The sequence below is a fragment of the Aeromonas sp. FDAARGOS 1415 genome (assembly GCF_019048365.1).
GTDB lineage: Bacteria > Pseudomonadota > Gammaproteobacteria > Enterobacterales > Aeromonadaceae > Aeromonas > Aeromonas taiwanensis.
The window spans coordinates 393,659-449,431 of the sequence record NZ_CP077363.1 but is presented as its reverse complement, the minus strand read 5'-3'; the positions used below and the strand labels follow the sequence as shown (position 1 = coordinate 449,431).

At 63.8% G+C, this 55,773-nt stretch carries 51 protein-coding genes, 1 pseudogene and 1 riboswitch (2 of these 53 only partly in view); of the genes and pseudogenes, 23 read left to right on the top strand and 29 right to left on the bottom strand.

The window, feature by feature from the left end; genetic code table 11:
- Positions 1-2,254: the 5' portion of an LPS assembly protein LptD gene (lptD, locus tag I6L45_RS02125; RefSeq protein ID WP_216983329.1), read on the bottom strand. Its footprint begins 179 nt before the window's first position; 2,254 of the gene's 2,433 nt are visible here — the first part of the coding sequence; it begins with the start codon at positions 2,252-2,254; its stop codon lies beyond the left edge, outside the window.
- A 174-nt stretch (positions 2,255-2,428) separates the two neighbouring features.
- Between lptD and I6L45_RS02120 the strand changes: the two genes are divergently transcribed.
- Genes I6L45_RS02120 through djlA form a run of 3 tightly spaced genes read left to right on the top strand, consistent with a single transcriptional unit; the run spans position 2,429 to position 4,957 of the window.
- Entirely contained in the window at positions 2,429-3,457 is a 1,029-nt protein-coding gene (locus I6L45_RS02120) for an aminoglycoside phosphotransferase family protein (RefSeq protein ID WP_216983328.1), read from the top strand.
- Positions 3,454-4,122 (top strand): N-acetylmuramate alpha-1-phosphate uridylyltransferase MurU, encoded by a 669-nt coding sequence (gene murU / locus I6L45_RS02115; protein ID WP_216983327.1) that lies wholly within the window; start codon positions 3,454-3,456, stop codon positions 4,120-4,122. The genes I6L45_RS02120 and murU overlap by 4 nt, the downstream gene beginning before the upstream one ends.
- Positions 4,123-4,141: 19 nt before the next feature.
- The gene (gene djlA, locus I6L45_RS02110) at positions 4,142-4,957 is read left to right on the top strand and encodes a co-chaperone DjlA (protein ID WP_216983326.1); all 816 of its coding nucleotides are present in this window, start codon (positions 4,142-4,144) and stop codon (positions 4,955-4,957) included.
- Positions 4,958-5,021: 64 nt separating this feature from the next.
- On the opposite strand, the gene I6L45_RS02105 is transcribed toward djlA, so the two are convergent.
- The 5 genes from I6L45_RS02105 to I6L45_RS02085 form a co-directional block, all read right to left on the bottom strand.
- Entirely contained in the window at positions 5,022-6,377 is a 1,356-nt protein-coding gene (locus tag I6L45_RS02105) for an NCS2 family permease (protein ID WP_216983325.1), read from the bottom strand.
- A gap of 255 nt (positions 6,378-6,632) precedes the next feature.
- The gene (locus I6L45_RS02100) at positions 6,633-6,962 is read right to left on the bottom strand and encodes a hypothetical protein (RefSeq protein WP_216983324.1); all 330 of its coding nucleotides are present in this window, start codon (positions 6,960-6,962) and stop codon (positions 6,633-6,635) included.
- A gap of 146 nt (positions 6,963-7,108) precedes the next feature.
- Positions 7,109-8,776, bottom strand: a complete 1,668-nt coding sequence (gene ettA / locus I6L45_RS02095) for an energy-dependent translational throttle protein EttA (protein WP_043758312.1) — start codon at positions 8,774-8,776, stop codon at positions 7,109-7,111.
- A 277-nt stretch (positions 8,777-9,053) separates the two neighbouring features.
- The gene (locus I6L45_RS02090) at positions 9,054-9,896 is read right to left on the bottom strand and encodes a lytic transglycosylase domain-containing protein (RefSeq protein WP_216983323.1); all 843 of its coding nucleotides are present in this window, start codon (positions 9,894-9,896) and stop codon (positions 9,054-9,056) included.
- Between the two features lie 38 nt (positions 9,897-9,934).
- Positions 9,935-10,135, bottom strand: coding sequence for a hypothetical protein (locus I6L45_RS02085; protein WP_216983322.1), 201 nt, complete (start codon positions 10,133-10,135; stop codon positions 9,935-9,937).
- A gap of 118 nt (positions 10,136-10,253) precedes the next feature.
- Between I6L45_RS02085 and I6L45_RS02080 the strand changes: the two genes are divergently transcribed.
- The 3 genes from I6L45_RS02080 to I6L45_RS02070 are packed head-to-tail and all read left to right on the top strand — an operon-like array spanning position 10,254 to position 13,025.
- Positions 10,254-10,982 carry a glycosyltransferase family 2 protein gene (locus I6L45_RS02080; protein ID WP_231557826.1) on the top strand — a complete coding sequence of 243 codons (729 nt, stop codon included), beginning with the start codon at positions 10,254-10,256 and terminating at the stop codon, positions 10,980-10,982.
- Entirely contained in the window at positions 10,982-11,347 is a 366-nt protein-coding gene (locus I6L45_RS02075) for a lipid-A-disaccharide synthase N-terminal domain-containing protein (protein ID WP_043758321.1), read from the top strand. Before I6L45_RS02080 ends, I6L45_RS02075 begins: the two co-directional genes overlap by 1 nt.
- Positions 11,334-13,025, top strand: a complete 1,692-nt coding sequence (locus I6L45_RS02070) for a glycosyltransferase family 39 protein (protein WP_216983321.1) — start codon at positions 11,334-11,336, stop codon at positions 13,023-13,025. The genes I6L45_RS02075 and I6L45_RS02070 overlap by 14 nt, the downstream gene beginning before the upstream one ends.
- A gap of 300 nt (positions 13,026-13,325) precedes the next feature.
- Here I6L45_RS02070 and I6L45_RS02065 read toward each other — a convergent pair whose 3' ends face one another.
- Entirely contained in the window at positions 13,326-14,336 is a 1,011-nt protein-coding gene (locus I6L45_RS02065; protein WP_216983320.1) for an NAD-dependent epimerase, read from the bottom strand.
- Positions 14,333-15,694 (bottom strand): UDP-glucose/GDP-mannose dehydrogenase family protein, encoded by a 1,362-nt coding sequence (locus tag I6L45_RS02060; protein ID WP_216983319.1) that lies wholly within the window; start codon positions 15,692-15,694, stop codon positions 14,333-14,335. The genes I6L45_RS02065 and I6L45_RS02060 overlap by 4 nt, the downstream gene beginning before the upstream one ends.
- A gap of 316 nt (positions 15,695-16,010) precedes the next feature.
- Between I6L45_RS02060 and I6L45_RS02055 the strand changes: the two genes are divergently transcribed.
- Positions 16,011-16,619 (top strand): YitT family protein, encoded by a 609-nt coding sequence (locus tag I6L45_RS02055; RefSeq protein WP_134695483.1) that lies wholly within the window; start codon positions 16,011-16,013, stop codon positions 16,617-16,619.
- Between the two features lie 149 nt (positions 16,620-16,768).
- On the opposite strand, the gene I6L45_RS02050 is transcribed toward I6L45_RS02055, so the two are convergent.
- Genes I6L45_RS02050 through I6L45_RS02040 form a run of 3 tightly spaced genes read right to left on the bottom strand, consistent with a single transcriptional unit; the run spans position 16,769 to position 19,449 of the window.
- A complete protein-coding gene (locus I6L45_RS02050; RefSeq protein WP_216983318.1) occupies positions 16,769-17,560 on the bottom strand; it encodes a heme ABC transporter ATP-binding protein in 792 nt (263 codons plus the stop codon).
- Between the two features lie 15 nt (positions 17,561-17,575).
- Positions 17,576-18,607, bottom strand: coding sequence for an iron ABC transporter permease (locus tag I6L45_RS02045; RefSeq protein WP_043758335.1), 1,032 nt, complete (start codon positions 18,605-18,607; stop codon positions 17,576-17,578).
- Positions 18,604-19,449 (bottom strand): hemin ABC transporter substrate-binding protein, encoded by an 846-nt coding sequence (locus I6L45_RS02040; RefSeq protein WP_216983317.1) that lies wholly within the window; start codon positions 19,447-19,449, stop codon positions 18,604-18,606. Before I6L45_RS02040 ends, I6L45_RS02045 begins: the two co-directional genes overlap by 4 nt.
- 168 nt (positions 19,450-19,617) lie before the next feature.
- On the opposite strand from I6L45_RS02040, the gene hutX reads away from it, so the two are divergent.
- Both hutX and hutZ read left to right on the top strand, forming a co-directional pair.
- A complete protein-coding gene (gene hutX / locus I6L45_RS02035) occupies positions 19,618-20,130 on the top strand; it encodes a heme utilization cystosolic carrier protein HutX (protein WP_216983316.1) in 513 nt (170 codons plus the stop codon).
- A complete protein-coding gene (gene hutZ, locus I6L45_RS02030; protein ID WP_216983315.1) occupies positions 20,127-20,684 on the top strand; it encodes a heme utilization protein HutZ in 558 nt (185 codons plus the stop codon). The genes hutX and hutZ overlap by 4 nt, the downstream gene beginning before the upstream one ends.
- A gap of 66 nt (positions 20,685-20,750) precedes the next feature.
- Here the strand turns inward: hutZ and I6L45_RS02025 are convergent, their stop codons facing one another.
- The 3 genes and pseudogenes from I6L45_RS02025 to I6L45_RS02015 form a co-directional block, all read right to left on the bottom strand.
- Positions 20,751-21,158, bottom strand: coding sequence for a hypothetical protein (locus tag I6L45_RS02025; RefSeq protein ID WP_216983314.1), 408 nt, complete (start codon positions 21,156-21,158; stop codon positions 20,751-20,753).
- Between the two features lie 42 nt (positions 21,159-21,200).
- Positions 21,201-21,744: pseudogene (locus I6L45_RS02020) on the bottom strand (isochorismatase family protein).
- Positions 21,745-21,765: 21 nt separating this feature from the next.
- Positions 21,766-22,731 carry a ChaN family lipoprotein gene (locus I6L45_RS02015; RefSeq protein WP_216983313.1) on the bottom strand — a complete coding sequence of 322 codons (966 nt, stop codon included), beginning with the start codon at positions 22,729-22,731 and terminating at the stop codon, positions 21,766-21,768.
- Positions 22,732-22,932: 201 nt separating this feature from the next.
- Here I6L45_RS02015 and I6L45_RS02010 point away from each other — a divergent pair, with 201 nt between their 5' ends.
- From I6L45_RS02010 to I6L45_RS01995, 4 genes are all read left to right on the top strand, one after another.
- Positions 22,933-25,026 (top strand): TonB-dependent hemoglobin/transferrin/lactoferrin family receptor, encoded by a 2,094-nt coding sequence (locus I6L45_RS02010; protein ID WP_216983312.1) that lies wholly within the window; start codon positions 22,933-22,935, stop codon positions 25,024-25,026.
- A 259-nt stretch (positions 25,027-25,285) separates the two neighbouring features.
- Positions 25,286-26,440, top strand: coding sequence for a 3-phenylpropionate MFS transporter (locus tag I6L45_RS02005; RefSeq protein WP_210547989.1), 1,155 nt, complete (start codon positions 25,286-25,288; stop codon positions 26,438-26,440).
- A gap of 54 nt (positions 26,441-26,494) precedes the next feature.
- Positions 26,495-29,956 (top strand): PAS domain-containing hybrid sensor histidine kinase/response regulator, encoded by a 3,462-nt coding sequence (locus tag I6L45_RS02000; protein WP_216983311.1) that lies wholly within the window; start codon positions 26,495-26,497, stop codon positions 29,954-29,956.
- Positions 29,957-30,158: 202 nt separating this feature from the next.
- Positions 30,159-30,246: riboswitch (cyclic di-GMP riboswitch) on the top strand.
- 110 nt (positions 30,247-30,356) lie between these two features.
- Positions 30,357-32,957, top strand: coding sequence for a glycosyl hydrolase family 18 protein (locus I6L45_RS01995; protein ID WP_216983310.1), 2,601 nt, complete (start codon positions 30,357-30,359; stop codon positions 32,955-32,957).
- Between the two features lie 144 nt (positions 32,958-33,101).
- Here the strand turns inward: I6L45_RS01995 and I6L45_RS01990 are convergent, their stop codons facing one another.
- Positions 33,102-33,902 carry a putative RNA methyltransferase gene (locus tag I6L45_RS01990; RefSeq protein WP_216983309.1) on the bottom strand — a complete coding sequence of 267 codons (801 nt, stop codon included), beginning with the start codon at positions 33,900-33,902 and terminating at the stop codon, positions 33,102-33,104.
- 126 nt (positions 33,903-34,028) lie between these two features.
- Positions 34,029-34,667 carry a cAMP-activated global transcriptional regulator CRP gene (crp, locus tag I6L45_RS01985; RefSeq protein WP_042074976.1) on the bottom strand — a complete coding sequence of 213 codons (639 nt, stop codon included), beginning with the start codon at positions 34,665-34,667 and terminating at the stop codon, positions 34,029-34,031.
- A gap of 371 nt (positions 34,668-35,038) precedes the next feature.
- On the opposite strand from crp, the gene I6L45_RS01980 reads away from it, so the two are divergent.
- Positions 35,039-35,443 (top strand): OsmC family protein, encoded by a 405-nt coding sequence (locus I6L45_RS01980; RefSeq protein ID WP_210547993.1) that lies wholly within the window; start codon positions 35,039-35,041, stop codon positions 35,441-35,443.
- Positions 35,444-35,491: 48 nt separating this feature from the next.
- Complete coding sequence (locus tag I6L45_RS01975; RefSeq protein WP_216983308.1) at positions 35,492-35,791, top strand: hypothetical protein; 300 nt, start codon at positions 35,492-35,494, stop codon at positions 35,789-35,791.
- A gap of 69 nt (positions 35,792-35,860) precedes the next feature.
- Here the strand turns inward: I6L45_RS01975 and I6L45_RS01970 are convergent, their stop codons facing one another.
- The 3 genes from I6L45_RS01970 to I6L45_RS01960 all read right to left on the bottom strand — a co-directional run bounded on the left by I6L45_RS01970 (position 35,861) and on the right by I6L45_RS01960 (position 37,761).
- The gene (locus tag I6L45_RS01970) at positions 35,861-36,394 is read right to left on the bottom strand and encodes a DUF4136 domain-containing protein (protein WP_043758370.1); all 534 of its coding nucleotides are present in this window, start codon (positions 36,392-36,394) and stop codon (positions 35,861-35,863) included.
- Positions 36,395-36,409: 15 nt separating this feature from the next.
- Positions 36,410-37,279, bottom strand: coding sequence for a phosphoribulokinase (locus tag I6L45_RS01965; RefSeq protein ID WP_043758373.1), 870 nt, complete (start codon positions 37,277-37,279; stop codon positions 36,410-36,412).
- 236 nt (positions 37,280-37,515) lie between these two features.
- On the bottom strand, positions 37,516-37,761 hold the full coding sequence (locus tag I6L45_RS01960; RefSeq protein WP_134695469.1) for a YheU family protein: 246 nt from the start codon (positions 37,759-37,761) through the stop codon (positions 37,516-37,518).
- Between the two features lie 89 nt (positions 37,762-37,850).
- Here I6L45_RS01960 and I6L45_RS01955 point away from each other — a divergent pair, with 89 nt between their 5' ends.
- On the top strand, positions 37,851-39,002 hold the full coding sequence (locus I6L45_RS01955; RefSeq protein WP_043758378.1) for a GGDEF domain-containing protein: 1,152 nt from the start codon (positions 37,851-37,853) through the stop codon (positions 39,000-39,002).
- Here I6L45_RS01955 and I6L45_RS01950 read toward each other — a convergent pair.
- The 3 genes from I6L45_RS01950 to I6L45_RS01940 form a co-directional block, all read right to left on the bottom strand.
- Complete coding sequence (locus I6L45_RS01950; protein ID WP_216983307.1) at positions 38,984-39,967, bottom strand: hydrolase; 984 nt, start codon at positions 39,965-39,967, stop codon at positions 38,984-38,986. The genes I6L45_RS01955 and I6L45_RS01950 overlap by 19 nt on opposite strands.
- A gap of 60 nt (positions 39,968-40,027) precedes the next feature.
- Complete coding sequence (locus tag I6L45_RS01945; RefSeq protein ID WP_216983306.1) at positions 40,028-40,927, bottom strand: chemotaxis protein CheV; 900 nt, start codon at positions 40,925-40,927, stop codon at positions 40,028-40,030.
- Positions 40,928-41,066: 139 nt separating this feature from the next.
- On the bottom strand, positions 41,067-41,753 hold the full coding sequence (locus I6L45_RS01940) for a hypothetical protein (RefSeq protein WP_043758384.1): 687 nt from the start codon (positions 41,751-41,753) through the stop codon (positions 41,067-41,069).
- A gap of 39 nt (positions 41,754-41,792) precedes the next feature.
- Between I6L45_RS01940 and I6L45_RS01935 the strand changes: the two genes are divergently transcribed.
- Both I6L45_RS01935 and I6L45_RS01930 read left to right on the top strand, forming a co-directional pair.
- Positions 41,793-41,999 carry a YheV family putative zinc ribbon protein gene (locus I6L45_RS01935; RefSeq protein ID WP_033130616.1) on the top strand — a complete coding sequence of 69 codons (207 nt, stop codon included), beginning with the start codon at positions 41,793-41,795 and terminating at the stop codon, positions 41,997-41,999.
- Between the two features lie 206 nt (positions 42,000-42,205).
- Positions 42,206-42,838, top strand: a complete 633-nt coding sequence (locus I6L45_RS01930) for a peptidylprolyl isomerase (protein WP_043758389.1) — start codon at positions 42,206-42,208, stop codon at positions 42,836-42,838.
- Between the two features lie 60 nt (positions 42,839-42,898).
- Here the strand turns inward: I6L45_RS01930 and I6L45_RS01925 are convergent, their stop codons facing one another.
- Both I6L45_RS01925 and I6L45_RS01920 read right to left on the bottom strand, forming a co-directional pair.
- On the bottom strand, positions 42,899-43,114 hold the full coding sequence (locus I6L45_RS01925; RefSeq protein ID WP_043758392.1) for a SlyX family protein: 216 nt from the start codon (positions 43,112-43,114) through the stop codon (positions 42,899-42,901).
- 14 nt (positions 43,115-43,128) lie between these two features.
- On the bottom strand, positions 43,129-44,097 hold the full coding sequence (locus tag I6L45_RS01920; protein ID WP_210547998.1) for a WD40 repeat domain-containing protein: 969 nt from the start codon (positions 44,095-44,097) through the stop codon (positions 43,129-43,131).
- 119 nt (positions 44,098-44,216) lie between these two features.
- Between I6L45_RS01920 and fkpA the strand changes: the two genes are divergently transcribed.
- Together fkpA and I6L45_RS01910 are read left to right on the top strand one after the other, a co-directional pair.
- Complete coding sequence (fkpA, locus tag I6L45_RS01915; RefSeq protein ID WP_216983305.1) at positions 44,217-45,020, top strand: FKBP-type peptidyl-prolyl cis-trans isomerase; 804 nt, start codon at positions 44,217-44,219, stop codon at positions 45,018-45,020.
- A 147-nt stretch (positions 45,021-45,167) separates the two neighbouring features.
- On the top strand, positions 45,168-46,583 hold the full coding sequence (locus I6L45_RS01910; RefSeq protein ID WP_043758396.1) for a sigma-54 dependent transcriptional regulator: 1,416 nt from the start codon (positions 45,168-45,170) through the stop codon (positions 46,581-46,583).
- A gap of 90 nt (positions 46,584-46,673) precedes the next feature.
- Here the strand turns inward: I6L45_RS01910 and I6L45_RS01905 are convergent, their stop codons facing one another.
- The 3 genes from I6L45_RS01905 to I6L45_RS01895 all read right to left on the bottom strand — a co-directional run bounded on the left by I6L45_RS01905 (position 46,674) and on the right by I6L45_RS01895 (position 48,440).
- On the bottom strand, positions 46,674-47,540 hold the full coding sequence (locus tag I6L45_RS01905) for a hypothetical protein (protein WP_216983304.1): 867 nt from the start codon (positions 47,538-47,540) through the stop codon (positions 46,674-46,676).
- A gap of 108 nt (positions 47,541-47,648) precedes the next feature.
- Positions 47,649-47,984: a hypothetical protein gene (locus tag I6L45_RS01900; protein WP_043758401.1), complete on the bottom strand. Its 336-nt coding sequence runs from the start codon at positions 47,982-47,984 to the stop codon at positions 47,649-47,651.
- A gap of 117 nt (positions 47,985-48,101) precedes the next feature.
- Positions 48,102-48,440 (bottom strand): DUF2956 domain-containing protein, encoded by a 339-nt coding sequence (locus I6L45_RS01895; protein WP_216983303.1) that lies wholly within the window; start codon positions 48,438-48,440, stop codon positions 48,102-48,104.
- Between the two features lie 248 nt (positions 48,441-48,688).
- Between I6L45_RS01895 and ushA the strand changes: the two genes are divergently transcribed.
- A complete protein-coding gene (gene ushA / locus I6L45_RS01890; RefSeq protein WP_210548001.1) occupies positions 48,689-50,419 on the top strand; it encodes a bifunctional UDP-sugar hydrolase/5'-nucleotidase UshA in 1,731 nt (576 codons plus the stop codon).
- A 314-nt stretch (positions 50,420-50,733) separates the two neighbouring features.
- On the opposite strand, the gene I6L45_RS01885 is transcribed toward ushA, so the two are convergent.
- Positions 50,734-51,588, bottom strand: coding sequence for a Tim44 domain-containing protein (locus I6L45_RS01885; RefSeq protein WP_043758408.1), 855 nt, complete (start codon positions 51,586-51,588; stop codon positions 50,734-50,736).
- Between the two features lie 425 nt (positions 51,589-52,013).
- Here I6L45_RS01885 and dnaB point away from each other — a divergent pair, with 425 nt between their 5' ends.
- Both dnaB and alr read left to right on the top strand, forming a co-directional pair.
- Positions 52,014-53,408, top strand: a complete 1,395-nt coding sequence (gene dnaB / locus I6L45_RS01880; protein WP_039040054.1) for a replicative DNA helicase — start codon at positions 52,014-52,016, stop codon at positions 53,406-53,408.
- Positions 53,409-53,606: 198 nt separating this feature from the next.
- Positions 53,607-54,680 carry an alanine racemase gene (gene alr / locus I6L45_RS01875; protein WP_216983302.1) on the top strand — a complete coding sequence of 358 codons (1,074 nt, stop codon included), beginning with the start codon at positions 53,607-53,609 and terminating at the stop codon, positions 54,678-54,680.
- A 152-nt stretch (positions 54,681-54,832) separates the two neighbouring features.
- Here alr and putA read toward each other — a convergent pair whose 3' ends face one another.
- Positions 54,833-55,773, bottom strand: the 3' end of a protein-coding gene (gene putA, locus I6L45_RS01870) for a trifunctional transcriptional regulator/proline dehydrogenase/L-glutamate gamma-semialdehyde dehydrogenase (protein ID WP_216983301.1). The gene runs 3,010 nt beyond the window's last position; 941 of the gene's 3,951 nt are visible here — the last part of the coding sequence; its start codon lies off the right edge, out of view; the stop codon is at positions 54,833-54,835.

Sequence of the window (55,773 nt, the reverse complement as noted above, 5' to 3'; positions counted from 1 at the left end):
AGTTGATGCTCCAGCAGCAGGAGTCGTACTTCAGGCCCACCTTGCGGTCCACTTTGACGTTCTGGTTGAGCTCCTGATAGTAACCCCCGTAGAGGTGCCACTGGTCGTTCAGGGGCGTGGTCAGCAGCAGGCCGATCTGGTTGAGATCCGTGACCTGTCCCTTGTTGTCGAGGTCGTAGTTGGCATCCCGCACGAAGCGGTGGTTCAGCTGGCTGATCAGCTTCTCGTGGCGGTATTCCAGGGCACTGTTGGCTGAGCTTATCTGGCGCTGTTCCACGTCATACTGTGCCCCGGCATGGGCATACCACTGCTCGTTGATCTTGGCGTCCCCCTCGAACGACAGGGGCGAGCGTGTGTTGGTGCTCAGCTCATCGCTGCTGTAGAGCTTGACCCTGGGCGCCACGAAGTCGAAGGCTTGGGCAACGGCCAGCCGGATTCGTTCATCCCCGGCCGCATCATAAATGCGGGTCGTGACCCCCAGGGAGAGGCGATTGGAGTCGCTGATCCGGTCCAGACCGGCGTAGCGGCGATCGCTGAACAGGCTGTAGTAGTCCTGGCGCATGGTGGTGGAGTCGTAGACCCCGATGTTGTCCTGATCCTTGTAGGGGATGTAGAGGTACTGGAATTCCGGCTCCAGGGTCTGGTTGGCGTCGTCGCCGAACCACTGCTGATCACGCTCGAAAGTCATGCCCCCCTTGAGGCGGAATGAGGGCAGTACCCGGGTGATGGTGCCTTCTTCCAGCGTGACATCCCCCCCGCCTACCGGGGTGAAGCGGCTGGTGAAGGTGCTGCTCATGTTGTCCGGTACCGTCTGATCGTAACGGGTGTACATCAGTTTGTACTGGCTGTCGAGGAAGTAACCGGCTTCGTCGATGAGCGGGATGGTCAGGGTGGGGGCCGTGTGGAAGCGGGTCCCGGTGTAGGCCTCCCCCTGGTTCTGCGCGATGGCCTGATCGTTGTTGTAGCCGAAGTTGGTCAGTTCGGTGTTCCAAGCCAGATCGTACCAGCTCCCCTGCTGATAGTAGTTGTGGTTGATGCGCGGCATCAGCTCGTGGGGCTGCTGGGCGCTGGCCAGCAGGATCTGGTAGGTGCGCACCTCGGCATCGAGGTTCCAGTTCTGCTGGTAGTAGCCGGCTTTCAGGGACTGCTGCAGCTGGTTGTCGACCTGGGTCCCCACCTTGGGGGAGAAGTCGTTGAAGTAGTTGTAGTCCTGATCCCGCACCTTGGTGTAGTCCACCGAGAAGCGCAAGGCATTGTCCTGGAACATGGAGGTATGGCGGGCGCTCAGCAGGTAGCGGTGACCGTCGGAGAGGTGGTCGTTGAGGCTGTCCGTCTCGTCGTACTGCTTGTCGTTCGCCAGGTTCTCGAAGTAGAGGCTCCCCACGTGGGCCGGATCCGGCATGTAGCGGAACTCGACCTGCTCCATTAGGCCCCGTCTGTCCATGAAACGGGAGGTGATGGTGGCATCGTAGTTCGGCGCGATGTTCCAGTAGAAGGGCTGGGTGATGTCCATGCCGTTCTTGGAGCTCTGGGTATAACCCGGGTAGAGCAGGCCCGTCTTGCGCTCGTCCTTGATGGGGAAGTTGATGTAGGGGAAATAGAAGACAGGGTAGTCATAGAGCCAGAGGCTGGCGTTCCAGGCTTCCCCGAACACTTCGGACTGGTCGATGTCGATGCTGCCGGCCTTCAGGGTCCAGACCTCCTGACCCGGCGGGCAGGTGGTGTACTGGGCCCCCTCCAGGGTGATGTTCTGGTTGTTGTTGGTCATGGTCACCTTCTCGGCGAAGCCGCGCACCGGTGAGCCGTGAACCTGATACTTGCCCTCTTCCAGCTCGGAGTTCTTGGTGTCCAGGTTGGACTTGAGGGTCTTGTCGCTGGTGACCGTGATCTGGCCATCGTTGTAGTAGATGTTACCGATGGCGATGACGTCCCGGCTCTTCTGATCGAGCTGGGCGTAGTCGGAGTCGAACTTGCGCACCCCCTGACGAACCTTGACATCGCCCTCGTAGACGGCGGTGCCGCCCTGCTTGGCCTCCAGGCGATCGGCATCCACCTCGACGGGCAGGGCATTGGCATCCTGGCCCGAGCTGGGTTTCTCTATCTTGGGCACATAGTCATAGCAGAGGCTGTCGAGGATCCCGGTGGCGGGCGGTGCGTTGAGTGGCGCAGCCTGAACCATGAGCGGACTCACGGCAGGAACAAGGCTGATGGTCAGGGCGATGGGACAGGAGTATCCCAGTGTCCATTTTGTCATGTGAAAGGCTCGCGCAATCCGTAGTAAAAACGGTTAGTTCAGGGCATGCATTTTATGTCAGGATCCATCGAGTTGACATTGCATGTCATTGCTTTATGTTAGCCGGCAATGATAAAGCATTATTGCGGCCAGGGCTAACAGCCAAGTGCTGCTTTCCAATTTGGTTCCCGACTCATGCACGATCGCGCTTCCCTGCTTTTGCAATGGGCACGCCGGATTTCCGGTGATGCCAACCTTCCGTTGACCCTCATTTCCGGTGACGCCAGTTTCCGCCGCTACTTCCGCGGTGGTGGTCTGGTGTGGGTGGATGCTAATCCTAAAACCGAAAAAAATCATGAGTTCGTTCGCAATGCGGCGGCACTGCATGGGGTGGGATTGAAGGCGCCCGAGGTCAGGGGGGTGGACTACGATCACGGACTGCTGGCGGTGACGGACCTCGGGGATACCCAGCTCATCGGCTGCCTGAACGCAGACAACGTGCTGGCCTGGTATGGCAAGGCCATCGCCCTGTTGCCCCGTCTCGGCGCTGTTGAACTGGAGCTTGAGCCTTTTGATGCTGCCTTCATGGCCAGGGAAAACGCCATCTTCCCCGAGTGGCTGCTGGGGCAGCACCTGCAGCTGACCCTGAGCGCCGAGGAAGAGCAACTGCTGGCGGAGACCTTCGCCTGCCTCACCGCGAACAACCTGGCCCAGCCCCAGGGGGTGATGCACCGGGACTTCCACAGCCGCAACCTCATGGTGTGCGGTGGGCAGACCCCGGGCGAGAGCGAGCTCGCCATCATCGACTTCCAGGACATGGTCATCGGCCCTCTGAGTTATGACCTGGTCTCCCTCCTGAAAGACTGTTACGTGCGCTGGCCCGACGAGGTGATCGAGCAGGGCATGCGCCAGGGCTTCGAGACCCTTCGTCAGGCGGAGCTGCTCGGCGGGCTCGACTATGCCGCGTTTCGTCGCGCAGCAGACCTCACCGGCATGCAGCGCCACCTCAAGGCGGCGGGGATCTTCACCCGCCTCTGGCATCGGGACGGCAAGTCCGGCTACCTCAAAGACATTCCACGCACCCTCGACTATGTGGTCGATGTCTGTCGCACCCATGGTGAGAGCTATCCCGTGCTGGTCCGCTTCGGTGCCTGGCTGGAGCAGGTGGTGCTGCCGGGTCTGACCCGGGTGGCCGAGGCCCGTGCCGACGGAGCGGCATCATGAAGGCGATGATCCTGGCCGCCGGCCGCGGCGAGCGGATGCGCCCGCTTACCGACAGTCTGCCCAAGCCGCTGCTGGCGGCGGGGGGCAAGCCGCTCATCGTGCACCATATCGAGAAGCTCAAACGCGCCGGGATCAGCGAGCTGGTCATCAACCATGCCTGGCTTGGCCACAAGCTGGTGGCGGCCCTCGGCGATGGCTGCGCGTTCGGGGTGTCTATCCGCTGGTCGGCAGAGGAGAGCGCGCTGGAGACCGCAGGCGGCATAGTGCAGGCGCTGCCCCTGCTCGGCAGCGACCCCTTCCTGGTGATCAACGGCGACACCTGGATCGATGCTGACTATGCCACCCTGGTACGTCAGCCCCTGGGGAGCGATCTGGCCCACCTCTGGCTGGTGCCCAATCCCCCCCAGCATCCCAATGGGGACTTTTCCCTGCAAGCCGGCCGGGTGCTGGATGCCCCGGCCCTGACCTTCAGCGGGGTCGGTCTCTACCACCCCGCCGCCTTTGCCGAGCTGCCCTCGGGGGCCCGCAAGCTGGCGCCCCTGCTGCGGGACTGGATGGCGCAGGGTAGAGTCGGCGGCAGCCTGCTCGCCGGCGAATGGCGGGACATCGGCACCGTGGAGCGGCTGCGCGCGCTGGACGAGCAGCTGCTCGCCGGCACTCATTAACATCACGAGGTCTTGAACCATGCGTATTTGGGGTAAGGTGCTTGGCGCCTTCTTCGGTTTTCTGCTCGGCAACATCTTCGGTGCCCTGCTGGGCCTGTGGATAGGTCACCGCTTCGATCGGGGCATGGGCATGTCCTTCCGCCGTGCCCCCAGCCAACAGCAACAGGCGGTCTTTTTCCACGCCACCTTCGCCGTCATGGGCCACATCGCCAAGGCGAGCGGCCAGGTCACCGAACACGAGATCCGGGTGGCGTCCAACCTGATGGACAGGATGCGCCTCTCCGGTGAGCAGCGCGTGCGCGCCCAGGATTCGTTCCGTCAGGGCAAGGAGAGCGACTTCCCGCTGCGCGAAACCCTGGCGGAGTTTCGCCAGGCCAGCCAGGGGCAGCGGGACATTCTGCGCTTCTTCCTCGAGGTCCAGCTGCAGGCCGCCTTTGCCGATGGCAAGGTGGAGGCCAACGAGCGCGCCATCCTGCAGACCATCGCCGACGAGCTGGGGTTCAGCCGTATCGAGCTGGCGCGGATCCTGGCGATGGCCGAGGCCCAGATGAACTTCTTCCACCGCCAGCAACAGGGCGGTGGGCAGGGGCAGCAATACCGGCAGGAGCCGCCCTCCCGGGACCGTCTCAAGGATGCCTATCAGCTGCTCGGGGTGAGCGAGAGCGACAGCGATCAGGAGATCAAGCGCGCCTATCGCAAGGAGATGAGCAAGCATCACCCGGACAAGCTGGCCGCCAAGGGGTTGCCGCCGGAGATGATGGAGATGGCCAAGGAGAAGGCCCAGGAGATCCAGCAGGCCTGGGAGTGGATCCGCGAGGCTCGCGGCATCCGCTGAGCGGTGATGCCAGACATGAAAAAAGCCCGTCGATGACGGGCTTTTTTGTGGGTGCAAGCGAGGGTTAGTGGCTGTCGACCCAGACAAACTTGAGCACGAACAGCAGGGCCACCACCAGCACGCAGGGGTTGATCTCGCGCCAGCGACCGGTGCCCGCCTTCATCACGCAGTAGGAGATGAAGCCCACGGCGATCCCCTCGGTGATGGAGAAGCTGAACGGCATCATGACGGCGGTCATGAAGGCCGGCACCGCCTCGGTCAGGTCTTCCCACTTCACCCGGGTCAGCTCGGAGCACATCAGCACGCCCACGTAGATAAGGGCGCCCGCGGCGGCGTAGGCCGGCACCATGGCGGCGACCGGGGAGAAGAAGATGGCCAGCAGGAACAGCACGCCGACCACGATGGCGGTCAGGCCGGTGCGACCGCCCACGGCGACGCCGGAGCTGCTCTCGATATACGCCGTCACGGAGGAGGTGCCCATAAAGGCGCCGCCGACGGAGCTCACGCTATCCACCACCAGGGCCTGCTTCATGCGCGGGAAGTGACCCCTGTCATCGGCCAGCTTGGCGCGGTTGGTGACGCCGATCAGGGTGCCGGAAGAGTCGAACAGGTTGACCAGCATAAAGGAGAAGATGATCCCCGCGAGGCTGATGTCGAGCGACCCCATCAGATCCAGCTGGCCGAATACCGGCTCGATGCTGGGGGGCATGGAGACGAAGCCCTTGAAGGTGACATCCCCGAATAGGAAGCCCAGCCCTGTGGTGACCACCATGGAGATGAGCACGGCGGAGTGCACCCCACGGGCGGAGAAGATGCAGATCAGGAAGAAGCCCAGCAGTCCCAGCAGGCAGGGCAGGGAGGTGAGGTTGCCCACGGTCACCATGGTCGCGGGGCTCGCGACGACGATGCCGGCGTTGTGCAGGCCGAGCAGGGCGATGAGCAGGCCGATGCCGGCGGTGATGCCGACTCGCAGGGTGAGCGGGATGTTGGCGATGAGCCAGTAGCGCACCCGCAGCAGGGTGAGGATCAGCAGGCCCAGGGCGCCCCAGAAGATGGTGCCCATGCCGACCTGCCAGGAGTAGCCCATGCCGGCCACCACCACGAAGGCGAAGAAGGCGTTGAGGCCCATGGCGGGCGCCAGGGCGATGGGCAGGTTGGCCAGGAGACCCATCAGGATGCTGCCGATGCCGGCGATGAGGCAGGTGGTGACGAACACGGCCTGGGTGTCCATGCCCGCAGCAGAGAGGATCTGCGGGTTGACGAACACGATGTAGACCATGGTCAGGAAGGTGGTGATACCGGCGATCACCTCGGTGCGGGCCGTGGTGCCATGACCGCGCAGGGCAAACAGGCGCTCGAGCAGTCCATGCCCGGCAGCCGGGCTGGCGGTCTGCCCGGTAGCGTGATGTGGTTGATTCATGTTGGATTCCAATGGGTAACGTGAAATAAGCAGCAGGGGGGCCGCACCCATCCATGCGGGGTGAAGGGCCCTGTTTCTGGCGGTGAAATGACCAGACTCGTCCTGATACCGTGACAGCGCGCACATTTTTACACAGGCGGCCAGGTTTACAAACCCCGGATCTGCGAGGCGGATCAATGAATAGAGCAAAAATTCAAACGTTTGCTCCGGGAGGCGTTAAAACGGGGCTCGATAGAAGCTTAGCTGTGGGAGCCATCAACGGCTCTTCAGGTAGCGCTCGATAAGCTGGCTGAGCACGGCGTCGCTCTGCTCCAGCAAGGGGTCGAGTGCCAGCCCCAGGCGCTGCAGCAGCAGGTCGGCCTGGGCCTCGCTCAATTTGCGCCCCTCGATGAGGAACTCCTGCTCCGGCAACTGCTTGTCATGGCGGGGGAGCAGCACCCAGTTGACCCGTTCGGGCTCGATGGCGGCAAAGACCCGACGGGCTATCGTGCAGAAGGTGTCGATGTGGTGCTTGCCATCCGGCCCCAGGCAACCGGGTTCAAGCCGGATCTGGATGGTGAGTCTGGGGGCGGTGGGCTGGGTCATGGCGCGTTGTCACTGGGTGAAGGAGGGGATGATTGTAATCCGGAAGGGGATAAAAAGGGGAGCTGTGCTCCCCTTGTCATCACGGCGTTTGCCATGCCGTCCCCGGTCGGTGCGGCTGGGCCGCCTTGCTCCATCGCCAGGCGCAATTACTTGGCAATACGCTTGTACTTCGCGCGATGCGGCTGGACGGCCTCGGCGCCATAGGTCTTCTTCTTCCACTCTTCGTATTCGGTGAAGTTGCCCTCGAAGAACGCGATCTTGCCCTCGTCCTGATAGTCCAGGATGTGGGTGGCGATGCGGTCGAGGAACCAGCGGTCGTGGGAGATGACCATGGCACAACCCGGGAACTCCAGCAGGGCGTTCTCCAGGGCGCGCAGGGTTTCGATGTCCAGGTCGTTGGTCGGTTCATCGAGGAGCAGCACGTTGCCGCCGGTCTGCAGCAGCTTGGCCAGGTGCAGACGGCCTCGCTCGCCACCGGAGAGCTCGCCGACGCGCTTCTGCTGGTCAGAGCCCTTGAAGTTGAAGCGACCGATGTAGGCGCGGCTCGGGAACTCGTAGTTGCCGATGCGCAGGATGTCCTGACCGTCGGCGACCTCTTCGAACACCGTCTTCTTGTCATCCATGCTGTCGCGGAACTGATCCACCGATGCCAGCACCACGGTTTCGCCCAGGGTGATGGCGCCGGAGTCCGGCTGCTCCTGGCCCGACATCATGCGGAACAGGGTCGACTTACCGGCACCGTTCGGGCCGATGATGCCGACGATGGCACCCTTGGGTATGGCGAACGACAGGTCATCGATCAGCACCCGATCACCGTAGGATTTGCGCAGGTTGGCCACTTCCACCACCTTGTCGCCGAGGCGCGGTCCAGGCGGAATGAACAGCTCGTTGGTCTCGTTGCGCTTCTGGTAGTCGTTGGTGTTGAGCTCCTCGAAGCGAGCCATACGAGCCTTGGATTTGGCCTGACGACCTTTCGGATTCTGACGAACCCACTCCAGCTCCTTCTCGATGGACTTGCGACGGGCGGCTTCGGAACTCGCTTCCTGGGCCAGACGGGCGTCTTTCTGCTCCAGCCAGGAGGAGTAGTTGCCTTCCCAGGGGATGCCCTCGCCGCGGTCCAGCTCCAGGATCCAGCCCGCCACGTTGTCGAGGAAGTAGCGGTCGTGGGTGATGGCCACCACGGTGCCCTCGTAGTCGTGCAGGAAGCGCTCCAGCCAGGCCACGGACTCCGCATCCAGGTGGTTGGTCGGTTCGTCCAGCAGCAGCATGTCCGGCTTTTCCAGCAGCAGGCGACACAGGGCCACGCGGCGGCGCTCACCACCGGAGAGGTGCTTGATCTGGGCATCCCAGGCCGGCAGGCGCAGGGCGTCAGCCGCGCGCTCCAGCTGGTTTTCCATGTTGTGACCGCCCTGGGCGGCGATGATGGCTTCCAGCTCGCCCTGCTCGCGGGCCAGCTTGTCGAAGTCTGCGTCCGGATCGGCATAGGCCGCATAGACCTCGTCCAGACGAGCCATGGCGCGTTTCACCTCGCCCACGGCCTCTTCCACCGCCTCGCGCACTGTCTGCTCCGGATCCAGCTTGGGCTCCTGGGGCAGGTAGCCGATCTTGATGCCGGGCTGCGGGCGGGCTTCCCCTTCGATCTCGGTGTCTAGCCCGGCCATGATGCGCAGCAGGGTGGACTTACCGGCGCCGTTCAGACCCAGCACGCCTATCTTGGCGCCCGGGAAGAAGGATAGGGAGATGTTCTTGAGAATATGACGCTTGGGCGGCACGACCTTGCCGACCCTGTTCATGGTGTAAATAAATTGAGCCATTGGCTAATTCTCTTCCTTTCAGCAGTTTAATGTCTTGGCATTAACAGACTGATGTCGTGGTGGGGCCGGGTCGGCGGGGCCGACACGGTTCCAAAAAACCCGTCGATTGTAAACCAATGGGAGGAGGGCGGCAAAGCCGCCACCGGGGTGCTGGCGCTGGCGAGGCTGGGGAGCGGGAGGGCCGCATCAGGCCACCCGCCGGGGCTCATGCTTAAGACTTCCTTAACTCTGGCCCGATAGGATACCCACTGAACGGCGGTGCGGGCCCGGATGGTGGTCAGCGTGGCCGTTTCTGCCCCTTGTCCGCATCGTGTCCCGAGTAGTAGAGCACCCGCTGCACATACTCCTGGGTCTCCTGATAGGGAGGCACGCCACCGTGGCGCATCACGGCTTGCTCCCCGGCATTGTAGGCCGCGCTGATCCTGACCCAGTCAGGGCCAAACTGCTTCTCCAGCCATTTCAGGTAGATCATGGCGCCACGGATGTTCTGCTGCGCATCGAACGGGCGGGTCACGCCGAAGCGGGCCTGGGTCTCGGGGATAAGTTGCATGACCCCCTGGGCCTGTTTGGGGGAGACGGCCTGGCTGTTCAGATTGGATTCGGCGATGGCGATGGCCAGCGCCAGCCTGGGATCGACCTTGTGACGCAGGGCTGCCTTGCGGATCTGGCTTGCCAGCTGCTGCTTGGCGACCGGTTGGCGGGCGATGTAGTGCTCCAGATCGAACGGTGTGCCCGGTTGCACCCAGGGGGCGCCGCCGCCTCCCCCGACGCCACAGTTACCCAGGGGGGCATTGCCGACCCGTGCGTTGTAGTAGCGGCCTGCCTGCTGGTTGCCGAGGCGCATGGCCATGGCCAGGTAGGCGTTGGCGCTGCGGGCGTTGCGGATCCCCTGGGGGCCGCGAGCCAGCAGGCGGCCGATGCGGAAATAGGCCTCGGGGTTGCCGAGGCGAGCCGCAGAGCAGTAGTGGGCGATGGCCTGCCTCGGGTTGCTGCGCTCCAGGGTGGCGCCCTGACGCAGGGCGCTCATCGCCTTGGGGGCCTGGCGAAAGGCTTCGGCGTGGGCGGGGGTCGTGGTCAGGAGGAGGAGGATCCCCCAGCCCCAGATGCAGAGTCTCTGCATGATGGATACCTCGTTTTCGTATCCGCAAGATATAGGTTCTAGGTGGGCTGGCTGCCAGCCAGATGATGGAACATGTGGTTATGTCTCAGTTCATCAGAGACGAAAATGGTATGGAACTTTTGACCAGGAGATGCACCTGCGGGTTGCGGTGCCCGGAAGAGCGGCAGGACAAAATGACTGCGTAATGCACCGTAGTTGATGCCGTCGTTAATTGCAGAGTGGTAGACTGCGAACGTCATGATGCAATACCTTGTATTTTAGTGGGTTATGGCGTTAAGGCCCTCTCCCGATCTCATGATGTGAGCAACAGGATTAGTTGCGTTCTTCTATTGTTGGGAAGCTCTTATGGGTTATTCAGTGGATGTATCAGTCGTAGTGCCAGCCAAGGACGAGCGGGACAATCTGGCCCCCCTCATCACTGAAATCGATACCGCTTTGGGGGGCAGTTACGACTACGAATTGATCTATGTGGATGATGGCAGTGAAGACGACAGCTACGCACTCCTGTGCGAGCTGAAGGCCCGCTTTGCCAGGCTGCGGGTGGTGCGACACGTCAGGGCCGTCGGCCAGAGCATGGCGGTGTTGAGCGGCGTGCGCCAGGGGCGAGGTGACTGGCTGGTGGTCCTCGATGGGGATGGCCAGAACGATCCGGCCGACATTCCCGCCATGCTCGAGGAGGCCAAGCGCCGCTTCGAGGCGGACAAGAATCAGGTGGGACTCATCGGCCATCGCGTCACGCGCCGCGACGACTGGGTCAAGCGCCTCTCGTCGAAACTGGCCAACGGTTTTCGCGATCTGCTGCTCAAGGACGGTATCCCGGATACCGGTTGCGGGCTCAAGGTGGTGCGACGTGAATGGTATCTGCGCCTGCCCTCCTTCAATCACATGCACCGCTACATTCCCGCCCTGATCCAGGCGCAAGGGGGCACCATGTCTCCCTGGCCGGTCAATCACAGGCCGCGGCAGGCGGGCGTCTCCAAGTACGGTGTCTGGAACCGGCTCTGGGTCGGGCTGGTGGATGTGGTCGGCGTCTGGTGGTTGCAGCGCCGCTCCAAGGTGGTCGAGATCCGGGAGATTCTGGAGTGATGGATACCCTGCTCTCCATGCCACTGGACTGGCTGGACTGGACCGGTCTGCATGTCACCGGCTGGAAGATCATCGGTTACACCGGGGCGCTCATGTTCGGCGGCCGCTGGCTGGTGCAGTTCATTGCCTCGAAGCGGGCCGGGCGGCCCGTCATTCCCCGCCTGTTCTGGTACATGAGCGTGCTCGGCAGCCTGATGACGCTGAGCTACTTCGTCTTCTCCCCCAAGCAGGACTCCGTCGGCGTGCTGCAGAATCTCTTCCCCACCTTCACCGCCCTCTACAGCCTCTATCTGGACATCCAGCATCGCGGCTGGAACCGGGACAAGCTGGCCACCAACCGGGAGGTGCGCGATGGTGGCGAGTGATCGCTTCTTGCTCGACCAGCGCTCCCTGGGCTGGCTGCTGCTGATCGCCCTGGTGGTGCTGGGAGCGGGTCTGGGCTTGCGGGATCCCTGGCCGGCCGATGAGCCCCGTTTCGCCCTGGTGGCCAAGGAGATGGTGGAGAGCGGCCAGTGGCTGTTCCCCATGCGGGGCGGCGAGATCTACCCGGACAAGCCCCCCATGTTTATGTGGGGGATAGCGATAGGGTATCTGCTGACCGGCTCCATCAAGGTGGCCTTCCTGCTGCCCTCCCTGCTGGCGGGTCTGCTGACCATAGCGCTGGTGTGGGATCTGGGCCGCCGGCTGTGGAGCGCGCAAGTGGGCTTTATGGCCGGCCTGCTGCTGCTGTTCACCGTCCAGTTCACCCTGCAGGCCAAGACGGCGCAGATCGATGCCCTGGTGACCTTCTTCATCACCCTCGGCGTCTACGGTTTCATCCGTTTCCTGCTCTGTGAGGGGGGCTGGCGCTGGTACTGGCTCGGCTGGTTCGCCGCCGGCCTTGGCATCATCACCAAGGGGGTGGGGATCCTGGCCGTGCTGATCCTGATCCCGGCTGTCTGGACCCATAGAGAGCAGATCCGTGCCGCCTCCCGGGCCGACTGGCTGAAAGGGCTGGCGGGGCCCCTGTTCATGCTGCTGGCCATCGGCCTGTGGCTGGTGCCCATGCTGCTCGCCGTGGCCCAGAGCGGGGATCCCGTGCTGCAGGCCTACCGGGACAACATACTGCTGCGCCAGACGGTGACCCGCTATGCCAACTCCTGGCACCACGTCAAACCCTTCTGGTATTACCTCACCTCGGTGATCCCGCCATTCTGGCTGCCCCTCTCCCTGCTGCTGCCCTGGCTGGTGGTAGCGTGGCGCAAGGCCGTTCAGGGGCGGGACAAGCGCATCATCCTGCTGCTCGGTTACCTGGTGCTGGTGATCGTGTTCTTCTCGGTGTCGCCGGGCAAGCGCGGCGTCTATGTCACGCCGGGCACGCCGGCCCTGGCCCTGCTGACGGCCCCCTTCATCGCCCAGCTGCTGGCCCGGCGCTGGCCCGGCCGTCTGCTGTCGGGCCTTGGCTGGTTGCTGGGGATCGTCGGCGTGGGCGGTGCCGCGGCGCTGGTCTTCAGTGCCAGGCTGGCGAGCAAGGCCGGAGAGCTGGGGCCGGCCCCCTGGCTGCCCTTGCTGGTGCTGGGGGTTGCGCTGCTGCTCCTCAGCGCCGGGCTGCGCCGGGCGCCCCTCACTGCCATCCTCAGTTCGCTGGCGGTGGGCTGGCTGATCTACTCCTGCTGGATCTGCGTGAAGCTCAACGACCTGCGCACCCCCGAGGGGGTGATGGCGCTGGCGGTGGCGCGGGTGCCCGCGGAGAACGCGCTGCTGCTGGCCGGCTTCAAGGAGCAGCACCTGCTGTTCACCCGTCAGCCGCTCTGGCACTACTCCTATCGGATGCCGGATGAAGAGCAGGCTCGCGAGGCGGCGGCCTGGGTGGCGGCCGCCCCCGGCCGCCAGGTGCTGGGGGCAGCCGATCTCATGGCGCGCTGCTTCGAGCCCTCTCTCATGGAGAATCTCGGCAATCGCCACCGCACCGACTGGATGCTGGCCGACAGCTCGGCCCTCAAGCCCGAGTGCCGCGGGCTTACCCCCGGGGTCGAGCCGTTCCACTATGCCCCCGGCCCCTGAGGCTGGAGACCCGGGTCCGGATAAGCAGAAGGGCTGCCAGTGGCAGCCCTTCTTGTTGTCGGATCCCCAGGTGCGATCAGGCCTTGTAATATGCCTTGTACCAGTCGACGAAACTCTCGACCCCCTCTTTCAACCCGACTCTGGGTCTATAGCCGGTTGCTTCGGTACGAACAGGGCCCGTTGGGGGCTCAGGCCTGGTAGTAGGATCTGTACCAGTTGACGAAACTCTCGACCCCCTCTTTCAACCCGACTCTGGGTCTATAGCTGGTTGCTTCGGTACGAACAGCGCCCGTTGGGGGCTCAGGCTTGGTAGTAGGATCTGTACCAGTTGACGAAACTCTCGACCCCCTCTTTCAACCCGACTCTGGGTCTATAACTCGTCGCCTCGAACAGCGCCTCGGTGTCGGCCCAGGTGGCGAGCACATCGCCGGGCTGCATGGGCATCATGTTGCGGATGGCCTGCTTGCCGAGGGCGGCCTCGATGGCCTCCACAAAGTCCAGCAGCCGCACCGGGCTGCCGTTGCCGATGTTGAAGAGGCGATAGGGGGCCGGGCTCGACTCGGTCTGCCCATGCCAGTTCGCCTCGCCGACCGGCGGGCGGTCCGCGATGCGCACTATGCCTTCCACTATGTCGTCGATATGGGTGAAGTCCCGGCTGAGCTGGCCCTGGTTGTAGATGTCGATGGGCTCGCCATTGAGAATGGCACGCACGAACTTGAACAACGCCATGTCGGGGCGTCCCCAGGGGCCGTAGACGGTGAAAAAGCGCAGTCCCGTGGTCGGCAATCCATATAGGTGGGAGTAGGAGTGGGCCATCAGCTCGTTGGCCTTCTTGCTCGCCGCATACAGGGAGACGGGGTGATCCACCCCGTCCGAGGTCTTGAACGGCATCTGCTCGTTGAGGCCGTATACCGAGCTGGAGGAGGCGTAGACCAGGTGCCCGACCCCGTGATGGCGGCACCCCTCCAGCACCGTCAGGGTACCGGTGAGGTTGCTGTCGGCGTAGGCAAAGGGGTTGTCCAGGGAGTAGCGCACCCCGGCCTGGGCACCGAGGTGGATCACCCGATCGAACCGCTCCCGGGCACTCTCGCGGGCAAAGAATGCCGCCATGGCTTGCCTGTCCGCGAGATCGCAACGCTCGAAGCGGAACCCGGGCAGCGGCAGGAGCCGGGCCAGGCGCGCCTCCTTCAGGCTCACCTCGTAGTAGTCGTTGAGATTGTCGAGACCGACCACCTCGTGGCCCTCCTGGATGAGCCGCTGCGCCAGGTGAAACCCGATGAAGCCGGCGGCGCCGGTGACGAGATACTTCATTGTGCCCTCTCCAGAATGCGTGCCTGTTCCAGGCTGTTGCCGCGGCCAATGGCGTAATAGGTGAAGCCGCGCTGGTGCAGGCGGGCCGGATCATAGAGGTTGCGGCCATCGAGGATGACGGGCTGCTTCAGGGTGCGTTTGATGAGCTCGAAGTCGGGGGCGCGGAACTGTTGCCACTCGGTGCAGATGAGCAGGGCATCGGCGCCCTTGAGGGCGGCTTCCTGGGTGCCGCACAGGGCCAGATCGTCGCGCAGGCCGTAAAGGTGCTGGGCCTCTTTCATCGCCTCGGGATCGAACGCCTGCACCTTGCCGCCAGCGGCCCAGATGGCCTCCATCAGCACCCGGCTCGGGGCTTCGCGCATGTCGTCGGTGTTGGGCTTGAAGGCCAGCCCCCAGAGCGCGAAGGTGAGACCGCTCAAGTCTGCACCGAAGTGCTGGTGGAGGCGCTCGGCGAGCCTGTGCTTCTGTCTGTCATTCACCTGTTCCACCGAGCGCAGCAGGGGCACGTCACAGCCGTTTTCGCTCGCGGTATGGATCAGCGCCTTCACATCCTTGGGGAAGCAGGAGCCGCCGTAGCCGCAGCCCGGGTAGATGAAGTGATAGCCGATGCGCGGATCGGCGCCTATCCCCTTGCGCACCTCCTCGATATCGGCCCCGAGGTGCTCCGCCAGCCCGGCCATCTCGTTCATGAAGGAGATCTTGGTGGCCAGCATGGCGTTGGCGGCGTACTTGGTCAGCTCGGCGCTGCGTTCGTCCATCTGGATGATGCGATCGTGCTGGCGGTTGAAGGGGGCGTAGAGCTCTTCCAGCAGGGCGAAGGCATGGGACGAGCCGGTACCGATGATGATGCGATCCGGCCGCAGGCAGTCATTGACGGCGGCCCCCTCCTTGAGGAACTCGGGGTTGGAGACCACCTCCAGGGGCAGCTCGACGCCGCGATCGCGCAGGATGGCCTCGATATGGTGGCGTACCCTGGCGGCGGTGCCGACCGGCACAGTGCTCTTGTTGATCACTACCTTGCCTGCCTGCATCAGCTGACCTATGGTGCCCGCCACCGCCAGCACGTGCTTGAGATCGGCGGAGCCGTCCTCATCTGGCGGGGTACCGACCGCGATGAAGATGAGCTCGGCGAAGGCCACCCCTTCGGTCACGTCCGTGGTGAAGTGCAGGCGGCCGGCCTGATGGTTGGCCTGCACCATGGGGGCGAGGCCGGGTTCGAAGATGGGGATGATCCCCTCCTTGAGGCGCGCCACCTTGGCGGCATCCACATCCACGCAGGTCACCTGATGGCCCATCTCCGCCAGCACGGCGGCCTGGACCAGACCGACATACCCTATCCCGAATACGGTGACTCTCATCTGCGATAGCTCCTTGAGGCAGACTTGTTGCAAGACAGCCATTCTAGAGCGATTCAACCCCGTGGACAGCGGGCTCTGCCTAGTTTTCAGCTTTTCTTCAGGTTCTCTTCAGCCTGGCGCAAGAGGGAGTGGCAGATCTTGGTGCAGGGGCTGTAACGCTGAGCTGACGAGCACCATTTTGGTGCGTGTGGCCGCGGACTTGTGATCCGGCTCACTCAAACCGGACACTGTGGCCATTACGAAGTCCCGGCCCACGGGGCTCATCCCCGCCAGAGATGGCGGCAGACACTCTTTCACTTCGCATGGACACCCGGTTATGGACAACACCCCCCGCTCTGCGCACCCGCTCTATGAGGATGTGCTCGCCCTGCTGACCGCGGCAGGTTTCGTTTCACTCGGCATCTTCCTGTTCCATCAAGTCGGGCTGCTCACCGGTGGCACTGCCGGGTTGGCCCTGCTGTTGCAGCAGGTGACCGGCATCAGCTTCGGCCTGCTGTTCTTCACCATGAACCTGCCCTTCTATGCCCTGGCCTGGCTCAGGATGGGGCCGCGCTTCACCCTCAATACCTTCGCCGCCGTGGCCACCGTCTCCTTCATGACGGATCACCTCAACGCCGTGTTGCAGATAGGCAAGATTGAGCCCGTCTATGCGGCCCTCATCGGTGGCACCCTGATCGGCATGGGGCTGCTCATCATGTTCCGCCACAAGGCGAGCCTGGGGGGCTTCAACATCCTGGCGCTCTTCATTCAGGACAGGTTCGGCATCCGGGCGGGCAAGCTGCAAATGGGGCTGGATTGTGCCATCGTCATCGCCTCTTTCTTCGTGGTTTCCCCCTGGTTGCTGGCCCTCTCCGTGGTGGCCGCCATCATCTGTAACCTGGTGTTGACACTCAATCACAAGCCGGGCCGCTATCAGATTGCTTGAGCCGCCGGCTTGCCCCGACACAAAAAGAGCGCCTGATGGCGCTCTTTTTGTCTCTGCAGTCTGGGGAGTCTGGTGCTCGGCCTCGGCTCTCTGGGCAGTGCGTTTCCGGGGCCTGGGGGTTATCGCGATGGACGGCGGCGGGCCCGAGATCAGATCACCATGGGCAGGCCGCTCTGGGGGTGGTGGATCACCTGGGCCGGGTAGCCGTAGAGCCGCTCGATGAGCGCCGGCGTCAGCACCTCTGCCGGGGCGCCGTCCGCCATCAGGCGGCCCTGCGCCAGCATCACCAGCCGGTCGGCGTAGCGGGCTGCTAGGTTGAGATCGTGCAGCACCACCAGGACGGCGGTGTGACGGCCGGCCAGGGCGCGGGCCATGGCGAGCAGCTGATGCTGGTACTTGAGGTCGAGGGCCGAGGTGGGTTCGTCCAGCAGCAGCAGCCTCGGTTGTTGGGGCTCGTAGGGCGCCTGCCAGATCTGGGCAAGCACCCGGGCAAACTGCACGCGCTGGCGCTCCCCGCCGGAGAGACCCGGATAGAGGCGGCCAGCCAGATGATCCACCCCGGCGTGGGCCATGGCGGCCTGCACTATGTGGTCGCGTCGGCTGGCTGGCTCGCTGTGGGGCAGGCGCCCCATGGCCACCACCTCCTCGCACAGGAAGGGGAAGCTCAGGGAGGAGCTCTGGGGCAAGACGCCGACCCGGTGCGCCAGCGCGTTGCCGGCCCAGCTCTGGCGATCCCTGCCGAACAGGGTGATGCTGCCCTGACAGGCCAGCTCGCCGGTCAGGCACTTGAGCAGCGAGCTCTTGCCCGCGCCATTGGGGCCGAGCAGGGCGGTCAGGCTGCCCGCCTGCAGGCGGAGATCCAGGCAGTCTAGGATGAGGCGGTTGCCCCGGGTGAGGCTGATCTCCCGGCACTCAAGCAGGGGGGAGGGGGATCCGGGCAAGGGGACTGTCTCCTGTTACAGGGTCCGGCGGCTCTTGACCAAGAGCCAGATGAAGAAGGGAGCCCCCATCAGGGCGGTGATGATGCCGACCGGCATCTCGGCCGGCGCCAGCAGGGTGCGCGCCAGCATGTCGGCGCCCAGCAGCAGGGCGGCCCCGAGCAAGGCGGAGAGCGGCAGCAGCCGGACGTGGTTGGGGCCGGCCAGCAGCCGCACCAGATGGGGCACCACCAGGCCGACGAAGCCGATCATGCCCGCCACCGCCACTGCCACGCCGACTCCGGCGGCGGTGAGCAGGATGAGCCGCCGCTTGAGGGCCTGCACGTTCACCCCCAGGTGGCGAGCCTCCCCCTCGCCCAGCAGCAGGGCGTTGAGGGGGTTGGCATCGCGCGCGAACAGCAGCAGCAGGGCGGCCAGGGTCAGCAGCGCCAGCGCCACGTCCACCGGCTTGCCCGCTGCCAGCGATCCCATCTGCCACAGGCTCAGGTTGCGCAGCATCTGATCGTCGGCGAGATAGGTGAGCAGGCCGATCACGGCGCCGGAGAGCGCCGTGATGGCGACGCCGGCCAGCAGCATGACGGTGACCGAGGTGCCTCCCTCCCGGGTGCCGAGCAGATAGACGAGGGTGGTGGTCAGCGCCCCGCCGAGGAAGGCGAGCAGGGGCAGCAGGCCGAGGCCGAGCAACGCCTGCAGCTGCTGGCCCAGGGGAGCCAGCAGCACGATGGCCAGGGCGGCGCCGAGCGCCGCGCCGCCGGAGACGCCGATGATGCCGGGATCGGCCAGGGGGTTGCGAAACAGCCCCTGCATCACGGCGCCGCAGAGGCCGAGGATGCCCCCCACCGCGATGCAGAGCAGGGTGCGGGGCAGGCGGATCTCTTTCACGACGAGGAGCTTGTGGGCCTCCATCCCGCTCGCCTGTCCGGCGAACAGGGCGCGCAGGCTCTCGCCAAACGACAGGGACATGGGGCCGGTCGCCAGGGAGCCGACCAGCAGCAGCGCCAGCGCACCGCCGGTGAGGGCGAGCAGCCAGGGCAGTGGCAGGCGCATCATGATCCTTGCTTGATCCACTGGGCGATCTGGTTCGCCTGCTGCAGGGAACGAAGGCTCAGCCCCCCCTGCAGGGCGTGGCCGTCGATGGCGTGGATGGCCCCGCGCTTGCCGGCGGGGGTGGCTTCCAGCGCCGGCACCTGGCTCAGCACGGAGGCGGGATCCTGATACTGCTGCCAGTCGCGCCCGCTCACCAGCACCAGATCCGGCTGCAGCTCGATGAGGGATTCGGTGGAAACGGGTTTGTAGTCGTGCAGCCGGGCGACCGGGTTGACGCCACCGGCCAGGGTGATGAGAGCGCTGGCGGTGGTGTTGCCACCGGCGACGCTGGTGGGCTGCCCCTTGTGCAGCAGCAGGAAGAGCACCTTGAGCGGCTTGTTCTGCTTTGCCTGGGTGGCCAGCTGCTCGCTCTGGGCCCGAATCTCGCCCTTCAGGCGCGCGCCGGCGGCCGGGTCCTGGAGCAGGGCGGCCAGGGTGTCGATGCGCTCGTCGAGGTTGGCGAGGGTGGGGGCGGTGGGCAGCACGTCCACCTCGACCCCGGCCCGGCGCAGCTGTGCCAGGGCGGGTGGCGGCCCCATCTCGTCGCTGCCGACCACCCGGGTCGGGGCCAGGCTCAGGATCCCCTCGGCGGCCAGGGCGCGGTGGTAGCCGACCCGGGGCAGGTTCTTGGGTTCAGGGCTGCTCACATCGGTGGCAATAATGCTCGACTCACCCCCCAGTGCCAGGATGAGTTCCGTGGTGGCCGGGCCTATGCTGACGATACGCTCCTTCGCCGCGGCGGGCAGGGAAGAGAGGGAAAGGGCGCAGCCTAACAGGCTGAGAGCGAGGGCAAAACGACGGCCCATGCGAACCTCCGAGGGATGAGTGAGAGTGGGATTGCCGCCGAGAATATCAAGCCCGCGAGAAAAATGCACTGAGAATGAAAGCGATTATCAATTGCGTTAAGTGGGTCGCTTCATTACAGTATCCGCCGCGACACCGAGCACCATTGCGGATCATCCAGGGGAGAACCGATGAGCATTGCACAACGCATTCAGACACTGCTGGAGCAGGACCCCAGCGCCCATCCTTCCAGCATCGCCACCCAGCTGGCCGTCAGCGAGTGGGAGGTGGTGCGCCACCTGCCCGCCGACTTGATGACGCAAGTGCCGAACGATCAGGCCGAAGCCTTGCTGGCGGATCTGGCCGGCTGGGGCCCGGTGACCACCATCGTCGAGTCCGACGGCTCCATCTTCGAGGTGAAGGCCCCCTTCCCCAAGGGCAAGACGGCCCGCGGCTACTACAACCTGATGGGACGGAACGGCGAGATGCACGGCCACCTCAGGCTCGACAACGTGGTGGGCATCGCCCTGGTCAGCAAGCTGTTCATGGGCAAGGAGGGGCACTCCTTCCAGTTCTTCGGCCACAGCGGTCGCTGCATTTTCAAGATCTACCTGGGCCGCGACGAGCAGCGCCAGCTGCTGCCTGATCAGGTAGAGCGTTTCATGGCCCTGCGCCACCAGTATCAAGAGGAAGTCAAAGCATGAGTGAACGTCAGGAGCGTCTGCAAAACCGCCTGCAACCGGAGATCCGCGAGTTTCGCGACGGTTGCCGCACCCTTCAGCTCGCGACCGTGGACAGTGAAGGCAACCCCAATGCCAGCTATGCCCCCTTCGTACTGCAGGAGGATGGTTACTATGTGCTCATCTCCGAGATCGCCCGCCACGCCCGCAACCTGCAACAGGTGCCCAAGGTGTCGCTGATGCTGATCGAGGACGAGAGCGGCGCCCGCGAGCTGTTTGCCCGCAAGCGCCTCACCTTCGATGCGGTGGCCGAGGTGGTGTCCCGGGACGACGAGCGCTGGGAGAAGGCCGTTACCGCCCTGGAAGGACGCTTCGGCGAGATAGTCAGGGGGCTTTCCAACCTCAAGGACTTCGTGCTGTTTCGCCTCAAGCCCGAGCAGGGGCTCTTCGTCAAGGGCTTCGGCCAGGCGTTCCGGGTCTCCGGCGACGAGCTGGTGGACTTCGTCCATCTGGTAGAGGGGCACAAGCGCATCGACAACGGCGCCGAGCTGACCAGCCCGGCGGACGAACCGGTCTGACGGACGCGAGTCTGACATGAAAAACGGGCAGCCCAGGCTGCCCGTTTTGTTGTCTGCACGCCCAGGTCACTCCTGCCAGGAGGCCTGGTTGGGGAAGGCATCGCGATCGGCCTGGGAGGCGGTCTCGTTGCATTCCCCCCGGATCTTCCAGGAGGTCTGGCTGAGGACGATGTAGCCACTGCGGCAATACTTGTTCGTCGCCAGCATCTGGGTCAGCTGATCGTCCTGCAGCGCCTCCCGGCGCTCCAGCAGGCTCTTGCTGCGGCGGGTCAGGCGACTGTCATCGTCCTCCTGCAAGTGGCCCGGCAGGGCGTCTAGGGGCGCGGCCTCGAAGGTGAAGCGCTTGCTCCCCTCCTCGTTGATGTGGGTGTGGAACAGGGGGGCCGGGCCATCGGGCGCTATCCCCGGCAAACCGGAGCAGGCGGTGATCGCCGGTAACGACAGCAGCAGGGCAACGGCAGAGAGTTGACGCACACAAGACTCCAATCAGGTGATCGCTTCAGGGCGGGCAGCTTATCACGCCTGCGCGCCTTGAGGGTTAGTGAGCAGTTGATCCGTGGTGAGCAGGGTCACGCTTCTGCCCTGGGGCAGGCTCAGGTGCCGCCACATCCAGTGGTGATGCTCGATGATCTGTTCGGCACTCAGGTGTGGCCTGTCCGCTGTGGTGTGGGCATCGGTCACCGCGAAGACGTCGAACCCCTGGGCCGCGGCGCTGCGCAGTGTCGACGCAAAAGTCGGTGGCGCAGCCGCACAGCAGCAGCCGGTCCACCGGTTGTTCCGCCAGCAGGAAGCCGAGCTCGGTGTCGAGGAAGCTGTCGCAGGCGGTCTTGCGTACTCGGCTGTCATGGGCGCCCGGCGTCAGATCGGCGTGCAGTTGCCAGCCCGCGCTGTGGGGGGCGAGCTCGGATCCCGGCTCGTCGTGTTGCACATAGATGACGCGCCCTTGCCGGGCCCGCACGGCGTCGGCCAGACGATTGACGTTGGCGATGACTCGGGCGTCCTGATGGCGGGGTTGCTCGAAAAGCCCTTGTTGCATGTCGATGACCAGTAACACATCCATATGAAATCCTTGGGCTATTTGTCAGGGTTGCAGCCACTGGCTGCAGTCACGGCTGCGAGATTGATGCAGTGCGCCCATATCTTGCTTCATTTCCTCCGCATTTAGCCAGCGCTCCGGCAAGGGGGTGATCTGCACCCTGACGTCTGGGGTACTCCCCGGGGCGGCCCTGGCATCCGTCTGCGGCACGATCAGCGCCACCTTGAGGGCCGGGTTGCGGCTGGCGATGCGGCTCGCGATACCCAGCCCCCCCTCCACGTGGAAGTTGCCGGCGATGTGCATGATGCGTCGGCCGGGATGCTGCTCGAGGTAATCGACCATGCTCTCGGCCATGGTGTCATCCCAGCTGGTCTGGGCGGCGAAGCGGCGGGCATTTCCGTCCGCATCCCCATGATGCAGGGAGGCCATGAACTTCTGGCGATAGGGGTCATCCCCCAGGGTGAGCTCGCGGGCGAGCTGGCTGCGGCGGCTGGCAGGCAGCTTGTCGAGCCACTCGGGCCCTTCCTGGCCGACGCAGCTCACCAGTGGCTTGGGGGCATTGGCGGCGATCACCGTCAGCTGCTGCGCCTTGGCAAACTCCACCAGGGGGCGGTAGTCGCTCGGGTAGTTGGGCCAGGCGTGGCCGTCCCGGATCAGCGCCGCCTCGCCGATGCGCCCGGCCAGGTAGGCATCCAGCACGGGTTGATCGGCGCGGCTGAACTGCTCCATGGAGAGCACCAGCCCCCGGCCATCGAGGCGCGACATACCGGCCAGCTCCGCCAGCAGGTTGGCTTGCAGCAGGTGCACGGCCGGGTGGCTGTGCAGCTCGCCCACCAGCACTATGTCCGCATCCTTCACCCTGTCCATTGCCTGGGCGAGGCTGAGGGGGCTGTCGTCCGTCCCCTCGCCAAGCTGGTAGTGATAGAGGGTCTGGGGAGGCTGGCTCTGCGGCGGGGTGGCACAGGCTGCCAGCAGCAGGGGCAGGGCGAGCAGGGGGAGTCGTCGAGTCATGGCATCTCACTCACAAGGGCAGAGTTTGGCAAAGGCACTGCACCACACGATGGCAGCATGGCGAGCAGGAAAAAAGAGGCGCTAGTGTAAAACCCCCCAGAAGTAAAAGAAAATGAGAATGATTCACTTTATTATTGATCTTTGTCACTGACTGGGTAAGATGCCGTTCGATTGATAATGATTCTCAATAAGGACTTTGCAGTGGCGCACAACAACCCCCCCTCACTGATTGCCTTCGCCGTGGCGGCAGGGCTGGTTTCCCCCGCCTTCGCCGCAGACACCCAGACCGATGAGGTCATGGTGGTCAGCGGCTCCCGAATGGAGCAGAAGCTGGAAGATGTCTCCGGCCCCATCGCCGTCATCACCTCGGAGCAGATAGAAGAGCAGGTCGTCAGCAACGTGGCCGATCTGTTCCGCTACGAGCCGGGCGTGAGCGTGCAGGGGGGGGCGGGGGATGCCCAGACCTTCACCATCCGTGGCATGAACGAGAACCGGGTCAAGGTGGTGCAGGACGGCGTGCGCCAGAACGATGCCTACAAGAACGGCGGCGTGGGACAGACCTACTTCGACACCGACATGATCAAGCAGGTGGAAGTGGCCAAGGGACCGGCGTCCGCCGCCTACGGCTCCGATGCCCTGGGGGGCGTCATCGCCATCACCACCAAGGATGCCGGCGACTTCCTGAAGGGCCGCGACAGTTATCTGGACGCGACCACGGGCTACGCCTCCAGCAGTCACCAGAAGATGGCGGGGATCACGGGGGCGCTGCGCGCCGGGGAGTTCGAGAACCTGCTGCGCTACACCTGGCGGGACGGCGGGGTGACCCAGAATTACGACGGCGACAAGGACGAGTTCGACATCGTCAGCCAGGCCGTGCTGTTCAAGAGCAAGTGGAATCTCAGCGACGACCAGTTCCTGAAGCTGACGGTCGACTACTTCACCGAAGGGCAGGATCCGGATGCCGTCGATCTGACCAAGACCGGCTCCGTCTTCAACCAGCCGATCACCGACAAGGAGACCGACAATCTCTCCCTGGTGCTGGATCACGGCCTCGCCCTGAATGCCCCCTGGGCGGATCGGGTGGACAGCAAGGTGTATTACACCCGCACCAAGCAGACCCTGGATCAGTACGCCTCTTCCAAATACCCGGTGCGGCCGACCAACCCCTATGTGACCAAGAACTCGCTGGACCACAACGGTTTCGAGCAGGAGAGCCTGGGGGCCCAGGTGAAGTTCAGCAAGGCCCTCGCCAGCCAGCGTCTGGCCTGGGGCCTGGAATACGAGCACACCGACAACGAGCGCACCCGCTTCAAGGGGCCGACGGTGCCGGGGGACTTCGTCGGCTATAGCGAGCTGAGTTTCCCGTCCACCACCAGCGAGCGCAGCGCGCTCTGGGCCTTCGACGAGATCAAGTTCGGCGATCGCTGGGTGCTGACCCCGGGCATGCGTTACGACTACTACAAGATGACTCCGGACGAGGATCCCGCCTACACGGGCGAGAACATGAAGAAGATCTCCGAGGGGGAGTTCTCGCCCAAGCTGGGGCTGGTGTTCAAGGCGCACGAGGCGGCGAACCTGTTCGCCCAGTACAGCCACGGCTTCAAGGTGCCCATGTATGACAACGCCTTCTCCACCCTGAACCACCAGGCGTATGGTTACCGCATCGAGCCGAACCCGAACCTCAAGCCCGAGAGCAGCGACGGCATCGATCTCGGCGTGCGCGGCAGCAGCGGCGGCTTCAGCTACGAGGTGGCCACCTTCTACAACAAGTTCGACGACTTCATCGAGCTGACCGGGGTGGGGACGGAAGGGCGCACCGCCGTCTACCAGTACCAGAACCTGGACAAGGCGACCACCAAGGGGGTCGAGGCCAAGGCGGACTACTGGCTGAACGCCCTGGTCAACGTCTGGGGCAACCTGGCCTACATCGAAGGCAAGGATGGCGACGGCAACTACATCAACAGCCTGAGCCCCCTGAACGGCAGCCTGGGCGTGCGCCTGGAACAGCCGAACTGGAACATCAACACAGCCCTGCGCTTTGCCGACGACATGGACAAGGTGGGCAAGGATGCCCGCGGCAACGACAACATCAAGAGCGCCGGGTGGGGCGTGGTGGATCTCTATGCCCAGTTCAAGCCGATGCAGGATCTGCAGCTCAATGTCGGCGTCTTCAACCTGTTTGACAAGGAGTACGTGAGCTACGAGAGCATTACCGGCCTCGCCGCCAGCGCGGACACCAGCGGTCAGACCGAGCCGGGTCGCAACCTGAGCGCACGGGTGAAGTACGTGTTCTGACGGAACGGTGCATGTCATGAAGAGGGGGCCACTGGCCCCCTTTTCGATGGGAAGGGGAACGGCGCCAAAAAGAAACCCGCCGGCGGCGGGTGGAAGGATTGCAACACTCATCAGGAAGCGGTGTTATTCAAATAGACAGGGGGATGTGACAAAGGTTCAATTTTATTGATATTTCTGGTTTTTATCCTGGCTGCCGCCTGGGGATCCCCGCCCCGAAATCGGTTATCATTTGTGCCCCTTGTCTCGCAGCCGAGCCCCTATGCCCGCGTTCTCCTGGTTAGCCCTGTTCTTCGGTGCCTTCTACTTCGTCTATGGCGCCTATCTGCCGTTCTGGTCCCTCTGGCTGGAAGGCATAGGGGTGAGCGCCGAGCAGATCGGCCTCTTGCTGGGGGTCGGCATGGCCATCCGCTTCGCCGGCAACCTGGTGGTGATGGGACGGGTCAAGGGGGCGGGGCAGCTGTTGCCCGTCACCCGGCTGCTCTGTCTGCTGAGCCTGCTGGCCTTCCTCGGCTTCTATGTCAGCCACGGCATCTGGTGGCTGGTGGCGCTGACCCTGGCGGCCAACTTCATCTACCCGACTTTGATGCCCATGGGGGAGGCGCTTGCCACCCGCATGGTGGTGCAGACCCACCTCGACTACGGCAAGGTGCGGCTGTGCGGATCCTTCGCCTTTATCGTCGCCTCGACCCTGGTGGGCGCCCTGGTGGGCAACTTTGGCAGCGACTGGGTGCTGCACACCATGGTGGTCGGGCTGCTGATCATGCTGGGGCTGAGCCTGCTGCCGCTGCACCCGGCCCCCCGGGAGCTGCAGGGGGAGCGGGCCAAGGCCTCCTTGAAGGAGACGCTCAAGTCCCCCTCGGTGCGCCGCTTCCTGCTCATCACCGCCCTGCTGCAGGGGAGCCATGCGGCCTACTACGGGTTCAGCGCCATCTACTGGAAGGCCGAGGGCTACAGCGGCACCCTCATCGGTTATCTGTGGGCCCTGGGGGTGGTGGCGGAGATCGCCATGTTTGCCGCAGACAAGCGCTTCCTACAGCGCTTCGGGGCCCAGACCCTGTTCCTGGTGGGGGCCGTCGGCTGCGTGGCGCGCTGGGTGCTGCTCGGCAGCTCCACCGAGCTGGCGGTGCTGGTGATCGGCCAGCTGCTGCACGGCGTCACCTTCTGCATCAGCCACCTGGGGGCCATCCGTTTCATGACTCGCCAGCTGCCTGCGGAGCAGCAGATCCCCACCCAGGCGCTCTACGCGGCGCTCGGCCTCGGCATGACGGTGGCCGCCCTGATGACGGTGAGCGGCCTCCTTTTCGAGTCCCTCGGTGGGGGCATCTTCTTCATCATGGTACTGGTGGTGCTGCCGGTCTTCGTGCTGCGACTGCGTGAAGAGCGCGGCGACGCGCGGCCTGCACCGGGCCACTGAGACGGGCCCGCCTCTGGCGGGCCATCGACCAATCTGGACAAGGGAAATACGTAGATGCACCAAGGATGGCTGCTGATCGGGCTGTCGCTCTCCTATCTGGGACTGCTGTTCCTCATCGCCTTCGTGGCGGACAAGAACAAGCGCCGCCGCCCCAAGGGGCAGCCCCTGCTCTACAGCCTGTCGCTGGCGGTCTACTGCACCTCCTGGACCTTCTTCGGTACCGTGGGCCAGGCCAGCGAATCCCCCTGGTCGCCGGTGCCCATCTACCTGGGCCCCATGCTGGTCTTCCTGTTCGGCTGGCGCCTGCTGGCCCGCCTCATCCTGGTGGCCAAGCGAGAGCACATCACCTCCATCGCCGACTTCATCGCCGCCCGTTACGGCAAGTCCCAGCGCCTGGCCATGGTGATCAGCCTCATCGCCATCATGGGGATACTTCCCTACCTGGTATTGCAGCTCAAGGCGATCGTCACCGGGCTGGATCTGCTGATGGCCAACAGTGCCGGAGCCAGCCCCACCAGCAACATGGCCGAGCTGGCCCTCGGCGTCACCCTGCTGCTGGCCCTGTTCAGCATCCTGTTCGGCACCCGCAACCTGGACGCCACCGAGCACCACCGCGGCATGGTAGTCGCCATCGCGTTCGAATCCGTGGTCAAGCTGCTCGCCTTCATGGCGGTGGGGGGCTTCGCGCTCTGGCTCATCGTCAGCAAGCCGAGCGAGGCCCGCACCCTGGTGGCCGGCGACTTCCTGAAGGCGGTGGTGGCGGTGACGCCGGGCGGCCTGCTGGAGCTTGCCATCTATACCCTGATCGCCATGTGCGCCGTCATCTGCCTGCCGCGCCAGTTCCACGTGACCGTGGTGGAGAACAACCAGGGGCAGGATCTGCACTGGGCGCGCTGGATCTTCCCGCTCTACCTGTTCCTGATGGGGCTCTTCATCTGGCCGCTGGCCCTGGCGGGCAAGCAGTGGGTGGGGGCCGACATGGCCTCGGACACCTATGTGATCAGCCTCCCCATGTCCCTCGGCTACGACGGCATGGCGATGCTGGCGTTTCTCGGCGGCACCTCGGCGGCCACCGGCATGGTGATCGTCTGCACCATCGCGCTGGCCATCATGGTGAGCAACGACCTGGTGCTGCCGGTGCTGCTGCGCCGGGTCTGGCAGCAGGGGCGGGACGAGCGCCTGATGCGGCTGCTGCTGCAGGTGCGCCGGGGCGCCATCCTGCTGATCCTGCTGGCCGCCTGGGCGCTCTACCTCTGGCTCGGGGATCTCACCAGTCTGTCGCGCATCGGCTATTTGTCGTTCGGCGCCGTGGCCCAGTTCGCGCCGGCTCTGCTGCTTGGTCTCTACTGGCGGCACGGCAACCGCAAGGGGGTCTACCTGGGTCTTGCCCTCGGGGTCAGCCTCTGGTGCCTGACCCTGCTCGCCGAGAGCGGCCTGCTGGCGGGATCTCCCCTGGAGGCCCTGCTGGCCCCCCCCGACTGGCCCGCGTTTCGCGAGCTGAGCCTGGGGGCCTGGTGCCTCTTCCTGAGCCTCTTGCTCAACCTGGTGGGTTATGTGGCTGGCTCGCTCCTGTCCCGGGCGGCGGTGAGCGAGCGGCTGCAGGCGGCCAACTTCGTCGGCAAGCAGAGCCGGGACACGGCGGCGCTCTACCAGGCGCGGGTCTCGGTCAAGGAGCTGGAGATGCTGGCGGCCCGCTTCGTGGGGTCGAGCCGGGTCAAGCGCGCCTTCGGCCGCTTCGCCGGCGAGCGGGGTGGCACCCTGGCGCCCCAGATGCAGGCCTCGGCGGAGCTCATTGCCCACACCGAGCGGCTGCTGGCGGGGGTGTTCGGCACCTCGTCCGCCCGGCTGGTGCTGGCCTCGGCCCTGCAGGGGCGCAACATGCAGCTCGAGGAGATCGCCACCATAGTGGACGAGGCCTCCGACGTGTTCCGCTTCAACCGCGGCCTGCTGCAGGGGGCCATCGAACACATGGGGCAGGGGATCTCCGTGGTGGACAGGGAGCTCAGGCTGGTGGCCTGGAACCGGCGTTACATCGAGCTGTTCTCCTATCCTCCCGGCCTCATCCAGGTGGGTCGCCCCATCGAGGAGATCATCCGCTACAACGCCGGGCAGGGGCTGTGCGGCCCCGGCGAGATCGAGGCCCAGGTGGCGCGCCGGGTTGCCTTCATGCAGCGCGGCAGCCCCCACATCTCGGCCCGGGAGCGGCCGGATGGCCGGGTGATCGAGATGCAGGGCAACCCCATGCCCGCCGGCGGTTTCGTCATGACCTTCACCGACATCACCCCGTTTCGTGACGCCGAGCGGGTACTGCGCGAAGCTAACGAGCACCTGGAGGCGCGGGTGGCCGAGCGCACCCATGAGCTCTCCGAGCTCAACCGCCAGCTGCTGCTGGTGAACCAGCAGGTGGAGCGGGCCAACCACTCCAAGAGCCGCTTCCTCGCGGCGGTGAGCCACGACCTCACCCAGCCGCTCAATGCGGCCAAGCTGTTCACCTCCTCCCTGCTGGAGATGCTGCCCCCGGCGGACGAGCCCGCCCGCATCGCCCGCCACATCGACGATGCCCTGGGGGCGACCGAGGATCTCATCATGGACCTGCTGGATATCTCGCGCCTCGAGGCCGGCAAGTTCAAGGCCAAGAAGCTCGACTTCGCCCTGAGGGACGTGCTCGACAACCTCAAGGCGGAGTTCGGGGTGCTGGCCCAGGCCGGGGGGATCCAGTTCTCCGTGGTGGAGAGCAGCCTCGCGGTCTACAGCGATGTGCGCCTGCTGCGGCGGGTGCTGCAAAACTTCCTCACCAACGCGTTTCGCTACAACCCGGGGGGCCGGGTACTGCTCGGCTGCCGCCGGCTGGGGGACAAGGTGCGCATCGAGGTGTGGGACAACGGCCCCGGCATCCCGGAGGGCAAGCAGGAGGCGATCTTCGACGAGTTCTCCCGCCTCGATCACTCCCGCACTGCCAAGGAGCAGGGGCTCGGCCTCGGGCTTGCCATCGCTCGCGGCATCTCTCTGGTGCTGGGTCACCAGCTCTCCCTGCGTAGCTGGCCCGGAGCGGGATCCGTGTTTGCCATCACCCTGAACCTCGCGACCCGGCCCGTGACGGCGAGCCAGATGACGGCGCCAGCCCAGCGGGACAGCCAGCTGGAAGGGGTCAGGATCCTCTGCATCGACAACGAGGAGGACATCCTCATTGCCATGGCCTCCCTGCTGGAGCGCTGGGGCTGCGAGGTGCGCTGTGCCCAGAGCCTGGAGCAGGCAGAGGAGATCATCGGGGCTGGCTTCCTGCCCCGGCTGGTGCTCTCTGACTATCACCTGGACGACGGCAAGACGGGGTTGCAGGCGCTGCACATGATCAGGCTGGCCCATGGCAACGGCATCGGCGGTATCATCATCAGCGCGGATCGCAAGAGCGAGCTGCAGACGCAGATCCGCGAGCATGGCTTCGGTTATGTGAGCAAGCCGGTCAAGCCGCTCAAGCTGAGGGCCCTGATGAACAGCCTGCTGCTACCGGTTCAGTGACGGCAATCACAGATTCCATCTTTGATTGACGCGGCTGATAATGGTTCTCATGCAGCATCATCGGCGACGTTGTTGCCGATTTGTATGCATTTTCGTGGCCAACTGGCAATGGTGAGTCCCTGTCACTGTTATTTTTACTAGGTGGCGGACCGACGACTCTCCTCTATAGTCATTCGGCGATTATTTTCATCGCAAATCAAGTTGTGCAAAAAGGCAAACCGGACGAAAGTCCGGGGCGCAAAGCTTCCGGTCTAAGGGTCAGCGGTACCTAGGATAGCGGGGCCACCACAGGTTGTTTCGTCCATGGGCCAAGCCATGGTGCGATGTCGTCTGCATTCCCTGTCAGGTTGCGTTGCCTTTTTCGTTGTTTATTCCAATAACGAAATAAGGAAGTTCAACTATGTTCAGTCCAAAACATTCCCTGCTGGCGCTGCTGGTCGGGGGGATCTGTTCCACCTCCGCCCTCGCTGCCGCCCCCGGCAAACCCACCATAGGCTGGGGTGAAACCAAGTTCGCCATCATCCAGATCGATCAGGCCGCCACCTCCTACAACAAGCTGGTGACTGTCCACAAGGATGGTGCCCCCGTCAGCGTGAGCTGGAACCTCTGGTCCGGCGACGTGGGCCAGACCGCCAAGGTGCTGCTCGATGGCAAGGAGGTGTGGTCGGGGGCCGCCGCGGCATCCGGCACCGCCAACTTCAAGGTCACCAAGGGGGGCCGCTACCAGATGCAGGTCGCCCTGTGCAACGCCGATGGCTGCACCCTCTCCGACAAGAAGGAGATAGTGGTTGCCGACACGGACGGCAGCCACCTGGCGCCGCTCGATGCGCCGCTGCAGGAGAACAACAAGCCCTACGCCAACAAGTCCGGCAAGGTGGTGGGGGCCTACTACGTGGAGTGGGGCGTCTATGGCCGCAAGTTCACCGTGGACAAGATCCCGGCCAAGAACCTGACCCACATCCTCTACGGCTTCACCCCCATCTGCGGTGGCAATGGCATCAATGACAGCCTCAAAGAGATCTCTGGCAGCTTCGAGGCGCTGCAGCGCTCCTGCGCCGGTCGCGAGGACTTCAAGGTCTCCATTCACGATCCCTGGGCCGCCGTGCAGATGGGGCAGGGCAAGCTCACCGCCTTCGATGAGCCCTACAAGGGCAACTTTGGCAACCTGATGGCCCTCAAGCAGGCCAACCCCGACCTCAAGATCCTCCCCTCGGTCGGCGGATGGACTCTCTCAGATCCCTTCTACTTCTTCAGCGACAAGACCAAGCGCGACACCTTCGTCGCCTCCATGAAGGAGTACCTGCAGACCTGGAAATTCTTCGACGGCGTGGACATCGACTGGGAGTTCCCGGGCGGTCAGGGGGCCAACCCCAACCTGGGCGGGCCGCAGGATGGCGCCACCTATGTGGCGTTGATGAAAGAGCTGCGCGCCATGCTCGACGAGCTGGAGGCCGAGACCGGTCGACAGTACGAGCTCACCTCGGCCATCAGCGCCGGCGGCGACAAGATTGCCAAGGTGGATTATCAGGCTGCCCAGCAGTACATGGACCACATCTTCCTGATGAGCTACGACTTCAACGGCGCCTGGAGCAACACCGAGCTGGGTCACCAGACCAACCTCCATGCCGCGAGCTGGGATCCGGCCACCAAGTACACCACCGACAAGGGCGTCAGGGCGCTGCTCGGCCAGGGGGTCACACCGGGCAAGATCGTGGTCGGTGCGGCCATGTATGGTCGCGGCTGGACCGGGGTCAGCGGTTATCAGGCCGGCAACCCCTTCACCGGCACCGCAACCGGCCCCGTCAAGGGCACCTGGGAGAACGGGGTGGTGGATTACCGCGACATCGTCAACAACCGCATGGGCGCAGGCTGGGAGCAGGGCTATGACGAGGTGGCCGAGGCCCCCTACGTCTTCAACGCCGGCACCGGGGATCTCATCAGCTTCGACAACGACCGTTCGGTCAAGGCCAAGGGGCAGTACGTGCTGGCCAACCAGCTTGGGGGCCTGTTCGCCTGGGAGATCGATGCAGACAACGGCGACATCCTCAGCGCCATGCACGAGGGGCTCGGCCATGGGGACGGCGGCACCACGCCACCGGTCAACAAGCCGCCGGTGGCCAATGCCGGCAGCGATCTGAACGCCACCGGCCCGGCGGAGGTGACGCTCAATGGCAGCGCCTCCCACGATCCGGAAAACGGGGTCCTGACCTACAGCTGGAAGCAGGTGTCCGGCCCGCAGGCCAGCCTGCTGGATGCCACCTCGGCCAAGGCCCGCGTGGTGCTGGATGCCGTCAGCAGCGACATCAACCTGGTGTTCGAGCTGACCGTGACCGACGATCAGGGGCTCTCGGCCAAGGATCAGGTGGTGGTGACCAACAAGGCACCGCAGCCGAACCTGCCGCCCGTGGTGAACGTGTCGGCCACCGCCAGCGTCGAGTCCGGCAAGCAGGTGACCATCCAGGCCACGGCCTCCGATCCGAACGGTGACGCCCTGAGTTATCAGTGGACGGTGCCGGCGGGTCTCAGCGCGACTGGCCAGGACAGCGCTAGCCTGGTGGTGACGGGCCCGAGCGTCACCAGCGACACCGCCTATGATCTGACCCTGGTGGTCACCGACGGTGCGCTGGATGCCACGGCGACGACGCGTCTGACCGTCAAACCGGCCAGCACGGGGGGCGGCTGCAGTGCGACCGATCCCGATGCGGCCAACCATCCGGCGTGGAGCGCCAGCACCGTCTACAACACCAATGACAAGGTGAGCCACAAGCAACTGGTGTGGCAGGCCAAGTACTGGACCCAGGGCAACGAGCCGAGTCGCACCGCCGATCAGTGGAAGCTGGTGAGCCAGGTGCAGCTGGGTTGGGATGCCGGCGTGGCCTACAACGCAGGTGACCTGACCACCCACAACGGTCGCAAGTGGAAGGCCCAGTACTGGACCAAGGGCGACGAGCCGGGCAAGGCCGCCGTCTGGGTCGATCAGGGCGCTGCGAGCTGCAACTGATCGTCCGTGATACGACAATGGGGCCTGGGGCCCCATTTCTTTTGCAAGCAGATGATGACACCGGGTTGTGCCCCTCAGCGCAGGGGGGCAGGAGCACCCCCGGCACAAAGGAAAAAGGCCCGTCAGGGCCTTTTTTATCGCGGGTCAGAGCGGCTTCTGCCACAGGGTCAGCAGCAGATCCTGTTCAAGCGCATCCGGCCCCTGGTGGGTGAAGGCGTGGCGCTGCTCGCCACTGGCACGCCAGCCGAGGCGACTGGTCTCCAGGATATGCTCGCGCAAGCCCTGATCCAGCGCCGTGGTGAACTGGACGCGCTGCTGCCGGGCGAGGGTGAGCCCGGCCAGGCTCGGCCAGCTCAGGGGGTGTTCCATGCTCACCGGGTTGAGGCTGACGCGCAGTTGCCACTGGTGACGGGGGCCTGGCTGCACATAAAGCAGATAGCCGCCCGGTGCCAGCCAGCTGACCAGCTGCTCGGTCTTGACCTTGAGGTCGTTGACCAGCAGCACCTGGGCCTTGCCCGGCTGCAGCGGGGCGCGCGCCGGATCGGCGATGATGAACTGGCCTTCCGGCTGGGCCTTGTTGGCGGCGAAGATGGCGTTCTTGGCGAGATCGAAACCGCCGACCTGCCAGCCTGGCAGGCGCTCTGCCAGGGCCCGGCAGTAGTAGCCCTCGCCACAACCCAGATGGATCAGTTCATGTTCTCCGAGGGGAACCAACAGGGCTGCCATGGCCTCCACCAGGGGCAGCTGGTGGCCCTGCTCCAGGAAGCGGCGCTTGGCACGCAGCAGGGCCCGGCTGTCGCTGTCCTTGGGGTTCTTGGTACCGGGGATGAGGTCGAGATAGCCTTCCGGGGCGGGGTCGAAATGGTGCTTGTTGGCGCAGTAGCGGCCCTTGGAGGCTTCATGCAGCTGGAGTGGGTTGCGGCAAAGGGGGCATTGAAGGTGCATAGGCATTCTCTTGGCGACGGCCATGACGGCGGGGGCGTTCGGGATTATAGGGGAGAGGATCAGAAAAGGCTGCCGTGGCAGCCTTTTTATCCAACGGCTCTGTGCGGGAGCCGTCAGGGAACCCTGTCAGCGGGTGCCAAACACCACTATGGTCTTGCCGTGGGCGGAGATGAGCTCCTGCTCTTCCAGCATCTTGAGGATGCGGCCAACGGTCTCGCGGGAGCAGCCGACGATCTGGCCTATCTCCTGACGGGTGATCTTGATCTGCATGCCATCCGGGTGGGTCATGGCATCCGGCTGTCTGGCCAGGTTGAGCAAGGTCTGGGCAATCCGGCCGGTCACGTCCAGGAAGGCGAGGTTGCCGACCTTCTGGCTGGTGTGCTGCAGGCGCTTGGCCATCTGGCCGGAGAGGCGCATCAGGATGTCCGGGTTGACCTGGATCAGCTGGCGGAACTTCTTGTAGGAGATCTCGGCGACTTCACAGGCGCCTTTGGCACGTACCCAGGCTGAACGTTCCGGATTCTCGTTCTCTTCGAACATCCCCATCTCGCCCAGGAAATCCCCCTGATTCAGGTAGGAGAGGATCATCTCCTTGCCTTCGTCATCCTTGATCAGGACGGCGACGGTACCCTTGACGATGTAGTAGAGGGTTTCCGCTTTCTCACCGGCGTGGATCAGGGTGCTCTTGGCGGGATACTTATGAATGTGGCAATGCGACAAGAACCACTCCAGGGTGGGATCGCTTTGCGGTTTGCCAATGATCATGAGACTTCCTCGTAGTGTCTTTTTTATGGACTGTGCGTCCAGGCAAGTTGCCAAGCTTGCCATTCCTTACTCTTTGGTCGCAGTAGAATAAGAGCCTTTGCCTGTGCTGACAAGGCTTTGGGGTGTCGCGCTCCCTCGGGGAGCCGCGATCTGCTGCGCGATCCGGGCCATTCTAGGCAAGAAGGGGGGGGCAGATGTTGATTTCGATCTATTTCCCTCGGGGTCGCTGACGTTTCGATTCTCCCGTCCCGGTGGGTGGAAACGGGACGGGATCCTCCCCTGGCTGCAAGATGACGAGTCATGTGCCACTCGACCCCTGCTTGAGGTATGCTATGGGCGTCAGAATCGTCGTCATTGAGAGGAAGTGTGAGATGAAAGCCAAGGTCAGCTGGGTCGAAGGCATGAAGTTTGTGGGCGAGAGCGAGTCCGGTCATCAGGTGACCCTGGATGGCGCGAACCCGGGTGAAGGTGCCAGCCCGATGGAGATGATCCTGCTGGCGGTCGGCGGGTGCAGCTCCATCGACGTGGTTTCCATCCTGGAGAAGGCCCGCCAGTCCGTGACCGCCTGCCACGTCGAGCTGGAAGGGGTCCGTGCCGATTCCGTGCCCCGGGTGTTTGAGAAAATCCACCTCAAGTTCGTCGTGACCGGCAAGGGGCTGGCCGAGAAGCACGTCTCCCGCGCAGTCGATCTGTCCATGGAAAAGTATTGTTCCGTTTCCCTGATGTTGGAAAAAGCGGTAGAAATTACCCATAGTTATCAAATTCTTGAGGCTTGATCGTTGTAATTTGTCCCGTCGATAACGCCATGACATAAGGAAAGTGCGATGAAAAAAATGATGATGTTGCTTCCCCTGCTCGGGCTCGCTGCCTGCAGTGCGCCGCAGCCGACCCAGTATCAATACAGCCAGTATCAGTGCGGGGAAGAGATGCTGGGGATCACCTATGATGCCCAGGCCGACATGGTGCAGTTCCCTTATGCCGGCGTGTATCACAAGCTGGGCCGCATCGAGTCGCCCAAGGAGGTCGCCAGCTATTCAGACGGGGTGACCACCTTCTCCCAGCAGGACAAGCAGGCCACTCTGGTCAAAAGCGGGGTGACCCAGCTGACCTGTGAACTGAAGTGATCTTCATGCCGACATGGCGTGTACGAAAAACGGCCTGCTAGAAGCAGGCCGTTTTTGTTGAAAGAGAAATCAGTTTGACGGTAGCGAGCCCAGCAACTGTCCGGCCAGTTCCTGGCTGAGCTGGCTGCGGGCCTCCTCGGCGATGGGCACGTCGCTGGCGAGCTGGATGGCGCTGCTCCATACCGTCTGCTGGGTTCGCCGGTCGAGCAGCAGTATGGCCAGGGTACCTTTGCGGGCATCAGCGGCGGCATTCAGGCCCGGGGTCATGCCGAGGCGAGAGAAGATCTCCCCGTCGCTCATGTCCTGGCTGCCGGCGACGCCGATGGCAACCCAGACGTCCGCCTCGTCCAGAGGCACGCTGCGCCAGCCCTTGCCGTCAAGCTGCCGGGTCACCGCCTGCTGGACCGGCTCCAGCCAGGGGGCGGCGCTGTTGCCCGCGTACTGGAACTGCTCGGCGAGGGCGTAGCGTGGTGTCGCCCCATAGGTCCAGTTGTCTGCGGGACGCACCACCATGGTCCCCGTCTCGACGGTGGGGGCGGCGGGGCCCGTGCTGCAGCCGCCCAGCAGGGCAGCCAGTATGAATGAGAGAAGTGCACCGCGCATCGTAAGCTCCTTGGATCAGGTGATCTTGCCCGTTTCGATCAGTTGCTGGATCAGGGGGCGCAGGATCAGCTCCATGGCGAAACCCATCTTGCCACCCGGCACGACTATGGTGTTCATCCTGGACATGAAGGCGCCGTCTATCATCGACAGCAGGTAGGGGAAGTCCACCTGCTTGATGCCCCGAAACCGTATCACCAGCATACTCTCGTCCAGGCTGGGTATCACCTTGGCGCTGAAGGGGTTGGAGGTGTCGACGGTGGGTACCCGCTGGAAGTTGATGTGGGTGCGGGAGAACTGCGGCGTGATGAAGTTGATGTAGTCGTCCATGGAGCGCACGATGGAGTCGGTCACCGCCTCCCGGGAGTGGCCTCGCTCCGACGTGTCGCGAATGAGTTTCTGGATCCACTCCAGGTTGACGATGGGGACCACGCCGATGAGAAAGTCCACGTGCCGCGCCACGTTGTGCTCGTCCGTGACCACGCCCCCATGGAGCCCTTCATAGAACAGCAGGTCCGTTTCCCCCGGCAGATCCTGCCAGGGGGTGAAGGTGCCCGGCATCTGGTTGAAGGGCACCGCCTCGTCGAAGCTGTGCAGGTAGCGGCGATACTGGCCGGTGCCGCTCTGGCCGTACTCCTGGAAGAAGGACTCCAGCAGACCGAAGTCGTTGGCCTCAGGGCCGAAGTAGCTGATGTGCCGCCCCTGCTCCCGCGCCTTGCGGATCGCCACGTCCATCTCGGGCCTTGTATAACGGTGGAAACTGTCCCCCTCGACCACGGCCGCCTTGTACCCGAGCTGATGGAACATGGAGCGAAACGCGTTGGTGGAGGTGGAGGTGCCGGCACCGGACGAACCGGTGACCGCGATGATGGGATGCTTGGCCGACATAGAATTCTCTCTTCCTTGGGAGTTCCGTTATAAGGGCTGGCCCAAAGTACGGTCAAGCCCCGGCAACATCTTCCGCCCCGGCCCTCGTCCGTCGGCCTGGCTGGGCGCGGGATCCCTCGGGAAGGGCAACCTGGCGTCGTGTCGCGGCCGGGAGAGAGGCCCGGGGAGGGGGCAGCTAGCCCGGGCATCGGGCGGAAGATCCCCCGCTCGTTCAGCCCGGGTTTCCGTTGCCGGTGTCATTCTGGTTGATAATCGTCCGTAGAAGCCTTGCTTAAATGAGTCTTGTGCACGACATTGACGCTCTCGTGCAACTCGCTGTAGACCAGCACGGCGATGCCTTGCTGTAATTGCTGACGGACCGCTTCGACCTTGTCGGCCAGGCTGACATCCTGCTCGCCGTATTCGGTGCCTTCTTGCAGGACAAAGTGCTCGAGCAGGTTGGTGAGGGTCTCGGGATCCAGTTCTTGCCAGGGGATAATCATGGTTTCATCTTCAATCAGTGGGGTGCGGATATTGTCGGTGCCAGTCCGGCAAGTGCAAGGAGTTTGTCTTGTGCCGTTCGAGGGGTTACATGAATTCAACTGATGCTCGTCGCCCTTCCGGGCAGCTCACCCAGCACCTGCTCGATGCCCGTCGGCAGGCTCTGGACTCCGGACTTCGCTGGTTCTGGGCCATCAATCTGATCGCTATCCTGTTCCTGCTGGCGCGCTTCTATATCTATCAGGATGCGCACCTGGTGCTCAATGACCTCTTGCCTTGGTCCTACAAGTGGCAGCTCATCGCCATGGCCGGCGTTTGTCTGCTGCTGCCTATCGGATGGCGCTGGCTCTCCCGTCAGCCCCGTGCCCTCTGGCAGGTCTCCCTGCTGGTTTGCGGCCTCTTCTGGGGACTGGCTTGGGCCTTGGTAGGCTATACCATCTCGATCGTCGATCTGAAGGGCGGTTTCAGCTTCATTTTCAACATGGTCAGCCTGTTGTTACTGACCGGTCTCATCGCGACTTATTCCGATGTACGGCTGTTCTATGCCCTGGTGTGTGCCCCTCTGCTGTTCTTGCTGTTAAGGGCTTGCTGGAGCCCTTCTCCATTTGTCATGGTCAATATCATGGTGGTCGGGGTTCTGCTGGTCGTGCTGGAGACGGGGCGACGCATGCTCAACGGCTGGTTCGAGCTGGCCGTGTCGAGGGAGTATGACAACCTGATGCTGGCGCACAAGATGAATGCCATGGCCCATCGGGATCCCCTGACCGGCCTGGCCAACCGTCGCCATTTCGATCAGGCGTGCAAGCGAGCCATCGCGCAGGGCACGACCCTGGAACTGCCGCTCACTGTGATCCTGCTCGATGTGGACTTCTTCAAACGCTACAACGATCGCTATGGCCATCAGGCCGGGGACGAGTGTCTGATCCTGGTGGCCGAGTGCCTGGAGGAGAGCGTGCGCGAGCCCGGCGATCTGGTGGCCCGCTACGGCGGGGAGGAGTTCGTGGTGCTGCTGCAGGAGACGGATCTGGCGGGGGGGAAGGAGGTGGCCGAGCGCATTCGCGCTACCCTGGCCGCCCGGGCCCTGCCCCATGAAGACTCCGATGTCGCCCCCCACCTCACCCTGAGCCAGGGGATTGCCCAGTGGCGTCCGGGAGAGAGCCTGGTGATGCTGCTCGAACGGGTGGATGGCGCTCTTTATCAGACCAAGGAAGAGGGGCGCGACGGCTACCGGGTCGCCTCCTGAGCCTGCTCCCGCAGCCACTGGCTGATGCGCTCATCCAGCCAGAAGCGGGGACGCCAGGGGGAACCGTGCAGGAAGCCCACGTGGCCCCCCCGCCGGCTCAACTCGTAGCGCACCTGGGGTGAGAGCTGCTCCGGCGTCGGGATCACGGCGCCTGTCATGAAGGGGTCGTCGGCGGCGTGAATGACCAGGGTCGGGATGGGGATGCGAGCCAGCATGCCCAGGCCGGAGCAGGTCTGGTAGTAGTGATCGGCGCTGTCGAAACCATGGAGCGGGGCCGTTACCTGCTCGTCGAAGTCGCGCAGGGTGGCGATGCGTGCCACCTGCGACGGTTGCCAGCGTGCCCGGGCTGCCTCCTGATGCCGGATCTTGCTCTGCAGATTGGCCCGCATGGTGCGCAGCAGATAGCTCTGATAGACCCGTGAGAACCCCTGGTTGACCCGATCGGCACAGCTCGCCAGTTGCAGCGGCGCCGAGATCACCACGGCCGCCTTCAGCTCGGTTGGGCAGGCGCGCGCCAGCAGGTTGACCAGCATATTGCCCCCCAGGGAATAGCCGATGGCGACGAGGGGTTTGCCGGGAAAGCGCCGCCCCAGCTCGGCGATCACGGCCTGCGCGTCCTCGATGGCGCCGGAGTGGTAGGCCCGCAGCAGCCGGTTCGGCTCGCCGCTGCACCCCCGAAAATGCATCAGCACCGCCTCCTGACCCTGTCGCTGCAGATGGGCGAACAGCCCCTTGGCATAGTGGGAGTGAATGCTCCCCTCCAGCCCGTGGAACAACACGATAAGCGGTTGCTCGTCCCGGTGTGACCCTGTGCTCCAGGCGAGATCGACGAAGTCGCCATCCGGCAGCTCGAAGCGCTCCTGGGTGAAGCGGGCCGGGGCGCGGCGCAGCCACTTGGGCAGTATGGTTTGCAGATGGGGATTACGGGCCCACCAGGGGGCGTGGAAGTGGCTTTCTGTCAGCATGCAACGGCTCGGGGCAGCAGGGAAGGGGAAGCGGCGGCGAGCCAGGGGCTCGCCGCGGTGTCAGGCGGGCAGGCGATCGTGGTGCTCGGCACCGCGCAGCATGGCCTGGATCAGTTCGTTGGCCTCAAACTTGGTGAGCGCCTCGTGGGCCCCGACCTGATGGGCCCGCTCCACGCTGATCTCGCTGGAGAGGGAGGTGTGCAGGATGATGTAAGCCTCCGCCAGCCTGGGGTCACTCTGTACCTCGAAGGCCAGCTCGTACCCGTCCAGCCCCGGCATCTCGATATCGCTCACCAGGATGTCGATCCGCCTGCCCTGGGCGACGTTGGCCTGCATCAGGGCCAGGGCGTCCCGTCCGTTGGTGCAGACCTCGTAGGGGATGTTGATGTAATCCAGCGCCGCCATCAGCTGGCGGCGGGCGACGGAGGAGTCGTCCACCAGCAGGATCCGCATCGGCTTGAGCCGCTCGCGCTGCACATCGGTCAGCACGGGATAGAGGTGGCTGGGATCGTCCGGATAGACCCGCGACAGGATGAGTTCCACGTCCAGCAGCTGGATCAGCTGCTCTCCCACCCGGGTCACGCCGGTGACGAACACGTTCTGTCCGAGGGAGGGGGGCGGCGGCTCGATGTCACGCCAGTTGCACTCGGTGATCTTGTCGATGCCCCGCACCAGGAAACCCACCAGGGTGCGGCGGCAATCGGTGATGATGATGAAGCAGTTGGGCATATCCTCCCTGGTGATGGGGCGATAGCCCACCGCCATCGCCATGTCGATCACGGGGATGGTGGTGCCCCGCATGCTGGCCGCTCCGAGCACGGTCGGATGAGACTGCGGCAGGGCGGTGAGCTGGGTGTAGGGCACTATCTCCTTCACCTTGAGCGTGCCGATGGCGAAGGATTGTCTGGCAGAGAGGTGGAACAGCAACATGCCCTGGGATTGGTTGGCCTTGCTCGTCATGGCGGATGTCCTGTTGATCTAGTCGGTGACGGTCAATCTGGTGTTCAGCATAGAGGATGGTGACATGGATGACTTCTCTGTTATTAACGGCGGCGCACCGTAAAACTGGATCCCTTTTCCCATCATTTTGTCGCCCCGTTTATCGGGAGGCGGACTGCTGTGCGTCCTGGTCGTGCCCCAGCCAGCGCCGGGAGGCATCGGCCAGCGCCGCCTCGTCCCGGTAACCCAGCCTGGCCACGACCTGGGCCGGGGTGCTGCCGCTTCTGAGCAGGCGAATCCCCTGCAACAACTGCCACTGGGCAAGCAGGCTCTCTGCATCCAGGTTATCCGGTTGCCGCTCGGCCAGCAGGGCCTGCCAGGCGGCCAGACTGCCCGGTTGCCGGGTCGCCAGCGCCTGCCAGGCGTCTTGCAACAGCTGATCCCCTTGCGGCGTGATGGTGCAACCCTGCAACTCGTCCCCCAGGATCTGCAGCCGCTGGCCATAGGGGCCTTGCCACTCTCTGGGCCGCGACCAGTGGGCCAGGTTCTCCAGCAGCGCATCCATCAGCGGACTTGCCTGCAGCCAGCCGGCCTGAGCCGGTTGGGGCACCCGCACCGAGCAGGCCAGCAGATCGTACTGGCAGCCCGCCAGGGGGGTGAAGGCGGCGAGGGCATCGGCACAGAGCCAGAAGTAATTCCCCTCCGTCAACAACAGCTCATGGGCGCCCAGCCTCAGCAGTGCCGCTCCCCGGGTGACGCGCAGCAGCTGGCCCATGGGAGAGCGCTTGCGGGGGCCGACCTGGAGGGTGGGAGTGGAAAAATGCTGATATTCGATGGCGTGATGCATGTAAAAACCCTGATATGATGCTGCCTGGAGGTAACGAAAATGGAAACCAGGCGTAAAAAACGCTTCATTGCCGGTGCGGTTTGCCCGGCGTGCGGCAAGATGGACACCATGATGCTGTATATGGAGCATGGAGTCGAGAAGGTGACCTGTGTCGACTGCGGGGACACTCAGGTGCAGACCCAGGCCGAGGTGGACAAGGCGACCCGGGAGGCTGAACAGGTCATAGGGGTGTTTCGTCCCGAGTGAGAACGAGCGGCCCGGTGAAGGGGCAGGGGAGGTTCCGGTGACAGCCGGGGCCATCTCTCGCCCCCGCAGCCGTTTTTGTCCGGCGCCGGACCGGCGTCTCTCCGGATTGCCGACTTTTTCAGCATGAGGGGGTTGGGCTGATCATATGCTTGGCCACCTTTTTGAGGTATTCTGGGGCCGTTTTTTCTATCCGCAGGATCCCTGACATGAAAGTAGCTCCCCTGAGCGTGGTTACGCTGGAATACACGGTCACCGACGAACACGGTGAAGTCATCGACACCACAGTCGGCAAAGAGCCGCTGGTGTATCTGCACGGTACCCGTTACCTGGTCTCCGGCCTCGAAGCCGAGCTGGAAGGTCGCAGCGTGGGCGAGGCCTTCGACGTCACCCTGACGCCGAACCAGGCCTACGGCGAGTACGACGAGAACCTGGTGCAGGAAGTCCCCGGCGAGTTGTTCGATGGCATGGAAGTGTCTGAAGGGGATACTTTTGTGGCCGAGACCGACGATGGCCACCGTCCGGTGACCGTCATCGAGGTGTCCGAAGAGTTCGTCAAGGTGGATGGCAACCATCCCCTGGCCGGCGTGACCCTGGGCTTCAAGGTCGAGATCAAGGACGTGCGTGCCGCGACCGCCGAAGAGCTGGCCCACGGCCATGTGCACGGTGCCGGTGGCTGCGGTCACGATCATGGCCATGATCACGGTCACGACCACGATCACGACCATGGCGGTTGCTGTGGTGGTCACGGTCACGCCCATGCTCACGATCACGGCGACGACCATGGTCACGGCGGCTGCTGCGGTGGTGGCGGTTGCGGTGGCAAGGGCCATCAGCACTGATCACGGCATGCCCGATGATGAAAAAACCCGCCTGGTGCGGGTTTTTTCATGGCCGTTCGCTCAGTAGTGCGGGGGCGGGGTCTCTTCGGCCATGCTGGCGATCTGGCTCGGCTGCACGCTCTGCAGCTTCTCCACCAGCAGATGGATCTGGTGCTTGAGCCGATCCAGCTCGCGGCCCTGGGTGGTGACTTCGTCGTTGAGCTGCTCCACCGTGTATTCGGCATAGGCGAGGCGGCTTTCCAGGGTTTCGAGGCGATCGTTTAATGACTGACTCATGGGCCTTTTGGTCCTTACTTGATTGTCCAGGTTTCGGCCAGGCCGCTTGAACTGGCGCTGACGAGGTGGCCATTGTCGCGCAAAGCCACGCCATAGACCACTGCACTCGGCGGTTTCACCTTGGGATGGGGCGAGACGCGCCAGCTCTGCAGCTGGCTGCCGTCGCTCACCTGCCACAGGGCGAGCTGGCGGGAAGGGGAGCCGGTGACGAGCCACTTGTCGTCATTGACGAAGCGGGCACTGGTGTAGACCTCGAAGCGATGGTCGAACTGCAGCCGGCTCTGCTCCTTGCCGGTTTTGAGATCCCAGATGCTGGCCTGGCGGCTGTCGGCGGTGAAGGCGAAACGCCCCGCCGGATCCAGCCTGGCCATCACCACCCGCCCGGCGTGATTGAAGCGCCACACCACCTGGCCCGTGCGGGTGTCCCACAGGTAGGCGCTGTAGTCGTTGCCGCCGGTGAGGGCATAGCGGCCGTTGGCGGAGAGATCCACCGTATTGACCTGTTCGGTGTGGCCGAGGAACTGCAACCGGCGACCGGTCCGGGTGTCCACCAGCTCCGCCTTGCCGTCTTCCCGGCCGATCAGCACCATGCGGCCGTCGGCGGAGATGGCCGCGTCGCGCAGGCTGGATTCGGGCAGGGAGTAGTAGCCCTGGGAGCGGCCATCCTGCAGGCGCCAGATGGCAAAGGTGTGCTGGGTGGCGGTGATAGCGTGGCTGTCGTCGGGGGAGAAACGGGTCAGGGTGACGAACTCCGCCTGGTCGTCGCTCTGGCGCCAGCGCCAGCGCTCCTTGCCCTGTTCCAGATCCCACACCACTGTGCCCTGACCCAGGCTGGAGACGATGGCCTGCTTGCCGGAGCTCGCGAGATCCGCGCTCAGCAGACCCTGTTCGGCGAGGCGGATCTGCTGGCCTGGAAGGGCGCTCTGTTCGCACCCCGTCAGCATCAGGCAAATACCGATGAGATAAATGGCACTTTTGATCATTTTTCCTGTCTCATGCTTTCGTTACCCGCGATCACGGCGTTAGTATAAGGCGCTTATCACGATAAACCTCTCATTTCACGAAGGAACCGAGAGCGGTATTTAGCGTTTTGGAGAAACTGATGAACAATTTTCTGAAGGTGTCCCTGTTGGCTGCGGCAGTTGCCGTCGGCCTGACTGCTTGCCAAAAAGATGAGAAACCTGCTGCCAACACCGAAGTGAAGGCAGAAGCCAGCAAGTCGGCAGAGGCCACCAAGGCAGAGGCCAAGAGCTTTGAAGAGCAATCCGGCTATGCGATCGGCCTCTCCATGGGTCGTTATATCGCCAATACCTTGGAGCGCCAGCAAGAGCTTGGCATCAAGCTGGACAACACCGTCATCCTGCAAGGGGTGACCGACGGTCTGGGCAAGAAGGCCAGCATGACCGACGAAGAGATCCAGAAAGTTCTGCAGGAATACGATGCCAAGATCAACGAGCTGACCAAGGCCAAGGCCGACAAGGATGCAGTTGACAACCTGAAGAAGGGCGAGACCTTCCTGGCTGACAACGCCAAGAAAGAGGGCGTGAAGAGCACCGAATCCGGCCTGCAATACCAGGTCGAGAAGATGGGTGACGGCGCCAAGCCGAAGGCCACCGACATCGTCAAGGTTCACTACACCGGTACCCTGATCGATGGCACCAAGTTCGACAGCTCCGTCGATCGCGGCGAGCCGGCCACCTTCCCGCTGAATCAGGTTATCCCGGGCTGGACCGAAGGCGTGCAACTGATGCCGGTCGGTTCCAAGTTCAAGTTCTTCCTGCCGTCCAAGCTGGCCTATGGCGAGCACGGTGCAGGCACCATCCCGGCCAACGCCGTGCTGGTATTTGACGTTGAGCTGCTGGCCATCGAGAAGCCCGCTGCCAATAGCGACGACGCAAAGAAATAAGCTGCAATACGATGAAAACGGCTCCTCTGGGAGCCGTTTTTGCTTGTGGGTCAACAGGGGCGATGGGAGAAAGCCGTTAGTCCGTCTTGAGTCTGTGACGGCTAGACCCCAGAATAGATAACAAAATCAAGCGCAAGGATGGATCTCGTGGCTGAAAGCAAACCCCGCGTTCTGCTGGTGGAAGACACCCGCAGTCTGGCTGTCGTCTATGAGCAGTACCTGACCCAGGATGGTTATGAGGTACAGCTGGCCGATTGCGGCCAACAGGCACTGGCGCACCTGCTGGCAAGCCCGCCCCCCGTGGTGCTGCTCGATCTCGAGCTGCCCGACATGTCGGGCATGGCGATCCTGCAGCAGATCACGGAGCAGCAATTGCCCTGTTCCGTGGTGGTGATCACCGCCCACGGTTCGGTGGACGTGGCGGTGGAGGCGATGCGCCTCGGCGCGTTCGATTTTCTGACCAAGCCGTTCGATGGCAAGCGGCTGTGCGCCACGGCGCGCAACGCCCTCAAGCACCAGCAGCTCAGCTCCCTGGTGGCCCAGTATCGGGAGAACTTCGAGCGCAGCTCGTTTGCAGGTTTTATCGGCGCCTCCATGGCGATGCAGGCGGTCTATCGCATCATCGAGAGTGCGGCGCCGAGCAAGGCGACCGTCTTCATCACCGGCGAGAGCGGCACCGGCAAGGAGGTATGTGCCGAGGCCATCCACCAGTGCAGCCCGCGCCGGGATCAGCCCTTCATCGCGCTCAACTGCGCCGCCATTCCCCACGATCTGATGGAGAGCGAGATCTTCGGTCACGTGAAGGGTGCCTTTACCGGTGCCCAGGGGGAGCGCAAGGGGGCGGCCAGCCTGGCGGATGGCGGCACCCTGTTCCTCGACGAGATCTGCGAGATGGATCTGGACCTGCAGAGCAAGCTGCTGCGCTTCATCCAGACCGGCACCCTGCAGCGGGTCGGCAGCGGCAAGCTGGAGACGGTGGACGTGCGCTTCGTCTGCGCCACCAACCGGGATCCCCTGGCGGAGGTGAAGGCAGGGCGTTTTCGCGAGGATCTCTACTACCGGCTGCACGTCATCCCCCTCTACCTGCCGCCCCTGCGGGAGCGGGGCGAGGACATACTGCTGCTGGCGCGCGACCTCCTGCTGCGCTATGCCAAGGAGGAGAACAAGCACTTCCGGGACTTCGATGCCAATGCGGTGCGGGTGCTGCTCGATTACCCCTGGCCCGGCAACGTGCGGGAGCTGCAGAACGTGGTGCGCAACATAGTGGTGCTCAACGACCGCGAGCTGGTGAGCCCGGAGATACTGCCGCCGCCCCTCAACGGCGGCCGTGTGCTCACCACCGCGGTGGCGGCCCCTGTGTCCGAGGTGATCATGGATACGCCGGCCACCCCCATGCTGGCCCGTCCTCTCGTTCGTCCGCTCTGGCAGGTGGAGAAGGAGGCCATCGAGCAGGCCATCGCCAGTTGTGACGGCAACATCCCCAAGGCGGCGGCGCTGCTTGAAATAAGCCCCTCCACCATTTATCGCAAGAAACAGAGTTGGGAAGAGGCGAGTCTGGTCTGAGGCTGGGGATGGCCTCTGTCATCCCTGACAGATAACCTGGTGAGCGGGGCGGCCCATTGGCCGCCCCGCTGCTTTGCCGGAAGGGTGGTGTCAGAGCTTGGCGAGCCGCTTGAGCCTGGCCAGCCGCTCCCCCTCGTTGGCCTGGAGCCAGCCATCCTGCGACAGCAGGAACCAGGCCCGGGCGAAGTATTCCGGCGCGGCCGGGTCATCCAGCGCCAGTGCATTCTCCCCCAGCTCCTCGAACACATAGCCATCCTCGGGGGCCCTGGCCGCGTTCATGTCGGCCTGCAGTTGCTTCAGATCCGCCATGGCCTGCTCATGCTGAGCCTTGGCCCGGCAGAGGCGCGCCAGGCTCCAGCGGGCGATAAAGGCCTTGGCCCTGTTGTTGTGTTGCTCGTGCCAGGCCAGGCATTTTTGCTGGCAGACGATGGCATCGTCGAGGCGCCCCAGTTCGAACAGGGTCCAGCCCTGATTGTTGTAGAGGGTGGCGAGCCAGCCGCGCACCCGCTTGTCCTGGCTGCGTTCGGCCAGCTCCATCGCCAGCTGGTGCCAGTGGCTCTGCTCTTCCAGGGGGGCGGCGATGGCCACCATGTGGGCCGCATCGATGGCCAGATAGCGCTCCTCGTGCTTGAGCCCGTGTTGCCAGGCCTGCTCGAACAGGGCTCTGGCACTGGCCTTGTCACCGGCGGAGTTGAAGGTGCGGCCGCGCTCCAGCAGGGCGCGCAGGCGGGCTCTCGGGGTCGCCTCGGTGAGGCGGGGTTCTATCTCGTCGAGCAGGCGGTGCGCCTGTGCAAACTGGCGGCGCAGCGAATGGGTGCGGGCTATCTGGGTGAGCAGTTCCAGTTCATATTGCAGATCCTGGTTGTCTGCCTCGGCGAGCAGCTGCTGAAAACGCAGGGCGCTGGCGGCGGGATCCTGATAGTCCCACAGCGCCATGAAATCGGGCGGATTGTCCATTTGGCCTCCTTGCTGGCTATCCGCTCACCAAGATGCCCGCAGGCCACTATTTGCACAAGGGGCGCCCGTTACGGAGCGCCCCTGGGGTCATGTCAACATGCCAGCCGGTCAATAGACCATGGCCAGGCTCATCAGCATCAGGCCGAGGGCGGCGAAGGCTCCCTCCTTGATGGCCAGACGCGGCACCAGTGCCTTGGGCAGGGCCGGGAACAGGCTGAGCGCAAAGCCCAGGCCTGGCATCAACCAGTGGAAGCCCGGGCTGCGGGTGCCGGGATCGGCCGCACCATTGATGATGATGAGCAGGATGAAGAGGGTGAACGCAGGCAGGATAAACCAGCGGGCGTGACCGGCGGCAACCGCCCGCAGCGGCGAGATGCGATAGAGCACCAGGGTCACGACAAACAGGACAAGGGGCGCCAGCAGATAGAGCGGGGCTGGATTCATGATGAGGGGTCTCCTGACAAGGGGGGCAGAGTGTACGCATGCCGGGCGCGGGATGACCAGCACCCCGCGCCCGGGCTGTGAAGCCGATCCCAGGGCAAAGGTTTGCCCAGGACGGGATCAGCGCAGCCAGAACCAGAGGCCGGCAAACGCCAGCCAGCTCAGCCCCAGCAAGATCCAGGGCAGCGGGTGCTGGCGGCTGATCTCGATCACCTCGACCTCGGGCTCTTCCTCCTGATGTGTCTGGGACGACAGCTTCGCCTTGATCTGCATCTTCTTCTGGCGGCTCGCCTCGCGGGCCTTGGCCTTCATCTGTTTCTTGTATTCGTCTATGCCCTTCTGGATCCCCTGGGCGATCAGCTGGGTCTGCTCCTTGGTCTGCCCCGGCTTCTGGTTGGCGCGGGCGATCTTCATCGCCTCCTGCTGGGTTTCGGGGGAAATCTTGTCGTACTTGGCCATGCAAGGCGCTCCTTGGCATCGAATGGCGGGAAGTATGCCATAACTGTTTCCGGCGGGCTGCCACCTTGCGCCGAAATGCGCGGAGACCTTGGTGCAGTCTTATCCGAATTAAGAAACAGGTTGCGCCAATGATCACATTTGGCGGAATTTGTGAGTCGCCGATGAAAAACCGTCACATGTTGTTTGTTATATTACCGGCCGACCCAAGAAGGGGTCATCCAATAACAAAATAACAAGGTGATATGGAAATGAATTATAAATTTGTCAAAGGAAGTATCGCACTGGCAGTGCTCGCCGCCCTGGGTGGCTGTAATACCTCGCAAAATGAAAGTGTCGCCCCCTGTACCGAAAATGTCTGCAAGCTGACCGTCCTCCATACCAACGATACCCACGGCCGTTTCTGGCACAATACCGACGGTGAATATGGCATGGCCGCCCAGAAGACCCTGGTCGAGCGTCTGCGCGCCGAGGCCAAGGCGGCGGGCAGCGAGGTGCTGGTGCTCTCCGGTGGCGACGTGAACACCGGGGTCCCCGAGTCCGATCTGCAGGACGCCGAGCCCGACTTCGTCGGCATGAACAGCATCCGTTACGATGCCATGGCGGTGGGCAACCACGAGTTCGACAACCCGCTGACCGTGCTGGAGAAACAGCGTGAGTGGGCCCAGTTCCCCATGCTCTCCGCCAACATCTATGACAAGGCCAGCGGCAAGCGCTACTTCGACCCCTACAAGGTGTTCAAGCTGGAGAACGGCCTCAAGGTGGCCGTCCTCGGCCTGACCACGGAAGACACCGCCCAGCTGGTTGACCCCAACAACGTCAAGACCCTGGAGTTCCGCGATCCGACCACGGAAGCGGCCAAGCTCGGCCAGGAGATCCGCAGCAACAAGGAGGCGAACCTGGTCTTCGCCATCACCCACATGGGCCACTATGCAGATGGCCAGCACGGCAGCAATGCGCCGGGTGACGTGGAGATGGCCCGTGCGCTGCCGGCAGGCACCCTGGACGCCATCATCGGTGGTCACTCCCAGAATCCGGTCTGCATGGAGCCGGGCACTCCGGACACCTATGCCGACTTCCAGCCCGGCGACGATTGCCAGCCGGATCAACAGAACGGCACCTGGATCATGCAGGCTCACGAGTGGGGCAAATATGTGGGTCGCGCCCAGTTCGACTACCAGAATGGCAAGCTGACCCTGACCGGATATGAACTTATTCCCGTCAATCTGGTGAAGCGTGATGCCAAAAATAATGCCATCAAGGATGACAGCGGCAATGTCCAGTTTATTCAGGATGAAATTATCAAGGATCCCGAGCTGAATGCCGCCTTGCAAGTATTCCAGGAGAAAGGAGAGGCTGAGCTCGGTGTAAGAATTGCCTCTACCGATGATCTGCTGTTGGGTGAACGCAAAAACGTTCGCTATATGCAAACCAATTTGGGACGCCTTATTACCACGGCGACCGCCGAGAAGCTGAATGCCGACTTTGGCATCGTGAACTCGGGTGGGGTGCGTGCCTCCATCCAGACGGGGGATATTGCCTATCGTGACGTACTGACCGTGCATCCGTTCGGCAATACCGTCAACAAGGCCACCATGAAGGGCAGTGAGCTGGTCGATTATCTCGGCCAGGTCGCCACCCTGACCGGGGGCGGTTATCCCCAGTTCGGCGGTATCAGCATGGAGGTCAACTGCAGTGCCAAGAGCGTCTCCATCAGCGCCATCGGCGGCAAGGCCTTCGATGCCAGCGCCACCTACAGCTTTGCCATTCCGAGCTTCAGTGCGGCTGGCGGGGACAAGTATCCCGTCATCAACACCATCAACGCCGGTCTGGTCGATGCGGGCGTGCTGAAGGAGTATCTGGAGTCCAAGCAGACCATCCATGCGGCCGACTACCAGCCTGCCGGCGAAGTGACCTTCATCAACAACAGCCTGAACCCGGCCAATACCAACAACTGCGGTCAGGATGCGATAGGCAACTGATGTCCCCTGGTGTTATCGCCCCTTGCGGGGGGCGCGCCAGTTGAAGTCAGTCATAGAAGGAGGGAGGCGTCATGCCTCCCTCGCTATTTGGTACCCACACCCGCACTCAAACCTCTCCAGTGCCATCCTCCTCTCTTCACGGACTTGATGCCCAGACGGTCGCAAGGCGATGTTCCCTTGATCAAGCCAAGCGTCATGGGCAGGGTTGAGGCTGCCGCTGTGAGGACGTGGATGACACCAGGGGTGTGGAGCAATAAGCGGAGCAATAAAAAGGCGACCCTGAGGTCGCCTTGATGAGATGGGTCGGGAAGCGCTTAGAGCTGCTCGATGCCGACGATGTGCCAGGGGGCATTGTCCTTGGCCAGGTTGCGCTCGAGGTGCCACACCTCCTTGATGTCCTCCTCGACCTGCTCCTGACGGTCCATGTAGCGGCCGCTGAAGCGCACGCTCACCTGGGCCCAGTCGCTGCCGTAGTCGGCGCGCACCAGCTGGGTATCCACGTACATCACCTCGGTGTGCTGGTCGCCAGTCAGCTCGGCGCGCTCGGCCTTGAGGCTGTCGAACAGTTCCGGGCTCACGTACTCGCGGATCTTCTCCAGATCGTTCTTGTTCCAGGCCTCTTGCAGGGTGCGGTAGTGATCGCGGGCACCGGACAGGAAGCCGTTCATGTCAAAGCCCGGGGGCAGGCGGAAGGGCACGTCGCTGTCGGCAAAGCCGGTGGCCTGCGGGGCGCTGTGGCTCTGCTCGAACTGCTGCGGGGCGGCCGCAGGCGGCTGGTATCCCGCATAGGCGGCCTGTGGCTGGGTCGCCGCCGCCTTGTTCTTGCGCAGGGCGCGGATCAGGAAGACGGCACCCAGGGCCAGCAGGGCGATCAGCAGGAAGTCCATTCCTTGCATGCCTTCGAAGGCGCCGCTGCCCAGCAGGTAGGCGAACAGGCCGCCGGCCAGCAGGCCACCCAGCAGGCCACCCATCATGCCGCTCTTCTTGGGCGCAGCGGCCAGGGTCGGGTTCTTGCCATTCACGGGAGCTGCAGTCGGAGCTGGCTGGGCCGGCGCCGTCTTGTAGCTCTTGCCAAAGGATTTGCCGCCACCAAGTTTCTTGGCCTCGGCGATGGGTGCCCCAAGGCCAATGGCCAGGATCACGGCAAACAGGGTCAGCATCTTTTTCATTTTGACTCTTTCACTCTCATGTAGGTGGGGGCATGCTCTGCTTGTGCAAGCTCAGCGAGGCGCATGGCAGGCTGCCAGTCCCTTTTTGTGTTGCAGCTTGCGCCTAAGGTAAACATGTCTGGCATGAATTATTCATGAACGGATTGAACCCTGAACAGGCAGTGGAGGCAGCGATGAAAAACAGACGACCGAGCCGCTCTGTGCGCAGGCTGCGCAACAAGCAGAGAGCCAAACAAAAAGACCAGACCCTGGTCTGGCCCTTCCTCGTCCTCTGAACGGCAGGAGGCGTCGAGAGACCCATCAACAGACCCGCACCTGCGTCCTGGCTTGTCACCGGATGAGGTGAATGGCGCGTATTAGCGCTCGCGATGACGGGGTTTCTTTTGTAAAATTCCCGTCCCCTTCCCGCTGCGGTTTTTATGTGTATGGCAGAGCAAGTGACGGCGAAAAAAGACGCCAAGACACAACAGCTGAAAGTCCCTCCCCACTCTTTTGAGGCCGAACAGTCCGTACTGGGCGGCCTGATGCTGGACAACGAGGCCTGGGATCGGGTCGCCGAACGGGTGATCGACAAGGATTTCTACAGCCGTCCGCACCGTCTGATCTTCCAGGCCATGACCCGCCTCTCCAACGCGGGCAACCCCATCGACCTCATCACCCTGCAGGAAGAGCTGGAACGCTCCGAGCAGCTCGAAGAGGCCGGTGGCTTCGCCTATCTGGTGGAGATCGCCAAGAACACCCCGAGTGCCGCCAACATCAGCGCCTACGCCGAGATCGTGCGTGAGCGGGCGGTGGTACGGGAGATGATCTCGGTCGCCAACGAGATAGTCGAAGCGGGCTACGAGCCCCAGGGGCGTACCTCCAACGATCTGCTGGACTTGGCCGAAAGCAAGGTGTTCCAGATCGCCGAGCAGCGCACCAGCGCCAACGAAGGGCCCCAGCCCTTGAAGCTCATCCTGGAGCAGACCGTCGACAAGATTGAGGAGCTGTTCAAGACCCCTCACAACGGGGTGACCGGCGTTTCGTCCGGCTACAACGATCTGGACAAGATGACCGCCGGCCTGCAGCGCTCGGACCTGGTCATCGTCGCGGCCCGTCCCTCCATGGGCAAGACCACCTTTGCCATGAACCTGTGCGAGCACGCGGCCCTCACCGCCGACAAGCCGGTGCTCATTTTCTCCCTCGAGATGCCCTCGGAGCAGATCATCATGCGTATGCTCGCTTCCGTGGGGCGCATCGACCAGACCAAGGTGCGGACCGGCCAGCTCGACGACGAGGACTGGGCGCGGCTCTCCTCCACCATGGGGCTGTTGCTCGAGAAGGGGAAGATGTACATCGACGACTCCTCCGGTCTGACCCCGACCGAAGTGCGCTCGCGCGCGCGCCGGGTGGCCCGGGACAACGGCGGCATCAGCATGATCATGGTGGACTACCTGCAACTGATGCGGGTACCGGCACTGTCTGACAACCGTACCCTGGAGATCGGTGAAATCTCCCGCTCCCTCAAGGCGCTGGCGAAAGAGCTGCAGTGCCCCGTGGTGGCGCTCTCCCAGCTGAACCGAAGCCTGGAACAGCGGGCCGACAAGCGCCCGGTCAACTCGGATCTTCGTGAATCCGGCTCCATCGAGCAGGATGCGGACTTGATCATGTTCATCTACCGCGACGAGGTCTATCACGACGACAGCCCCGACAAGGGGATCGCCGAGATCATCATCGGCAAGCAGCGTAACGGCCCTATCGGAAGAGTCAGGCTCACCTTCCAGGGGCAGTTCTCGCGCTTTGACAACTACGCCGGTCCTGCGTTTGACGATGATTACTGATGAGCAATCCGCAGGGTGACGCCAGCTCAGGTGTCACTATTGCGATCCTGACGGGGAGGGCGCTCGCAAGAAGGCCGACCCCGCCTCCATACACAGTTTTCCCGGTTCGACAATTCTGCCGGTCCGGCCCAAGACGATGAGATTTGAGGGCTGACACCACCCGGTGCCTGAATATCATGCCCTCGTAAGGGAAAACAGATGAAAGCGGCTATCGCCCAGATCAATACAGCGGCCCTGCGCCACAACCTCGCCGTGGTCAAGCGCCACGCCCCCCAATGCAAGATCATTGCCGTGGTCAAGGCCAACGCCTACGGCCACGGCCTGCTGCCTGTCGCCCGCACCCTGGTGGATGCGGACGCCTACGCGGTGGCCCGCATCGAGGAGGCGCTGATGCTGCGCTCCTGCGCCGTGGTCAAACCCATCGTCCTGCTGGAGGGTTTCTTCAGCGCTGCCGACCTGCCGGTGCTGGCGGCCAACAACCTGCAGACCGCGGTGCACACCTGGGAGCAGCTCGAGGCGCTGGAGCAGGCGGACTTGCCCGCTCCCGTGGTGGCCTGGCTCAAGCTCGACACCGGCATGCACCGCCTCGGGGTGCGGGCCGAGGAGATGCCAGCCTTTATCGAGCGCCTCGGCAAGTGCAAGAACGTGGTGCAGCCGTTCAACGTCATGACCCACTTCAGCCGCTCCGACGAGCTGGACCAGCCCGCCACCCGCGAGCAGATCGACCTCTTCAGCAAGCTCACCGCGCCGCTGTTGGGCGAGCGCGCCATGGCGAACTCGGCAGGCATCCTGGCGTGGCCGGATGCCCACTGCGACTGGATCCGCCCCGGCGTCATCCTCTACGGTGTGTCCCCTTTCCCCAATACGGTAGCGGCGGATTACGATCTGCAGCCGGTGATGACCCTCAAGACCCAACTCATCGCGGTGCGGGAGCACAAGGCGGGCGAGCCGGTGGGTTATGGCGCCAACTGGGTGTCGGATCGCGACACCCGGCTCGGGGTCATCGCCATCGGTTACGGCGACGGCTATCCGCGCATGGCCCCCAACGGCACACCTGTGCTGGTTAACGGCCGCATCGTACCCCTGGTGGGCCGCGTCTCCATGGACATGACCACGGTGGACTTAGGCCCAGGCGCCACCGACAAGGCGGGCGACGAGGCGGTGCTCTGGGGCGAGGGGCTGCCGGTGGAGCAGGTGGCCGACCAGATTGGCACCATCCCCTACGAGCTCATCACCAAGCTCACCTCCCGCGTCTTTATGGAGTATGTGTAGGCGAGTCGCCCCCTCATCTCCGACCCTTCTCCCGCAAGGGGAGAACAAAAAGGCCGCCCCGATAAGGGCGGCCTTTTTTATGCCGCTTGCTCCATGGCAGAAAGAACAAGCCCCGCATTGGCGGGGCTTGGGGTTCTGTCACTGCGTAGCGCTTAGCCTATGGTCATCAGGCTGGCGTTGCCACCGGCAGCGGCGGTGTTGACCGAGAGGGCGTGCTCGATGAGCAGACGCTCCAGCGGGATATCGGTCTCGCCGCGGTGCAGGCCGTGCACGCCTATGATGGCGCCGCCCCGGGCCGCCTGACGGGCGGCGGCGAGCTTGCTCACCTCCCGCAGCTGATCGGAGTCGCCGTGGTGCAGCAGGGCATCGAAGTCAGCCTCGCCCGTGGCCCAGTCTGCCACCAGCGCGATGCGATCCCGCACCTCGGTCGGCAGGGAGGAGAGCAGGGTGCGAGCCTGGGCATCATCCTGCCACAGCACCCGGCTGCCCACCGCCAGCGCGGCGGCCAGCTGGGCCAGCAGATCTGCTTTCTCCTGTGCCAGGCACAGCACCGTCTCCCGGGGCAGCAGGCTGTAGCTGTTGCGCTCGCCGGTGGGGCCGGCCAGCAGCTGGGTGCGGCCGCTCTGGGAGAGCGCGGCGTAACGATCGCACAGGGCGGCGAGGGCCGGGTCCTGCTTGCTCGCCCAGTTGCGCAGGGCCGCGAGGGGCGCCTTCGCTTCTGCTTGCGCCGTGGCGCCGGACTCCTGACGCAGCTGGTTGGCCACCGCGTCCTGGGGACGGGCGCCCAGCAGACGGTACATGTAGAGCGGGCCGCCCGCCTTGGGGCCGGTGCCGGAGAGGCCTTCACCGCCGAAGGGTTGCACCCCGACCACGGCGCCCACGATATTGCGGTTGACGTAGAGGTTGCCGACCTTGGCCACGTTCACCACCTGGGCGATGGTCTCGTCGATGCGGGTGTGTACCCCCAGGGTCAGGCCGTAGCCGCTGCCGTTGATCTGCTCGAGCAGCTCGCCGAGCCTGGCGCGCGGGTAGCGAACCAGGTGCAGCACGGGACCGAACACCTCGCGACCCAGCTCGTCCAGGCTGTCCAGCT

Bases quoted from the DNA above. Each gene is read 5' to 3' on its own strand.
- I6L45_RS02000 (WP_216983311.1), top strand. From the start codon at position 26,495: ATGCACCAAGGATGGCTGCTGATCGGGCTGTCGCTCTCCTATCTGGGA.
- I6L45_RS01900 (WP_043758401.1), bottom strand. From the start codon at position 47,984: ATGAATCCAGCCCCGCTCTATCTGCTGGCGCCCCTTGTCCTGTTTGTC.
- I6L45_RS01895 (WP_216983303.1), bottom strand. From the start codon at position 48,440: ATGGCCAAGTACGACAAGATTTCCCCCGAAACCCAGCAGGAGGCGATG.
- djlA (WP_216983326.1), top strand. From the start codon at position 4,142: ATGCGTATTTGGGGTAAGGTGCTTGGCGCCTTCTTCGGTTTTCTGCTC.
- I6L45_RS02105 (WP_216983325.1), bottom strand. From the start codon at position 6,377: ATGAATCAACCACATCACGCTACCGGGCAGACCGCCAGCCCGGCTGCC.
- I6L45_RS01965 (WP_043758373.1), bottom strand. From the start codon at position 37,279: ATGTCGGCCAAGCATCCCATCATCGCGGTCACCGGTTCGTCCGGTGCC.
- I6L45_RS02085 (WP_216983322.1), bottom strand. From the start codon at position 10,135: ATGACGTTCGCAGTCTACCACTCTGCAATTAACGACGGCATCAACTAC.
- I6L45_RS02055 (WP_134695483.1), top strand. From the start codon at position 16,011: ATGGACAACACCCCCCGCTCTGCGCACCCGCTCTATGAGGATGTGCTC.
- I6L45_RS02075 (WP_043758321.1), top strand. From the start codon at position 10,982: ATGGATACCCTGCTCTCCATGCCACTGGACTGGCTGGACTGGACCGGT.
- I6L45_RS01905 (WP_216983304.1), bottom strand. From the start codon at position 47,540: ATGGACAATCCGCCCGATTTCATGGCGCTGTGGGACTATCAGGATCCC.
- fkpA (WP_216983305.1), top strand. From the start codon at position 44,217: ATGAACAATTTTCTGAAGGTGTCCCTGTTGGCTGCGGCAGTTGCCGTC.
- I6L45_RS02090 (WP_216983323.1), bottom strand. From the start codon at position 9,896: ATGCAGAGACTCTGCATCTGGGGCTGGGGGATCCTCCTCCTCCTGACC.
- I6L45_RS02015 (WP_216983313.1), bottom strand. From the start codon at position 22,731: ATGACTCGACGACTCCCCCTGCTCGCCCTGCCCCTGCTGCTGGCAGCC.
- I6L45_RS01940 (WP_043758384.1), bottom strand. From the start codon at position 41,753: ATGCATCACGCCATCGAATATCAGCATTTTTCCACTCCCACCCTCCAG.
- I6L45_RS01975 (WP_216983308.1), top strand. From the start codon at position 35,492: ATGAAAAAAATGATGATGTTGCTTCCCCTGCTCGGGCTCGCTGCCTGC.
- I6L45_RS01960 (WP_134695469.1), bottom strand. From the start codon at position 37,761: ATGATTATCCCCTGGCAAGAACTGGATCCCGAGACCCTCACCAACCTG.
- alr (WP_216983302.1), top strand. From the start codon at position 53,607: ATGAAAGCGGCTATCGCCCAGATCAATACAGCGGCCCTGCGCCACAAC.
- I6L45_RS01930 (WP_043758389.1), top strand. From the start codon at position 42,206: ATGAAAGTAGCTCCCCTGAGCGTGGTTACGCTGGAATACACGGTCACC.
- I6L45_RS01950 (WP_216983307.1), bottom strand. From the start codon at position 39,967: ATGCTGACAGAAAGCCACTTCCACGCCCCCTGGTGGGCCCGTAATCCC.
- I6L45_RS02065 (WP_216983320.1), bottom strand. From the start codon at position 14,336: ATGAAGTATCTCGTCACCGGCGCCGCCGGCTTCATCGGGTTTCACCTG.
- I6L45_RS01920 (WP_210547998.1), bottom strand. From the start codon at position 44,097: ATGATCAAAAGTGCCATTTATCTCATCGGTATTTGCCTGATGCTGACG.
- I6L45_RS02005 (WP_210547989.1), top strand. From the start codon at position 25,286: ATGCCCGCGTTCTCCTGGTTAGCCCTGTTCTTCGGTGCCTTCTACTTC.
- ushA (WP_210548001.1), top strand. From the start codon at position 48,689: ATGAATTATAAATTTGTCAAAGGAAGTATCGCACTGGCAGTGCTCGCC.
- I6L45_RS01935 (WP_033130616.1), top strand. From the start codon at position 41,793: ATGGAAACCAGGCGTAAAAAACGCTTCATTGCCGGTGCGGTTTGCCCG.
- murU (WP_216983327.1), top strand. From the start codon at position 3,454: ATGAAGGCGATGATCCTGGCCGCCGGCCGCGGCGAGCGGATGCGCCCG.
- I6L45_RS01995 (WP_216983310.1), top strand. From the start codon at position 30,357: ATGTTCAGTCCAAAACATTCCCTGCTGGCGCTGCTGGTCGGGGGGATC.
- hutX (WP_216983316.1), top strand. From the start codon at position 19,618: ATGAGCATTGCACAACGCATTCAGACACTGCTGGAGCAGGACCCCAGC.
- I6L45_RS01945 (WP_216983306.1), bottom strand. From the start codon at position 40,927: ATGACGAGCAAGGCCAACCAATCCCAGGGCATGTTGCTGTTCCACCTC.
- hutZ (WP_216983315.1), top strand. From the start codon at position 20,127: ATGAGTGAACGTCAGGAGCGTCTGCAAAACCGCCTGCAACCGGAGATC.
- I6L45_RS02070 (WP_216983321.1), top strand. From the start codon at position 11,334: ATGGTGGCGAGTGATCGCTTCTTGCTCGACCAGCGCTCCCTGGGCTGG.
- I6L45_RS02100 (WP_216983324.1), bottom strand. From the start codon at position 6,962: ATGACCCAGCCCACCGCCCCCAGACTCACCATCCAGATCCGGCTTGAA.
- I6L45_RS02120 (WP_216983328.1), top strand. From the start codon at position 2,429: ATGCACGATCGCGCTTCCCTGCTTTTGCAATGGGCACGCCGGATTTCC.
- I6L45_RS02045 (WP_043758335.1), bottom strand. From the start codon at position 18,607: ATGATGCGCCTGCCACTGCCCTGGCTGCTCGCCCTCACCGGCGGTGCG.
- I6L45_RS02060 (WP_216983319.1), bottom strand. From the start codon at position 15,694: ATGAGAGTCACCGTATTCGGGATAGGGTATGTCGGTCTGGTCCAGGCC.
- I6L45_RS01980 (WP_210547993.1), top strand. From the start codon at position 35,039: ATGAAAGCCAAGGTCAGCTGGGTCGAAGGCATGAAGTTTGTGGGCGAG.
- I6L45_RS01970 (WP_043758370.1), bottom strand. From the start codon at position 36,394: ATGCGCGGTGCACTTCTCTCATTCATACTGGCTGCCCTGCTGGGCGGC.
- I6L45_RS01990 (WP_216983309.1), bottom strand. From the start codon at position 33,902: ATGCACCTTCAATGCCCCCTTTGCCGCAACCCACTCCAGCTGCATGAA.
- crp (WP_042074976.1), bottom strand. From the start codon at position 34,667: ATGATCATTGGCAAACCGCAAAGCGATCCCACCCTGGAGTGGTTCTTG.
- I6L45_RS02040 (WP_216983317.1), bottom strand. From the start codon at position 19,449: ATGGGCCGTCGTTTTGCCCTCGCTCTCAGCCTGTTAGGCTGCGCCCTT.
- I6L45_RS01955 (WP_043758378.1), top strand. From the start codon at position 37,851: ATGAATTCAACTGATGCTCGTCGCCCTTCCGGGCAGCTCACCCAGCAC.
- dnaB (WP_039040054.1), top strand. From the start codon at position 52,014: ATGGCAGAGCAAGTGACGGCGAAAAAAGACGCCAAGACACAACAGCTG.
- I6L45_RS01885 (WP_043758408.1), bottom strand. From the start codon at position 51,588: ATGAAAAAGATGCTGACCCTGTTTGCCGTGATCCTGGCCATTGGCCTT.
- I6L45_RS01925 (WP_043758392.1), bottom strand. From the start codon at position 43,114: ATGAGTCAGTCATTAAACGATCGCCTCGAAACCCTGGAAAGCCGCCTC.
- ettA (WP_043758312.1), bottom strand. From the start codon at position 8,776: ATGGCTCAATTTATTTACACCATGAACAGGGTCGGCAAGGTCGTGCCG.